59 protein-coding genes (2 of these 59 cut by a window edge) are annotated in these 57,092 nt (G+C 44.8%); 34 read left to right on the plus strand and 25 right to left on the minus strand.

The genetic code is table 11. The features are described 5' to 3' along the window. The 13 genes from bamA to VTH8203_RS20675 all read left to right on the plus strand — a co-directional run. Positions 1-2,313: the 3' portion of an outer membrane protein assembly factor BamA gene (gene bamA, locus VTH8203_RS20615; protein ID WP_096995338.1), read on the plus strand. The gene continues 126 nt to the left of window position 1, outside the view; the window shows 2,313 of its 2,439 coding nt (coding positions 127-2,439); its start codon lies beyond the left edge, outside the window; the stop codon is at positions 2,311-2,313. Positions 2,314-2,363: 50 nt separating this feature from the next. Next, the gene (locus VTH8203_RS20620; protein ID WP_096995339.1) at positions 2,364-2,873 is read left to right on the plus strand and encodes an OmpH family outer membrane protein; all 510 of its coding nucleotides are present in this window, start codon (positions 2,364-2,366) and stop codon (positions 2,871-2,873) included. Between the two features lie 20 nt (positions 2,874-2,893). After that, positions 2,894-3,925, plus strand: a complete 1,032-nt coding sequence (lpxD, locus tag VTH8203_RS20625; RefSeq protein WP_096995340.1) for a UDP-3-O-(3-hydroxymyristoyl)glucosamine N-acyltransferase — start codon at positions 2,894-2,896, stop codon at positions 3,923-3,925. A gap of 116 nt (positions 3,926-4,041) precedes the next feature. Continuing rightward, positions 4,042-4,536: a 3-hydroxyacyl-ACP dehydratase FabZ gene (gene fabZ, locus VTH8203_RS20630; protein WP_370739265.1), complete on the plus strand. Its 495-nt coding sequence runs from the start codon at positions 4,042-4,044 to the stop codon at positions 4,534-4,536. 1 nt (position 4,537) lies between these two features. Continuing rightward, positions 4,538-5,326: an acyl-ACP--UDP-N-acetylglucosamine O-acyltransferase gene (gene lpxA, locus VTH8203_RS20635; protein ID WP_096995342.1), complete on the plus strand. Its 789-nt coding sequence runs from the start codon at positions 4,538-4,540 to the stop codon at positions 5,324-5,326. Between the two features lie 97 nt (positions 5,327-5,423). Then, positions 5,424-6,566 (plus strand): lipid-A-disaccharide synthase, encoded by a 1,143-nt coding sequence (gene lpxB, locus VTH8203_RS20640; protein ID WP_096995343.1) that lies wholly within the window; start codon positions 5,424-5,426, stop codon positions 6,564-6,566. After that, entirely contained in the window at positions 6,563-7,189 is a 627-nt protein-coding gene (gene rnhB, locus VTH8203_RS20645; protein WP_096995344.1) for a ribonuclease HII, read from the plus strand. The genes lpxB and rnhB overlap by 4 nt, the downstream gene beginning before the upstream one ends. An 88-nt stretch (positions 7,190-7,277) precedes the next feature. Next, positions 7,278-10,757 (plus strand): DNA polymerase III subunit alpha, encoded by a 3,480-nt coding sequence (gene dnaE, locus VTH8203_RS20650; protein WP_096995345.1) that lies wholly within the window; start codon positions 7,278-7,280, stop codon positions 10,755-10,757. A gap of 49 nt (positions 10,758-10,806) precedes the next feature. Then, positions 10,807-11,766 carry an acetyl-CoA carboxylase carboxyl transferase subunit alpha gene (gene accA / locus VTH8203_RS20655; RefSeq protein WP_096995346.1) on the plus strand — a complete coding sequence of 320 codons (960 nt, stop codon included), beginning with the start codon at positions 10,807-10,809 and terminating at the stop codon, positions 11,764-11,766. A 69-nt stretch (positions 11,767-11,835) separates the two neighbouring features. Continuing rightward, a complete protein-coding gene (tilS, locus tag VTH8203_RS20660; RefSeq protein WP_096995347.1) occupies positions 11,836-13,149 on the plus strand; it encodes a tRNA lysidine(34) synthetase TilS in 1,314 nt (437 codons plus the stop codon). A 112-nt stretch (positions 13,150-13,261) separates the two neighbouring features. Next, positions 13,262-13,573, plus strand: a complete 312-nt coding sequence (locus VTH8203_RS20665) for a c-type cytochrome (protein ID WP_096995348.1) — start codon at positions 13,262-13,264, stop codon at positions 13,571-13,573. A 118-nt stretch (positions 13,574-13,691) separates the two neighbouring features. Continuing rightward, complete coding sequence (glnB, locus tag VTH8203_RS20670) at positions 13,692-14,030, plus strand: nitrogen regulatory protein P-II (RefSeq protein ID WP_031495634.1); 339 nt, start codon at positions 13,692-13,694, stop codon at positions 14,028-14,030. Positions 14,031-14,096: 66 nt separating this feature from the next. Then, entirely contained in the window at positions 14,097-14,957 is an 861-nt protein-coding gene (locus tag VTH8203_RS20675) for an endonuclease/exonuclease/phosphatase family protein (protein WP_096995349.1), read from the plus strand. A 52-nt stretch (positions 14,958-15,009) separates the two neighbouring features. Here the strand turns inward: VTH8203_RS20675 and VTH8203_RS20680 are convergent, their stop codons facing one another. Then, complete coding sequence (locus VTH8203_RS20680; RefSeq protein ID WP_096995350.1) at positions 15,010-16,569, minus strand: LysM peptidoglycan-binding domain-containing protein; 1,560 nt, start codon at positions 16,567-16,569, stop codon at positions 15,010-15,012. Positions 16,570-16,645: 76 nt separating this feature from the next. Next, complete coding sequence (gloB, locus tag VTH8203_RS20685; RefSeq protein ID WP_096995351.1) at positions 16,646-17,404, minus strand: hydroxyacylglutathione hydrolase; 759 nt, start codon at positions 17,402-17,404, stop codon at positions 16,646-16,648. 38 nt (positions 17,405-17,442) lie between these two features. Between gloB and VTH8203_RS20690 the strand changes: the two genes are divergently transcribed. After that, entirely contained in the window at positions 17,443-18,183 is a 741-nt protein-coding gene (locus VTH8203_RS20690) for a class I SAM-dependent methyltransferase (protein ID WP_096995352.1), read from the plus strand. A 12-nt stretch (positions 18,184-18,195) separates the two neighbouring features. Here the strand turns inward: VTH8203_RS20690 and rnhA are convergent, their stop codons facing one another. After that, complete coding sequence (gene rnhA, locus VTH8203_RS20695; RefSeq protein ID WP_096995353.1) at positions 18,196-18,660, minus strand: ribonuclease HI; 465 nt, start codon at positions 18,658-18,660, stop codon at positions 18,196-18,198. 57 nt (positions 18,661-18,717) lie between these two features. Between rnhA and dnaQ the strand changes: the two genes are divergently transcribed. Further along, on the plus strand, positions 18,718-19,464 hold the full coding sequence (gene dnaQ, locus VTH8203_RS20700; protein ID WP_096995354.1) for a DNA polymerase III subunit epsilon: 747 nt from the start codon (positions 18,718-18,720) through the stop codon (positions 19,462-19,464). Between the two features lie 9 nt (positions 19,465-19,473). Then, positions 19,474-20,718 carry a TIGR03503 family protein gene (locus VTH8203_RS20705; RefSeq protein WP_096995355.1) on the plus strand — a complete coding sequence of 415 codons (1,245 nt, stop codon included), beginning with the start codon at positions 19,474-19,476 and terminating at the stop codon, positions 20,716-20,718. 63 nt (positions 20,719-20,781) lie between these two features. Here VTH8203_RS20705 and fadE read toward each other — a convergent pair whose 3' ends face one another. Next, positions 20,782-23,226: an acyl-CoA dehydrogenase FadE gene (gene fadE, locus VTH8203_RS20710; RefSeq protein ID WP_096995356.1), complete on the minus strand. Its 2,445-nt coding sequence runs from the start codon at positions 23,224-23,226 to the stop codon at positions 20,782-20,784. Between the two features lie 316 nt (positions 23,227-23,542). Between fadE and lpcA the strand changes: the two genes are divergently transcribed. After that, a complete protein-coding gene (lpcA, locus tag VTH8203_RS20715) occupies positions 23,543-24,118 on the plus strand; it encodes a D-sedoheptulose 7-phosphate isomerase (protein WP_031495242.1) in 576 nt (191 codons plus the stop codon). Positions 24,119-24,168: 50 nt separating this feature from the next. Beyond that, entirely contained in the window at positions 24,169-25,011 is an 843-nt protein-coding gene (locus VTH8203_RS20720; RefSeq protein ID WP_096995357.1) for a class II glutamine amidotransferase, read from the plus strand. A gap of 84 nt (positions 25,012-25,095) precedes the next feature. Here the strand turns inward: VTH8203_RS20720 and purN are convergent, their stop codons facing one another. Both purN and purM read right to left on the minus strand, forming a co-directional pair. Next, a complete protein-coding gene (purN, locus tag VTH8203_RS20725; protein ID WP_096995358.1) occupies positions 25,096-25,734 on the minus strand; it encodes a phosphoribosylglycinamide formyltransferase in 639 nt (212 codons plus the stop codon). A 4-nt stretch (positions 25,735-25,738) separates the two neighbouring features. Next, positions 25,739-26,779 carry a phosphoribosylformylglycinamidine cyclo-ligase gene (gene purM, locus VTH8203_RS20730; protein WP_096995359.1) on the minus strand — a complete coding sequence of 347 codons (1,041 nt, stop codon included), beginning with the start codon at positions 26,777-26,779 and terminating at the stop codon, positions 25,739-25,741. Between the two features lie 246 nt (positions 26,780-27,025). Between purM and upp the strand changes: the two genes are divergently transcribed. Then, positions 27,026-27,652, plus strand: coding sequence for a uracil phosphoribosyltransferase (gene upp / locus VTH8203_RS20735; protein WP_096995360.1), 627 nt, complete (start codon positions 27,026-27,028; stop codon positions 27,650-27,652). A gap of 66 nt (positions 27,653-27,718) precedes the next feature. Here upp and VTH8203_RS20740 read toward each other — a convergent pair whose 3' ends face one another. Further along, positions 27,719-28,960 (minus strand): uracil-xanthine permease family protein, encoded by a 1,242-nt coding sequence (locus VTH8203_RS20740; RefSeq protein ID WP_096995361.1) that lies wholly within the window; start codon positions 28,958-28,960, stop codon positions 27,719-27,721. Positions 28,961-29,235: 275 nt separating this feature from the next. Here VTH8203_RS20740 and VTH8203_RS20745 point away from each other — a divergent pair, with 275 nt between their 5' ends. Continuing rightward, positions 29,236-30,453 (plus strand): DUF2066 domain-containing protein, encoded by a 1,218-nt coding sequence (locus VTH8203_RS20745; protein ID WP_158296210.1) that lies wholly within the window; start codon positions 29,236-29,238, stop codon positions 30,451-30,453. Positions 30,454-30,528: 75 nt separating this feature from the next. Here the strand turns inward: VTH8203_RS20745 and VTH8203_RS20750 are convergent, their stop codons facing one another. From VTH8203_RS20750 to bepA, 4 genes are read right to left on the minus strand one after another with little or no spacing between them, the layout of a single operon-like run. Next, positions 30,529-30,951 (minus strand): DUF2069 domain-containing protein, encoded by a 423-nt coding sequence (locus VTH8203_RS20750; protein ID WP_096995363.1) that lies wholly within the window; start codon positions 30,949-30,951, stop codon positions 30,529-30,531. Positions 30,952-30,958: 7 nt separating this feature from the next. Beyond that, entirely contained in the window at positions 30,959-31,528 is a 570-nt protein-coding gene (gene wrbA / locus VTH8203_RS20755) for an NAD(P)H:quinone oxidoreductase (RefSeq protein ID WP_096995364.1), read from the minus strand. Further along, entirely contained in the window at positions 31,528-31,878 is a 351-nt protein-coding gene (gene arsC, locus VTH8203_RS20760) for an arsenate reductase (glutaredoxin) (protein WP_096995365.1), read from the minus strand. The genes wrbA and arsC overlap by 1 nt, the downstream gene beginning before the upstream one ends. Positions 31,879-31,898: 20 nt before the next feature. Continuing rightward, complete coding sequence (gene bepA / locus VTH8203_RS20765; RefSeq protein ID WP_096995366.1) at positions 31,899-33,350, minus strand: beta-barrel assembly-enhancing protease; 1,452 nt, start codon at positions 33,348-33,350, stop codon at positions 31,899-31,901. Positions 33,351-33,641: 291 nt separating this feature from the next. Here bepA and VTH8203_RS20770 point away from each other — a divergent pair, with 291 nt between their 5' ends. Next, positions 33,642-33,869 (plus strand): sulfurtransferase TusA family protein, encoded by a 228-nt coding sequence (locus VTH8203_RS20770; RefSeq protein WP_096995367.1) that lies wholly within the window; start codon positions 33,642-33,644, stop codon positions 33,867-33,869. A gap of 3 nt (positions 33,870-33,872) precedes the next feature. Next, a complete protein-coding gene (locus tag VTH8203_RS20775; protein WP_096995368.1) occupies positions 33,873-34,943 on the plus strand; it encodes an AI-2E family transporter in 1,071 nt (356 codons plus the stop codon). Positions 34,944-35,030: 87 nt separating this feature from the next. On the opposite strand, the gene bcp is transcribed toward VTH8203_RS20775, so the two are convergent. Together bcp and VTH8203_RS20785 are read right to left on the minus strand one after the other, a co-directional pair. Next, positions 35,031-35,501, minus strand: a complete 471-nt coding sequence (bcp, locus tag VTH8203_RS20780; RefSeq protein WP_096995369.1) for a thioredoxin-dependent thiol peroxidase — start codon at positions 35,499-35,501, stop codon at positions 35,031-35,033. Positions 35,502-35,535: 34 nt separating this feature from the next. After that, complete coding sequence (locus tag VTH8203_RS20785; RefSeq protein WP_096995370.1) at positions 35,536-36,078, minus strand: glycine cleavage system transcriptional repressor; 543 nt, start codon at positions 36,076-36,078, stop codon at positions 35,536-35,538. Between the two features lie 285 nt (positions 36,079-36,363). Between VTH8203_RS20785 and dapA the strand changes: the two genes are divergently transcribed. Together dapA and bamC are read left to right on the plus strand one after the other, a co-directional pair. Next, positions 36,364-37,242, plus strand: coding sequence for a 4-hydroxy-tetrahydrodipicolinate synthase (gene dapA, locus VTH8203_RS20790; protein WP_096995371.1), 879 nt, complete (start codon positions 36,364-36,366; stop codon positions 37,240-37,242). A 50-nt stretch (positions 37,243-37,292) separates the two neighbouring features. After that, positions 37,293-38,312: an outer membrane protein assembly factor BamC gene (bamC, locus tag VTH8203_RS20795; protein ID WP_096995372.1), complete on the plus strand. Its 1,020-nt coding sequence runs from the start codon at positions 37,293-37,295 to the stop codon at positions 38,310-38,312. A 15-nt stretch (positions 38,313-38,327) separates the two neighbouring features. On the opposite strand, the gene VTH8203_RS20800 is transcribed toward bamC, so the two are convergent. Genes VTH8203_RS20800 through VTH8203_RS20815 form a run of 4 tightly spaced genes read right to left on the minus strand, consistent with a single transcriptional unit; the run spans position 38,328 to position 40,741 of the window. Continuing rightward, complete coding sequence (locus VTH8203_RS20800) at positions 38,328-38,534, minus strand: DUF2897 family protein (protein ID WP_096995373.1); 207 nt, start codon at positions 38,532-38,534, stop codon at positions 38,328-38,330. A 9-nt stretch (positions 38,535-38,543) separates the two neighbouring features. After that, positions 38,544-39,218 (minus strand): M15 family metallopeptidase, encoded by a 675-nt coding sequence (locus tag VTH8203_RS20805; protein ID WP_096995374.1) that lies wholly within the window; start codon positions 39,216-39,218, stop codon positions 38,544-38,546. A gap of 2 nt (positions 39,219-39,220) precedes the next feature. Then, entirely contained in the window at positions 39,221-40,357 is a 1,137-nt protein-coding gene (dapE, locus tag VTH8203_RS20810; RefSeq protein WP_096995375.1) for a succinyl-diaminopimelate desuccinylase, read from the minus strand. A 33-nt stretch (positions 40,358-40,390) separates the two neighbouring features. Further along, the gene (locus tag VTH8203_RS20815; RefSeq protein ID WP_096995376.1) at positions 40,391-40,741 is read right to left on the minus strand and encodes an ArsC family reductase; all 351 of its coding nucleotides are present in this window, start codon (positions 40,739-40,741) and stop codon (positions 40,391-40,393) included. 293 nt (positions 40,742-41,034) lie between these two features. Between VTH8203_RS20815 and VTH8203_RS20820 the strand changes: the two genes are divergently transcribed. After that, a complete protein-coding gene (locus VTH8203_RS20820) occupies positions 41,035-41,316 on the plus strand; it encodes a winged helix-turn-helix domain-containing protein (protein ID WP_006071066.1) in 282 nt (93 codons plus the stop codon). A gap of 83 nt (positions 41,317-41,399) precedes the next feature. Here the strand turns inward: VTH8203_RS20820 and VTH8203_RS20825 are convergent, their stop codons facing one another. Together VTH8203_RS20825 and VTH8203_RS20830 are read right to left on the minus strand one after the other, a co-directional pair. After that, positions 41,400-41,750: a DUF4156 domain-containing protein gene (locus VTH8203_RS20825; RefSeq protein ID WP_096995377.1), complete on the minus strand. Its 351-nt coding sequence runs from the start codon at positions 41,748-41,750 to the stop codon at positions 41,400-41,402. Next, the gene (locus VTH8203_RS20830; RefSeq protein ID WP_096995378.1) at positions 41,734-42,078 is read right to left on the minus strand and encodes a DUF2956 family protein; all 345 of its coding nucleotides are present in this window, start codon (positions 42,076-42,078) and stop codon (positions 41,734-41,736) included. Before VTH8203_RS20830 ends, VTH8203_RS20825 begins: the two co-directional genes overlap by 17 nt. Positions 42,079-42,190: 112 nt before the next feature. On the opposite strand from VTH8203_RS20830, the gene VTH8203_RS20835 reads away from it, so the two are divergent. From VTH8203_RS20835 to VTH8203_RS20850, 4 genes are all read left to right on the plus strand, one after another. After that, on the plus strand, positions 42,191-42,685 hold the full coding sequence (locus tag VTH8203_RS20835; protein WP_096995379.1) for a DUF2919 domain-containing protein: 495 nt from the start codon (positions 42,191-42,193) through the stop codon (positions 42,683-42,685). A gap of 36 nt (positions 42,686-42,721) precedes the next feature. Next, a complete protein-coding gene (locus VTH8203_RS20840) occupies positions 42,722-43,627 on the plus strand; it encodes a Dyp-type peroxidase (RefSeq protein ID WP_096995380.1) in 906 nt (301 codons plus the stop codon). Positions 43,628-43,741: 114 nt separating this feature from the next. Next, entirely contained in the window at positions 43,742-44,878 is a 1,137-nt protein-coding gene (locus VTH8203_RS20845; protein WP_096995381.1) for a flagellin, read from the plus strand. A gap of 224 nt (positions 44,879-45,102) precedes the next feature. Further along, the gene (locus VTH8203_RS20850) at positions 45,103-46,254 is read left to right on the plus strand and encodes a flagellin (protein WP_096995382.1); all 1,152 of its coding nucleotides are present in this window, start codon (positions 45,103-45,105) and stop codon (positions 46,252-46,254) included. A gap of 109 nt (positions 46,255-46,363) precedes the next feature. Here VTH8203_RS20850 and VTH8203_RS20855 read toward each other — a convergent pair whose 3' ends face one another. After that, positions 46,364-46,882 carry a regulatory protein ToxS gene (locus tag VTH8203_RS20855; RefSeq protein ID WP_096995383.1) on the minus strand — a complete coding sequence of 173 codons (519 nt, stop codon included), beginning with the start codon at positions 46,880-46,882 and terminating at the stop codon, positions 46,364-46,366. A gap of 11 nt (positions 46,883-46,893) precedes the next feature. Beyond that, a complete protein-coding gene (locus VTH8203_RS20860; protein ID WP_096995384.1) occupies positions 46,894-47,724 on the minus strand; it encodes a winged helix-turn-helix domain-containing protein in 831 nt (276 codons plus the stop codon). 261 nt (positions 47,725-47,985) lie between these two features. Between VTH8203_RS20860 and htpG the strand changes: the two genes are divergently transcribed. The 3 genes from htpG (at position 47,986) to hemH (ending at position 51,932) form a co-directional block, all read left to right on the plus strand. Then, on the plus strand, positions 47,986-49,890 hold the full coding sequence (gene htpG, locus VTH8203_RS20865; protein WP_096995385.1) for a molecular chaperone HtpG: 1,905 nt from the start codon (positions 47,986-47,988) through the stop codon (positions 49,888-49,890). A gap of 319 nt (positions 49,891-50,209) precedes the next feature. Further along, positions 50,210-50,854 carry an adenylate kinase gene (gene adk, locus VTH8203_RS20870; RefSeq protein WP_096995386.1) on the plus strand — a complete coding sequence of 215 codons (645 nt, stop codon included), beginning with the start codon at positions 50,210-50,212 and terminating at the stop codon, positions 50,852-50,854. 118 nt (positions 50,855-50,972) lie between these two features. Further along, positions 50,973-51,932 carry a ferrochelatase gene (gene hemH, locus VTH8203_RS20875; protein ID WP_096995387.1) on the plus strand — a complete coding sequence of 320 codons (960 nt, stop codon included), beginning with the start codon at positions 50,973-50,975 and terminating at the stop codon, positions 51,930-51,932. Between the two features lie 73 nt (positions 51,933-52,005). Here the strand turns inward: hemH and VTH8203_RS20880 are convergent, their stop codons facing one another. After that, positions 52,006-53,391, minus strand: coding sequence for a peptide MFS transporter (locus VTH8203_RS20880; protein ID WP_096995388.1), 1,386 nt, complete (start codon positions 53,389-53,391; stop codon positions 52,006-52,008). A 305-nt stretch (positions 53,392-53,696) separates the two neighbouring features. Here VTH8203_RS20880 and rfaH point away from each other — a divergent pair, with 305 nt between their 5' ends. Continuing rightward, the gene (rfaH, locus tag VTH8203_RS20885; protein ID WP_096995389.1) at positions 53,697-54,191 is read left to right on the plus strand and encodes a transcription/translation regulatory transformer protein RfaH; all 495 of its coding nucleotides are present in this window, start codon (positions 53,697-53,699) and stop codon (positions 54,189-54,191) included. 61 nt (positions 54,192-54,252) lie between these two features. On the opposite strand, the gene dapD is transcribed toward rfaH, so the two are convergent. The 3 genes from dapD to VTH8203_RS20900 all read right to left on the minus strand — a co-directional run bounded on the left by dapD (position 54,253) and on the right by VTH8203_RS20900 (position 56,864). Next, on the minus strand, positions 54,253-55,284 hold the full coding sequence (dapD, locus tag VTH8203_RS20890) for a 2,3,4,5-tetrahydropyridine-2,6-dicarboxylate N-succinyltransferase (protein WP_096995390.1): 1,032 nt from the start codon (positions 55,282-55,284) through the stop codon (positions 54,253-54,255). Between the two features lie 264 nt (positions 55,285-55,548). Then, positions 55,549-55,842 (minus strand): YebG family protein, encoded by a 294-nt coding sequence (locus VTH8203_RS20895; protein WP_096995391.1) that lies wholly within the window; start codon positions 55,840-55,842, stop codon positions 55,549-55,551. Between the two features lie 128 nt (positions 55,843-55,970). Further along, the gene (locus VTH8203_RS20900) at positions 55,971-56,864 is read right to left on the minus strand and encodes a LysR family transcriptional regulator (protein WP_096995392.1); all 894 of its coding nucleotides are present in this window, start codon (positions 56,862-56,864) and stop codon (positions 55,971-55,973) included. A 109-nt stretch (positions 56,865-56,973) separates the two neighbouring features. Between VTH8203_RS20900 and VTH8203_RS20905 the strand changes: the two genes are divergently transcribed. Further along, positions 56,974-57,092, plus strand: the start of a protein-coding gene (locus VTH8203_RS20905; protein WP_244181280.1) for a TDT family transporter. It continues 835 nt past the right edge of the window; 119 of the gene's 954 nt are visible here — the first part of the coding sequence; it begins with the start codon at positions 56,974-56,976; its stop codon lies off the right edge, out of view.

Below are 57,092 nucleotides of genomic sequence, written 5' to 3' on the forward strand. Positions count from 1 at the left end.
CTTTTGAAAATGCCTGTACGTATTGGTGACTCGGTTGACAGTAAAGATATCTCAGAGATCATTAACGCCCTCTATCAATCGGGTAACTTTGAAGATATTAAGGTTCTTCGAGATAAAGATGCACTGGTGATACGTGTTAAAGAACGTCCAACCATTGCTAGCATCTCTTTCTCTGGTAACAGTGCAATCAAGGAAGAGCAACTACAGCAAAATCTTGATGCATCAGGAATTGTTGTTGGTGAAGCGTTAGATCGTACGACGTTGAGCAACATCGAAAAGGGCCTAGAAGACTTCTACTACAGTGTTGGTAAGTATAATGCGAAGGTGCAAGCGGTTGTGACTCCGTTACCTCGTAATCGTGCTGACTTGAAGTTTGTGTTTTCTGAGGGTGTCTCTGCCAAGATCAAACAGATCAATTTCATTGGTAACAAGGTCTTTACCGATCAAGAACTTTTATCGCGCTTTAATCTTAATGTAGATGTGGCGTGGTGGAACTTTCTTGCTGACGATAAATATCAAAAACAAGTGCTTGCAGGTGATATTGAAGCACTTAAATCCTTCTATCTTGATCGTGGTTACTTAAAATTTAAAGTCGATACGACGCAGGTGTCGATTTCTCCTGATAAGAAAGGCGTATACATCACTTTAGGTATTGATGAAGGCGAACCTTATCAAGTAAAAGACGTTAAGTTCCGTGGTCAATTGATCGGCAAAGAGGCTGAATTTGAGAGTATGGTGCCATTTAAAGATGGTGACACATACAACGGATCCAGCGTTACTGCGCTGGAAGAGAATATCAAACGTGTCCTTGGTGAAGCAGGTTATGCTTATCCTCAAGTACGTACTATTCCAGAATTTGACGACGAGAATAACCAAGTTTCTTTGGTGATCAATGTCGAGGCTGGCAACCGTATCTACGTGCGTGATATTCGATTTACCGGCAACAACTCGACAAAAGATGAAGTTCTCCGCCGTGAAATGCGCCAGATGGAATCAAGCTGGCTAAACTCCAAGTCCATTGAAACGGGTAAAAACCGCTTAAACCGATTAGGTTTTTTTGAAACGGTTGATGTTCAAACGGTACGTGTACCAGGAACGGACGATCAAGTTGATTTGGTCTATGACGTAAAAGAGGCAAACTCAGGCAGCATCAACTTTGGTGTTGGTTATGGTACCGAATCGGGTATCAGTTTCCAAGTTGGCCTTCAGCAAGACAACTTTGCCGGATCGGGTGATCGAGTCGGTATTAGTGCAATGACCAACAAGTACCAGAAAAATATTACCTTGGATTATCGCGACCCATACTGGAACTTAGATGGTGTGAGTTTGGGTGGACAGGTATTCTATAACGAGTTTGAAGCATCTAAAGCCGGTATTATTGACTATACCGACCAAAGTTATGGTGGAACGCTGACTTGGGGTTTCCCTGTTGATGAACTGAACTATCTTGAGTTTGGTGGTGGTTACACACACAGTCGACTTGGTAACATCAAAGAATACGTTCAGATCGAGAAGTTTTTGCAGGCTCAAGAGAAGAACCTTGATGCCGAAGGGAACTTGATTACTGACGATTTCCATCTGACCGCGTCATGGACACGCAACAATCTAAACCGTGGACGTTTCCCAACAGCAGGTAACCATCAAAAACTCTATGGTAAAGTGACCGTTCCTGGATCGGATGTTCAATACTTCAAGGCGCAATATGACGTCAGACAGTATTTTCCGATTACCGATAGTCACAGTTTTACGTTAATGTTAAAAGGGCGCTTGGGTTACGGTAATGGTTATGGTCAAACCAACGGTAATGATAACTTACTGCCGTTCTATGAAAACTTCTACGTAGGTGGTTTCTCGACGTTACGTGGTTTCCGTCAAAACTCAGTTGGTCCTAAAGCCGTTTACAACGATCCAAATGGTGGTGGCTGTGGTAGCGTAGGTGGTAATAACCCATGTTATTCGGCGACAGAACAGTCTGTTGGTGGTAACGCCGTTGCTTTGGCAAGTGTCGAATTGATCGTACCTACGCCATTTGCTTCGGATGAATTCCGTAACCAAATTCGTACTAGCGTGTTCTTCGATGCAGCAAGCTTGTGGGACACGGAGTTTACGTATATTTCACCAGACCCTAACATGCCTGGACAACAGTATTATTACGATTACTCGGATCCGTCGAATTACCGAGCGTCGGTAGGTGTGGCAGTACAGTGGATGTCCCCGATGGGGCCTCTCGTATTCTCACTCGCAACGCCAGTTAAGAAATTTGAAGGCGATAAAACAGAAGCCTTTACCTTCACAATTGGTAATACTTTCTAACTATATATTTTGTAACGAAAATAGTTTCTATACGAACAGAGGAATCGACCTTGAAAAAATTAATGAAAGCGGCTGGACTTGGCCTAGTTATCCTTACGTCTTCACTGTTTGCAAACGCAGCTGAAGCGGCTCAGAAAATTGGCTATGTGAATACGCTTCAAGTTTTCCAAGCACTTCCACAGCGTGAAGCAACGCTGCAAAAATTACAGAAAGAGTTCAAAGACAAAGCGGCCGAACTGCAAGCTATTCAAGCAGATGCTGCTAAGAAAATGGAAAAACTTCAACGCGATGGCGAGCTACTAGGCAAAGATGAAATCGAGAAGCTACGTATCGAAATTGGTCAGCTAGACAGTAAGTACAAGATCAAAGGCCAAGCACTAGAGAAAGAAAGCCAAAGTCGTGAAGCAGAAGAAAAACAAAAACTGTTCAAGACAATTCAAGAAGCTGTTGAAAAAGTAGCGAAGAAAGAAGGCTACGACATGATCATCGATATTCAAGCGGTGGGTTATGCAAAAGAAGAGTTCAATATCTCTAAACAAGTTATCGACTCCCTAAAATAAAGTATTGCAGTAGGATAGACATGACAGCATTGACGTTAGCGCAATTAGCCGAGATCACTGGTGGTGAAATCCATGGTGATGAGACGACGCTAATCAGCGCGGTAGCACCTATGAATAGCGCGAGTGACGGACAGATTACCTTCCTCACTAATGCGAAATACGCGAAGCATCTTGGTGAATGTAAAGCATCGGCCATCATGGTGAAAACCAGTGAGTTAGCGCATTGTAAAACCAATGCGCTCGTGGTGGCGGATCCTTATGTTGCCTACGCTAAGGTTGCTCAAGCATTAGACACAACGCCTTCTCCAGCGTCGACAGGAATCGCGCCTAGCGCGGTTGTGTCGTCAGACGCTAAATTGGGTCAGAATGTGTCCATTGGTGCCAATGCTGTTATTGAATCCGGCGCAGAGCTTGGCGACAACGTCGTCGTTGGTGCTGGCTGCTTTATCGGTCAAGGCGCTGAGTTAGGTCGCAATACTAAGCTTTGGGCGAATGTATCGATTTATCATGGTGTGATCCTAGGTGATGATTGTTTAGTGCAATCAAGTACCGTAATCGGTTCTGATGGTTTTGGTTATGCCAATGAAAAAGGCGAATGGATCAAAATTCCTCAAGTTGGAACCGTTCGAATCGGTAATCGTGTAGAAATTGGTGCTTGTACCACTATTGATCGCGGTGCTCTAGACGATACCATTATTGAAGATAATGTAATTATCGATAACCAAATGCAAATTGCCCATAACGTGCACATCGGATATGGCACAGCGATGGCCGGTGGTACTATTGTCGCTGGAAGTACCAAAATCGGTAAATACTGCCAAATCGGTGGTGCAAGTGTGCTTAATGGGCATATTGAAATCGCTGACGGTGTTATTGTTACTGGTATGGGAATGGTTATGCGTAGCTTACCTGAGAAAGGTATCTATTCATCGGGCATTCCGCTTCAAACCAACAAAGAGTGGCGTAAAACCGCAACTCGGGTTCATCGCATCGACGAGATGAATAAGCGCCTCAAGGCGGTTGAAAAACTGCTCGAGCAAACAGAAGACTAGTTTCTGTGGCTTAACAACGAAGGCTCGCTTAAGGCGAGTCTTTTTATGTGTGCCAGATAACGTGCGGTCGAGCATTGGCTCCCTCACGCTGACACTGAGTGGCATTTGGGTATATAATGCCTCTAGTTATACAAAGAATTGATAATAGGATTTTTACTTTGAGTACTGATACAAAAACAATGACAATCACTGAGATCCAGGAACTGCTCCCTCATCGCTATCCGTTTCTGTTGATCGATCGCGTTACCGATTATCAAGAAGAAAAGTATCTAACCGCTATTAAAAACGTGTCTGTAAATGAACCACAATTTACCGGACATTTCCCACAACTACCTGTTTTTCCGGGCGTGTTGATTTTAGAAGCGATGGCTCAAGCAACAGGCCTACTGGCATTTAAATCGTTCGGTGCCCCTAAAGGGAATGAGCTGTATTACTTTGCTAGCGTTGATAAAGCCAAGTTCCGTAAGCCAGTGGTTCCTGGCGACCAAATGATTATCGAAGTAGAGTTTATCAAGGAACGTCGTGGCATTGCTGCCTTCAACGGTGTCGCAAAAGTTGATGGTGAGATTGTTTGTTCTGCTGAGCTAAAGTGTGCTCGTCGAGAGTTTTAATATGATTCATGAAACCGCTAAGATTCACCCTAGTGCTGTTATTGAAGGTAACGTTACTATCGGTGCTAATACAACAGTAGGTCCTTTTACCTATATCTCGGGTGACATCACAATTGGTGACAACAACGAGATCATGTCGCATGTTGTTATTAAAGGACATACGACAATAGGTAACGACAACCGAGTATTCCCACAGGCTATCATTGGTGAAGAAAACCAAGATAAAAAATACGGTGGTGAGGATACGCGAGTTGTGGTGGGTGACCGAAACGTCATCCGCGAAAGTGTGCAAATTCATCGCGGAACGGTTCAAGACAAGACCCAGACCGTTGTTGGCAACGATAATCTTCTCTGCGTTAATGCTCATATCGCCCATGATGTGATTGTAGGCAATCATACTCATATTGGTAACAATGCAATTTTGGGTGGTCACGTGACGGTTGGCGATTACGCTGGAGTAATGGCATTGTCAGCGATACATCCATTCTGTACGGTTGGTGCTTACGCATATGTTGGTGGTTGTTCGGCTGTGGTACAAGATGTCCCTCCTTACGTTCTAGCACAAGGTAACCACGCCACTCCGTTTGGTCTTAACTTAGTTGGTCTTAAACGTAACGGTTTCGAAAAGGCTGAATTGCGTGCTCTACAAAAAGCATACAAAGAGATTTATCGTTCAGGTAAGACTCTGGCTGAAGTGAAGCCGGTGCTTGCAGAAATGGCGCAAGAGTGGACTTCAGTACAACGCTTAGTGGATATTTTGGAAAACACTGAGCGTGGCATTATCCGCTAACGTAGGCTTTGTTAGTACAAGAAAGATCGCTAATTAGTTAGCGGTCTTTTTCTGTTTTATGGTATTCGAGAAATTTGGGCGAAAATAAGGACTGGTAATGGAACGACCATTGCGAATTGGTATCGTTGCTGGCGAACTCTCTGGAGACACTCTGGGTGAGGGCTTCATCAAAGCAATAAAACAACAATATCCAGATGCTGAGTTTGTTGGTATCAGTGGCCCTAAGATGATTGCTCAAGGCTGCGATTCTCTGTTTGATATGGAAGAGCTGGCGGTGATGGGGCTGGTGGAAGTTCTAGGACGCTTGAGACGCTTATTGCATGTCAAAGCTGAGCTGGTGACCTACTTTACGGAAAACCCAGTCGACGTATTTGTCGGCATTGATGCGCCTGATTTTAATTTGCGTCTCGAACTAGACCTTAAAAAAGCAGGAACCAAAACGGTTCATTATGTGAGTCCCTCTGTCTGGGCTTGGAGACAAAAACGAATCCATAAAATTGCAGAGGCGACGGACCTTGTACTGGCTTTCTTACCATTTGAAAAAGCTTTCTATGACAAGTTCCAAGTTCCTTGCGAGTTTGTTGGTCATACCTTAGCGGATACTATCCCTCTTGAATCCGATGCGAAGCACGCGCGCGAACTATTAGGATTAGCGGCGGATAAAAAATGGCTGGCAGTATTACCTGGTAGTCGTAGCAATGAGCTAAAGATGTTGTCACAACCGTTTATTGAGGCTTGCGTGAAATTGCATCAAGACGACCCAGACCTTGGATTTGTCGTGGCTGCAGTCAACGAAAAACGCAAGCAGCAGTTCATTGAAGCGTGGCAGAGTATCGCACCTCAGCTAGATTTTCATATTGTCCTAGATACCGCCCGCAATGTTATCACTGCGGCTGATGCCGTGTTACTGGCCTCTGGTACGGTCGCTCTAGAGTGCATGCTACTAAAAAGACCCATGGTCGTTGGTTATAAAATGAATGCGATAACGGCATTTCTAGCGAAGTGGTTGGTAAAAACCAAATACGTCTCCTTACCGAATATTCTCGCTGATGATGAGATAGTAAAAGAATTCCTGTTGGAAGCTTGTACGCCAGAAAACTTGTACAATGAGCTGACAACGCTTCTTAGTAGCGACCAGAGTGCAGTGATTGCCAAGTTCACAGAAATGCATCACTGGATTCGCAAAGACGCCGATAAACAAGCGGCAAATGCGGTGTTAAATCTAATTGGAAAGTTATGACAACTAAGAACAAAAATGCTGAGCTACCCCCCTTCGATTATCCGCAGGGCTACTCATTCGTTGCTGGTGTTGATGAGGTAGGCAGAGGGCCTTTAGTGGGTGATGTCGTCACTGCCGCGGTTATTTTGGATCCAAACAAGCCGATTGAAGGGTTGAATGATTCAAAGAAACTGTCTGAGAAAAAGCGGCTGGCACTGTATCCGGAGATCAAGGAAAAAGCACTAGCTTGGGCTGTCGGGCGTTGCTCACCAGCAGAAATCGATGAGTTGAACATCCTACAAGCGACGATGGTAGCAATGCAGCGAGCCGTCTCAGGGCTGCAAGTGCAACCTGATATGGTGCTTATTGACGGCAACCGAACACCAAAGTTACCTATGAATGCTCAAGCGGTTGTTAAGGGTGATTTACGCGTTGCAGAAATTAGTGCGGCATCAATTATCGCAAAAGTTGTTCGTGACCAAGAAATGGAAGAGCTTGACCAACAACATCCGCAATTTGGTTTTGCAAAGCACAAAGGTTATCCAACCAAAGCGCACTTTGAAGCTATTGAGCAACATGGTGTCATTGCGGAGCACCGTAAAAGTTTTAAACCAGTCAAACGCGCATTAGGTATTGAAGACTAATTCGCGTTACCTGTTTCAAAGGTCGTAGTATTACGACTCGTTACAATATGATTCGCCAAATAATCGTCGTGGCAATTTAGGATTTATTATGTCAGACCCCAAGTTTATACACCTTCGAGTTCACAGTGACTTCTCCATGGTCGATGGTCTATCGAAGGTGCCAGCACTAGTAAAAAAAGTGGCAGAAATGGGTATGCCAGCAATGGCACTGACCGATTTCACCAACCTTTGTGGGTTAGTGAAATTTTATGGTAATGCACACGCTGAAGGAGTTAAGCCACTGATTGGTTCTGATTTTTCCCTTCAGTCTGACGAATTTGGCAGTGAGTTAACACGTATTACGGTATTGGCTGCAGATAGTACGGGTTATAACAATCTTACGTTGCTGATCTCAAAAGCTTACCTTAGAGGCCACATTCAGCATCAGCCAGTCATAGACAAAGCTTGGTTAGCAGAGTTATCCGAAGGCCTGATTGTACTGTCTGGAGCCAAAGAAGGAGAGGTCGGTAAAGCGCTTCTAAAAGGTAATGTTACTCTAGCTAAGCAGTGTGCCCAGTTCTATCAAACGCATTTTCCAAACCGCTACTATTTAGAGTTGATCCGCACGGGGCGTGCAGACGAAGAAAGCTACTTACACCTTGCTGTCGAGTTAGCAGAAGAACTTGATCTGCCAGTTGTCGCGACTAACGAGGTCGTGTTCGTCGATAAAGAGCTCTTTGATGCGCATGAAATTCGCGTTGCGATTCATGATGGCTACACGCTGGATGATCCCAAACGTCCTAAAAACTACAGTGCTCAGCAGTACCTTCGTAGTGAAGAAGAGATGTGTGAGCTATTTGCGGATATCCCAGAAGCACTGCAGAACTCTGTAGAAATTGCTAAGCGTTGTAATGTGACGGTTCGTCTTGGTGAATATTTCTTACCTGCGTTTCCTACTGAAGGTATGAAAGAGACAGATTTCTTGGTAATGAAATCAAGAGAAGGTCTTGAAGAGCGCTTGGAGTTTTTGTTCCCGGATGAAGCGGTGCGATCAGAACGTCGCCCAGAATATGACGACCGATTGCAGGTTGAACTTGATGTGATCAACCAAATGGGCTTTCCCGGCTACTTCTTGATCGTTATGGAATTTATCCAGTGGTCAAAAGACAATGAGATTCCCGTAGGACCCGGGCGAGGTTCGGGTGCGGGTTCGTTGGTGGCTTATGCGCTTAAAATCACCGACCTTGATCCATTGGAATACGACCTGCTTTTCGAACGATTCTTGAACCCAGAACGTGTCTCCATGCCCGATTTCGATGTCGATTTCTGTATGGATAAACGTGATCAAGTTATTGACCACGTCGCAGAGATGTATGGACGGGATGCCGTATCGCAGATCATTACTTTTGGTACTATGGCGGCAAAGGCGGTAATTCGAGATGTAGGTCGCGTATTAGGTCACCCGTTTGGTTTCGTCGATCGCATATCAAAACTGATTCCTGCCGACCCAGGAATGACATTAGAGAAAGCGTTTAAAGCCGAGCCCGCTCTGCCTCAACTTTATGATGGCGATGAAGAAGTTCGTGATCTTATTGATATGTGTCGCATACTGGAAGGTTGTACGCGAAATGCGGGTAAGCACGCTGGTGGGGTTGTAATTTCACCGACTACGATTACTGATTTCGCGCCGATTTATGCCGATTCTGAAGGGTACTTCCCAGTTACTCAATTTGATAAGAATGACGTTGAGACCGCTGGCTTGGTTAAGTTCGACTTCTTAGGGCTGAGAACACTAACCATCATCGACTGGGCACTAGGACTGATTAACCCTCGACTCGAAAAAGAGGGCAAAGATCCGGTACGAATTGAATCGATACCATTGGATGATGCGGCATCATTCCAACTGCTGCAAAACTCAGAAACCACGGCGGTATTCCAGTTGGAATCTCGTGGCATGAAAGAACTCATCAAGCGTCTTCAGCCAGACTGTTTTGAAGATATCATCGCATTGGTGGCGCTGTTCCGTCCAGGGCCATTGCAGTCGGGCATGGTAGATAACTTTATCGACCGTAAACATGGGCGAGAGGCGGTTTCTTATCCTGACGAAACTTGGCAACATGAGTCTCTAAAAGAAACACTAGAGCCGACTTACGGCATTATCTTGTACCAAGAACAAGTAATGCAAATTGCACAGATCTTAGCGGGTTACACGCTAGGTGGTGCAGATATGTTGCGCCGTGCAATGGGTAAGAAAAAGCCGGAAGAAATGGCGAAGCAGCGTGCTGTTTTTGAAGAAGGCGCGATAAACAACGGTGTTGATGGCGAACTGGCCATGAAGATCTTCGACTTAGTAGAAAAGTTCGCAGGTTATGGCTTTAATAAATCGCACTCAGCGGCCTACGCTCTGGTCTCTTATCAAACACTTTGGCTGAAAACGCACTATCCGGCTGAATTTATGGCAGCGGTAATGACGGCTGATATGGACAATACCGAGAAAGTTGTCGGTCTGGTTGATGAATGCTTCCGTATGAAGCTCAAAGTATTACCACCGGATATTAATGCTGGCCTTTTCCGTTTCAATGTGAACGAAGAAGGGGCGATCGTTTATGGTATTGGCGCAATTAAAGGTGTTGGTGAAGGCCCTATTGATGTCATTATCGAAGCGCGTAATAAAGGTGGGCATTTCCGAGATTTGTTCGACTTCTGTGCTCGCATCGACATTAAGAAAGTGAACAAGCGCGTGATTGAAAAGCTCATTATGTCAGGAGCGCTTGACCGACTTGGTCCGCATCGTGCCGCGATGATGGCATCACTGAACGATGCGGTGAAAGCGGCGAGCCAACACCATCAGGCCGAAGCCTTTGGTCAGGCAGACATGTTTGGTGTGCTGACTGATGCTCCAGAGGATGTGGAACACAAATATACTCAAGTACCACCTTGGCCGGAAAAAGTGTGGTTAGAAGGTGAGCGAGAAACTTTGGGGCTTTATTTGACGGGGCACCCAATAAACGCCTATCTTAAGGAACTTACCAAATACACCAGTTGTCGACTAAAAGATGCGACCCCAACAAGGCGCGATCAATCTTTGACAGTGGCAGGTTTGGTGATTGCTGCTCGAGTGATGACAACTAAGCGCGGAACACGTATCGGACTGATGACTTTGGATGACCGCAGCGGTCGTATGGAAGTGATGTTGTTCTCAGATGCGTTAGATAAATATGCTGAATTGTTAGAAAAAGATAAAATAGTGGTTGTTTCTGGACAGGTCAGCTTTGATGACTTCAATGGTGGCCTTAAAATGTCAGGCCGCGAAGTTTTAGATTTAGGTAGCGCTCGTGAAAAATTTACGCGGGGCGTATCCATTTCGTTGCTAGAGCAACAAATAGATGAGCGCTTTTACCAGCGCTTCACAGAAATATTAACCCCCCACAAAGCTGGGACGGTACCTGTTAATATTTACTATCAGCGTGCCGATGCACGCGCAAAACTTACGCTAGGAACAGAATGGCGTGTAACGCCCAATGATGCGTTACTAGAAGAATTACAGCAGTTACTTGGTAAAGACCAGGTTGAACTCGAATTTAACTAATTGAGTCCCAGAGCAAAAGATTTGGGGCTGAATCGAAAAGGATTCACAGATGAGCTTGAACTTTCTTGAATTTGAAAAGCCAATTGCCGAACTAGAAGCAAAGATTGAAGCATTGCGTGACGTTTCTCGTCATGGTGGTGATAGTGCAATTGACTTAGATAAAGAAATTGAACAACTAGAGAAAAAGAGCTTAGAGCTTAAGAAAAAAATCTTTAGTGACCTGGGTGCGTGGCAAGTGGCACAACTTGCACGTCATCCACAGCGTCCATACACGTTAGATTATGTAGAACATGTATTTACCGAGTTTGATGAACTGGCTGGCGATCGCGCGTTTGCAGACGATAAAGCGATTGTCGGCGGTATGGCTCGTCTAGATGGCCGTCCGGTTATGATCATTGGTCATCAAAAAGGTCGCGAAACTAAAGAGAAAGTGAAACGTAACTTTGGTATGCCGAAGCCTGAGGGTTATCGCAAAGCACTACGCCTGATGAGAATGGCAGAACGTTTTAACATGCCAATCATTACATTTATCGATACGGCGGGTGCTTATCCAGGTGTTGGTGCGGAAGAGCGCGGTCAATCAGAAGCGATAGCCATGAACCTAAAAGTCATGGCTGGCCTAAAAGTACCAGTCATCTGTAATGTTGTCGGTGAAGGCGGCTCTGGTGGTGCTCTAGCGATTGGTGTGGGTGATTACGTAAACATGTTGCAATATTCAACCTATTCGGTGATCTCTCCGGAAGGTTGTGCATCGATTTTATGGCGTGATTCCGATAAAGCTCCACAAGCTGCGGAAGCGATGGGGCTGGTTGCTCCTCGTCTAAAAGAGCTTGAGTTAATTGATGAAATCATCGAGGAGCCACTGGGTGGTGCACATCGTGATCGTGCGCAAATGGCTGCCAACATGAAAGCAACACTATTACGCCAACTGCAAGAGCTGGACCAGCTTGAGAATGAAGACTTGCTTGAACGTCGTTATCAACGTTTGATGAGTTATGGCTACTGCTAAGTAGAAACTCTTTATATAATAAGGCGAGCGAGAAGCTCGCCTTTTTTTGATCTAACCTAGGAAAAAACCATGACTCTGTATCAACAATTTTCTCAAGTGCTTGATGAGCAACAAGTGATGCACGGCAAGCTCATTGTTGGATTTAGTGGAGGGATGGATTCACGAGTTCTACTACGATTAGCAGCCCGCTATTGCAAACAACACTCAATCGCCTGTTTAGCAGTACATGTACATCATGGGCTGAGTGCCAATGCCGATGAGTGGCAAATTCATTGTGAGCGCTGGGCGAAAGAGGAAGCTGTTGAGTTTGTGTGTGAACGCGTGATACTGGCGAAAGACTCGGGTGACAGCCTTGAGCAGTTAGCGCGTCAAGCTCGATATCAAGCATTGTGTCAACATATTGAGAACGGCGATCTACTGCTCACCGGTCAACACCTTGATGATCAAGCAGAGACGATGCTTTTGGCCTTAAAGCGTGGTAGTGGGCCCAAGGGGCTCTCTTCAATGGCCTCTTCAATGGCCTTTAGTTTAGGGACGTTAGTTCGTCCTCTTTTGAATGCTACGCGACGAGATATCGAGCGCTACGCTCAGCAGCAGCAATTGCAGTGGGTAGAGGACGAAAGTAATACAGACACTCGATTTGATCGTAATTTTCTACGCCAAAACGTGTTACCCGTTCTTAGCCAGCGGTGGCCTAGCTTTGCTCACGCGGCAAGTCGAAGCGCGAGGTTATGTGCAAAGCAAGAGCAGCTACTTAAAGAGCTATTGTTGCCAGAGCTTGAGGCTAGTCTGACGGAGTTTCAAGGGTTGAATATCACTACGATGTTATTGCACTCTGATTTAAAAAGGGAGCAACTGCTTAGATTGTGGTTAGACATCAATACCTCGTTGATGCCAACAGAAGTGCAACTGGGTAAAATCTGGCAGGAAGTCGCCTTGGCCCGGGCAGATGCTAACCCAGCTCTAAGCTTGGCTGGTGGTTCAATTAGACGGAGTAACGGTGAGTTACACTGGGTGGCGACTTGCGCTGATGTCAGCAGTTGGAAGCAAGAATGGCTAGGTAAGACGTCTTTAGAACTGCCAGATAATTTGGGGACGTTAACGCTTGTCGATTTGACCAACGGAGAGAAAATGACACTGGAACGTCAAACACTTACCGGGGAATTGCATGTGAGTTTTAACCCCGAAGGATTGAGCGCTCATCCTTATGGTAGAGCAGGTTCCCGTAAGCTAAAAAAGCTATTTCAAGAACACAATGTACCGAGTTGGCAGAGGCGTCGAATGCCTATTTTAATGTTAGATAACAAGGTCGTTGCTGTTGCTAACCTATTTGTAGATAAAGCATTTTATGGTTCAGATTGTGAACTGGTGTGGGACAAGTGACCACATTTTGTGTAAGAATCGTATACAATTATAACGCGCCAGAAATGGCACAGCGATATTAATAACATATGCTGTTATCTGGCTTATATGGAAATACACAGAAGGTAAAGCAATGAAAAATATGGTAATTAGTGCAGTACTAGCCGCTGGGCTTATGAGCGGTTCGGCATTGGCTGCTGACATTGAAGCTGGTAAAGCGAAAGCTGCGATTTGTGCAGCTTGTCATGGTGCTGATGGCATCGCAGTAATTCCAGGCTACCCAAATCTTAAGGGACAGAACGAACAGTATTTAGTGACATCCATTAAAGCCTACAAGAATAAAGAACGCTCAGGTGGTTTGGCTGCGGTCATGCAAGCCCAAGCCTCGATGCTAAGTGATGAAGATATTGCGAATGTGGCCGCGTACTACGCGAATATGAAGTAATAAAACTATTAATAGTTAACCGAGAACCCGAAGTTTGACTTCGGGTTTTTTGTTTTCGTTGATTGTTGGCTCAGCCTGCCAGATAATGGAGTCAATCAATGAGGTTTAAGGGAAGAACATGAAAAAGATTGAAGCGATTATCAAACCATTCAAACTTGACGACGTCCGTGAAGCGCTAGCAGAAGTGGGCATTACAGGTATGACCGTCTCTGAAGTGAAAGGTTTTGGTCGCCAGAAAGGTCATACAGAGCTTTACCGCGGAGCAGAATACATGGTCGACTTTTTACCAAAAGTAAAATTGGAAATTGTCGTATCAAGTGACGTGGCTGATCAATGTGTGGAGACCATCATTGAAACCGCCCAAACGGGTAAAATCGGTGACGGTAAAATTTTCATTACTGATATTGAACGTGTAGTACGTATTCGTACTGGCGAAGAAGATGAAGACGCTATCTAAGTCGAATCTCAAAGAATCATAAAGGAGTAGGTAATTGCTCCTTTTTCATTTTAGAGAAGAGGTATTATGAAACTAAAGTGGATGCTATTCGCAGGTGTTGCTATCGCGGGAATGACGATTGGCGGTTTTCAAGCGGTATTTACCGTAGGAGAGACACCAGAAATTACCAGTATTAAGGATAGCCAAATTGACACAGAGCTTAAATGCTACCGAAATGACCATCCACTTGCTTTAGATGAATCAGGACAATTGAACGTTTTAGTTTGGAATGTCTACAAGCAAAATCGTCATAACCTCTTACCAGAGCTTACTCGTCTTTCTCAAGACCGTCAGTTGGTATTACTCCAAGAAGCAAGCCTTGATGATACCTTTTTAGATTGGTTGCAACGTTCAGATTGGGGCAGTAATCAGGTGAGTGCCTTCAAGGCGTTCGATGTTTCATCGGGAGTCTTAAATTTAAGTCGTACTATGCCCTCTATCGCTTGTGCTAACCTCCAAACGGAACCTTGGTTGCGATTACCAAAATCAGGGTTGTATGCGGAATACGCGCTGAGTAACGGACAGACTTTAATTAGTGTTAATTTGCATTCGGTGAACTTTACGATTGGGACCGACGAGTACAAGCAGCAATTAGAGTCTTTCAAACAAGTGCTGGTAAATCATCAAGGGCCATTATTAATAGCCGGTGATTTTAATAGTTGGAATGAGTCGCGGATGTCGGCGTTAAAGCAAGCGCTGAACAAATATCATATTAAAGAAGTGGTATTCCAACGTGATAATCGTAAACGTTTTATTACTGGATTACCTTTGGATCATATCTTCTATCGAGGCATGGAACTTCAAGGACAACGCGTTCCTGAATCTGATGCTTCGGATCATAATCCCCTACTTGCTGAGTTTATCATTCCCCCTCAATCGTCAAATTGATCGGGAATCATGCAAACAAAAAGCGGCGGATTCGCCGCTTTTCTTATTAATGTTAAGCACTGGTTTTCGTGACATCAACGTAAAGTTTCAGTTTTTGACCTGGCTTAAGATACTTCTGTTTCTGAAGGTCGTTCCAGATAACAACGTCATTGGTACGCACTTTGAATTTCTGTGCAATACCGCTGATGGTATCGCCACTTCTGACAGAATAGAACACGGTACGTATAATCGCTCCATCACTCGCATTTTTCCAGATTACGAGTTCCTGCCCAACTCTTAGTGTGTCACGAGGCCCCATACCGTTCCATTTTGCCAACGATTGATGAGAGACTTTGTTTGCTCTCGCAATGGACCACAAACTGTCACCGCTGGCAACTTTGTGAGTGACTTTATAGTTACCACGAGACGTCGATTGTGTTTTTGCTAAGCGGTTGGCAGCAGTCAACGAATAAGTCGATTCATCTTTGGTTGAAGTAGGAACTAGTAGGTACTGGCCAGCACGAATATTGTTGCCTTTTAAGCCATTCGCATTGCGAATCACTTGCGTCGTTGTTTGGTGGTTTCGAGCAATCACACTTAATGAATCACCTGACTTCACCTTATAACGCACAAGGCGCATCCCTTTACCGCGATTCTGTTCTAATTCGAAGCGGAACTTATCTAAGCTCTCAATTGGTAACAGCAGCGTTTGAGGACCATCAGGTGCTGTTGCCCACTGGTTGTAAGCAGGGTTATAACTCTGCAGCTCCTTAATTGAAATGCCGGCATATTTAGCGGCAATGGCAAGGTCGAGCTGTTCATTAGGGTCGACTAATTCCAACACAGGCTTATTGGCAATAGGTGGAATATCGACCCCGTACTTTTCTTTGTTAGCCAGTACATCAGCAAGCGCTAGTAGCTTTGGCACATAGCTGCTGGTTTCTTTGGGCAAGTCGAGAGAGAAAAAGTCAGTAGGCTTACCTAAGTTACGATTTTTTCGAATCGCACTGTTTACTCGACCACCGCCACTGTTATAGGCCGCGATAGCGTGATTCCAGTTCCCATCGAAGCGCTTGTTCAATTGTGTTAGGTAATCCAAAGCAGCTTGAGTTGACGCGGTCACGTCACGACGGCCGTCATACCAGTAGGTTTGGTCTAGACCGAACGCTTTTCCTGTCGCTGGGACAAATTGCCATAATCCAGCAGCGCTACCGTGTGAATAGGCAAACGCATCAAAGGAGCTCTCTACGATTGGCAGTAACGCAAGCTCTAATGGGAGGTTACGGGCTTCTATTTCTTCAGTAATCAGATACAGGAAAGGTTGAGCACGTTGAGATACAGTTCTTAAGTGGCTAGGGTGCTTGATATACCACTCACGGTAATAGTCCACTTTAGTATTGTCCGGAATCTCCATTTTAAGTTGCATAGCAATACGCTGCCACACATCGTCTTGCTCTTGTGGTGTCAAGGCTTTTGCCGGGGCTGGAGTGTCAACGGAAACGGGCTTTGTTGTAGTGGTTGCTGTTTCTGCAGGAGAGTTAGTGGGCTCTGTTGTGGTGTTGCTTGAATCTGGCTGTGTCATCTGACAACCGGCCAGCAACAGGGCTAAGGCCCAACTGTATTTCTTATGCATTTGATTTGCTACAACCTCTAATTTGAACGGTTGTGCATAATACTAATACGAATTGGGCCAAACAAGCAGCAAAACGTTAAAATTCGTTTTTCCACTCACGTAATGCTGTAAAAGTTGATAAGGGATCATGATTGACCGTGCGGTTTGCGACCGACTTCACAACTTCTGGCTGAGTAGTTCGCAAAAATGGATTGATCCGTTTTTCTAAACAAATTGTGGTTGGTATTGTAGGGAAACCCTTAGCGCGCTTTTGATTAGCACCGTCTCGGTATTCATGGAGGAACTCGTTATGAGGTTCGACTGCCATGGCAAATGCGAGGTTGCTAAGCGTATACTCGTGAGCACAGTACACCTCCGTCTCCTCCGGCAAAACGGTGAGCTTTTGTAATGAATGATACATTTGCTCTGGCGTGCCTTCAAAAATGCGACCACAGCCCGCGGAAAACAGGACATCGCCACAAAACAGCTTTTCGTCGCCAACATAGCCAATATGGTCGAGTGTGTGACCTGGCAAATTGAGAACCAAAAACTCCTCATTGAACAGGTTAATCCTATGACCTTCACTGACATGGTGAGTTAGGTGTTTTATATTGGAATTTTCGGGGCCAAGAACCGTAATCGTCGGGTATTTTGCTACTAGCTTTTCGATACCACCAGTATGGTCCCAATGGTGATGAGTAATCAAAATGGTCACTAACTCTAACTGGTTGGCTTCTAGATATGCGATCACCGGTTCTGCATCACCTGGATCGACAACGGCACACAAGTTCTGGTTATTTTGAATCAGCCAGATGTAATTATCGTTAAATGCAGGTATGCTTTTGATATGTAACATTGTTGTTTCTCCAGTTCGGTATGGGAGAGAGCGCGTAAATGAAGCCAGCACGCAGCAAGAAAAAAGTTGATCATCCCCATTCTTGGGAAGAGCTTGCCAACGGTCAATGGGTCTCAGAGTCTATTCAAACTAGGCTAGATGAATGGTGTCCCAAGCTTTTTGGCTATCATATGCTAAAACTCGGTGGGCTGAGCTGTGAGCTCACGAGCTGTAATTGCAACATTCAGCACCAAGTGAACCTCGACTCTAAAAACCCACTACACAATGTTATCGCTGACCGCTATGAATTACCATTCTTAGAGAAGAGTTTTGACGCCGTCGTGTTGTCACACCAACTTGAATATGCCGAGGATCCTCATCGACTATTACGCGAAGTAGATAGAGTGATGATCGATGATGGCTATCTTATTATTACGGGCTTTAACCCTATGAGCTTCACTGGTCTTGCGAGTTTAATGCCCTGGAGGAAGAATAATTTTCCTTGGAGTGGACGCATGTTTACTCCGAATCGCATAAAAGACTGGTTAGGGGTGCTCAATTATCAAGTCGTGTATGCGGATACTTATGCTCTGTTCCCGATGAAACGATATCGAACGATGTGGACGTGGTTAGAAAGCAGTATTGGTGACTGGGCGTCACCCATGGGTAGCTTGTACTTTATCGTGGCGAGAAAGCGCACCTATCCGCTAAAACCGATCAAGCCACATTGGCGTCTAAAGAAAAAGCTAACACCGGCCAGTGTTAGCTATCGTACTGCAGATAAAAAGCAGAGCTCGTAATCAACAGCAAGGTTAGTTCGGCTGGTAGCCCGTGTCTTCGTCGGTCGGGTTTTCCGCCGCCGTTCTTGCTAGTTCATCGCACATTTCATTTTCTCGATGTCCTGCATGGCCTTTAACCCAGCGCCAGTCGATGTCATGACGTACCGTTTCTGCATCAAGCGCTTTCCAAAGATCCGCGTTTTTAACGGGCTTTTTGTCTGCAGTTTTCCAACCACGTTTTTTCCAGTTATGTATCCACTGCGTAATCCCTTGTCGAACATACTGACTATCTGTGGTTAAGATAACATTGCACGGCTCTTTTAGGGTTTGCAGTGCTACAATAGTCGCCATCATTTCCATGCGATTGTTTGTTGTCAGCGTATAGCCTTTGGCTAACGTCTTTTCGTTCTGTTTGTATCTAAGGACGATCCCATAGCCTCCGGGACCTGGGTTGCCTAAACAAGAACCATCTGTGAAAATTTCAACCTGCTTCGTCATGATTTGATACTATATAGCCCAGTAAGTTTATCTACATAGTCTGACATACAAAACATCATGAATACCAGTCTCAATTCAGAACAACGCAGAATCGTGGTGCTCGATACCGAAACCACAGGTATGAACCGCGAAGGTGGCCCACATTATATGGGGCACCGAATCATTGAAATCGGTGCGGTAGAAATTATCAACCGTAAGCTGACTGGTCGCCATTTTCACGTTTATTTAAAGCCCGATCGCGAAATCCAACCAGACGCTATCGAAGTTCATGGTATCACCGACGAGTTTCTATTAGATAAGCCGCTCTACCATCAAGTTCATGAAGAGTTTCTTGATTTCATCAAAGGCGCAGAGCTTGTTGCCCATAACGCACCCTTCGATGTGGGCTTTATGGACTACGAGTTTGAGAAGTTAGACGCCTCGATTGGTAATACTGAGCAGTACTGTAAGGTTACCGATACGCTTGCGATGGCAAAACGCATGGCAAACATGCCAGCAAGAAAGAACCTCGACTCACTGGCAAAACACTACACAATAGATACGTCCGCTCGTATTCTCCACGGCGCTTTGCTCGATGCGGAGATATTGGCAGAAGTGTATTTGGCAATGACGGGTGGTCAAACGTCAATGCAATTTAATGCTGGACAGTCGGATGGGGATGAAAGTGGTGGTGAAACTATTAAGAGACTCACAACTGGAAGAAAATCGCTAAAGATCTTGCATGCTTCTGCCGATGAAATAGAAGCGCACAATTCGCGCTTAGATATTGTTGAAAAAGGTGGCCGTTGTCTCTGGCGCCTGTAGGAGAGAAGCATGCAGAGGATTATTTTTGCGATAGCGCTATGGTTATCGCTAACAGTTGGTGCGTTTGCGACTGAGTCCTCTATGTCATTTCTTGATAACCGGTTTCGAGTCGACCAAACGGTAGAAAGAATCACGTTTTTGGTTTATCGACAAGATAACTCAAAGCCGGTTACCTTGGTTCGCCCTGATGGTAAAAAATATTACGCTTGGCGTCATCCTGAGAATGTTCGCTGGATTGAAGAGCCCAGCGTCGATATCATTTCAGTCGAAAAACCAATGCCAGGTCCTTGGCAAGCTATTGGTAAAGTGACTCCTAAAAACAACATTCAAATCATCTCTCAGTTATCTTTAAAAGCTGAAACCTTGCCACAACGTATTTATCAGGGTGAGAAGTTGAAGTTTACCGCTCGACTTATGACTGATGATCAGCCGTTAATCGTTGACAATATTCTGGATCGGGTGAACCTCAAAGTCGTAATGACGCGCTATCTTGAATCTCAAGAACAATCCGACAGTCACATACGTCCAGTTCCCATTGTCATTGGTGAATTTTACGACAATGGAGAAGGGCTTGATGAGCGAGCGGGAGATGGTATTTTTACGGTAGAGTTGCCAATTGAACTTGAGCCGGGTAAGTATAATGTCCGAATCACAACTGGGAATGGGGTGTTTTTACGAACATTAGAGCAAGAAGTACTGATCTATCCGACACCTTTTTCAAGCAAATTTATCCAAGGTGATGATAAAGCGCCGCATCAAATCATAATTCAAGGTGAAGCTGCGACTATCGAGTCAGGTAGTTTAGCCACTTCAATCGAATTACAGTCTCCAGATGCATCAGAGCAGGTTGTGCAACACCAAGCGCAGGCGGGTAAAAATGAGGTAACGTCTTATTTTAACGACTTAAATCAAATGGGTACCTATCATTGGACTGGCCACGTTTACGCGAACGAAGCATCAACAGGACGTGCACTAGTCTTTGATCTGCCAACACGTACGTTTAGTGTTGTTGGTGCTTTGGATCTAGCAAAAGCAGAGCAAATGCAAGCGGCGGCTCGAGAAGCGAAGAAGAAAGCGGAACAAGAAGCTCAGATTCTTGCGCACAGAGAGCAAGTGAGAACACGAGCTATAGTAGCGATTGTGCTTGGTAATCTGGTACTTATTGTTGTTGGTGGGCTTATCTGGTGGTTGGTCCAACGTAAGCGGGCCATTAGAGCATCGTTACCAGAAATGCAGCTAAATATGCCACGGTAGACCGAGCAAAAAGATCAACAAGGGTCAGCAATTGCTGACCCTTGTTTATTGAGTTATCGACGTTTATGCAACTTCTTCCATCGTCGGGTAGACAGGTTTTGCTGCAAGTTCCTCTGGTGCGAAGTCATCGACGTTTATGGTATACAGGCGATGTGCTTCTGCAGTAATAAGCAATGATGCCTCCTCTTGAGTAATGATCTTGTTTTCCAGTCCTAATGCCGCAACCTTATCAAGTTGTGTAAATGGGCGGCGCTGTTCAAGCGCTTTACATACCTTAGTAAACACAGGCTCGGCACGTAAAACGACCTCTAGAGCTTGCTCAATACGACCAGCAGCGTTGTGCTCAGTTGGTTCTAGATATTGACCACGACCCAAGCGGCTTCGAGCGCCACAAGGTGTTTGCAAGATGCGAGCAACTTGACTATCGAGTTTGTCTGACGGTGCTTTACGAACGGTGCCCAGTGGCAAGACGATAAAGCGCATCAAACGACCAATCGCTTTATTGGGGAAGTTAGCCAAGAAATCGTCCAACGCTTTTTCAGTTTGCATTAGGCTATCTTGTAGACCCCAATGAAGAAGCGGTAAATCTTCGCTGTTACGGCCTTCCACGTCATAACGTTTCAATGCAGCACTGCTTAGATACAACTGACTCAAAATATCACCAAGGCGCGCCGACAAGCGCTCTTTGCGTTTTAGTGAACCACCAAGAACCGCCATAGAGACATCGGATAGCAGGGCGAGATTCGCACTGTAGCGGTTAAGCTGTTGGTAATAACGTTTGGTAGCATCTTTTTGTGGAGTTGATGAGCCGCGACCGTCAGTTAGACCGAGCCAGAAACTGCGGACTAGGTTACTAATGGTAAAGGAAACGTGCCCAGCAAGTGCTTTGTCGAATTTGTCGACAGCATCATTATCATTCGAGTGAGCGGCTTCCATTTCTGTTAATACATATGGGTGACAACGAATCGCACCTTGACCAAAGATGATCATCGAACGCGTGAGAATATTGGCACCTTCTACCGTTACTGCAATAGGTGAGCCTTGATAACCACGAGCTAGGAAGTTGGATGGGCCAAGGCAAATGCCTTTACCGCCAACAATGTCCATCGCATCGATAATGCTTTGCTGACCACGGTGAGTACAATGGTATTTGACGATGGCAGAAATAACGGATGGTTTCTCGCCCAAATCAATACCGGTAACCGTTAGGTGGCTAGCAGCATCCATCACATAAGCGTTACCACCGATACGCGCTAGTGGCTCTTCGATACCTTCCATATGGCCGATGGGTTGTTTGAACTGGCGACGGATACGGGCATAAGCCCCTGTTGCCAACGCTGCCGTTTTGATGCCACCTGTTGAATTTGACGGCAGAGTGATGCCGCGCCCCACAGACAAGCACTCCACCAACATACGCCAGCCTTGCCCTGCCATTTTCTGACCACCAATAATAAAATCAAGTGGCACGAACAACTCGTTCGCTTTTGTCGGGCCATTTTGGAATGGGACATTTAGCGGGAAATGACGATTACCAATTTCCACCCCTTTTAAGTGTGTTGGGATGAGTGCGCACGTGATGCCTAGGTCTTGTTTATCACCTAGAAGGCCATCAGGGTCGCGAAGTTTAAACGCAAGACCAAGCACGGTTGCGACTGGAGCGAGCGTAATGTAGCGCTTGTTCCACGTCAGTTTCATACCTAAGACTTCTTTACCTTCCCAATGACCTTTACATACCACACCAAAGTCCGGGATAGAGCCTGCGTCAGAGCCGGCTTCTGGGCTTGTTAACGCAAAGCACGGAATCTCTTTACCGACTGCTAGGCGAGGTAAGTAGTAGTCTTTTTGGTCTTCTGTACCATAGTGTTGAAGAAGCTCACCAGGGCCCAATGAGTTAGGGACACCAACCGTCGATGACAGGACACCAGAGACACCGGTTAATTTTTGCAGTACCAAGGATTGCGCATAAGCTGAGAACTCAAGTCCACCGTATTTCTTCTTAATGATCATGGCAAAGAATTTGTGATCTTTAAGGTATTGCCAGACTTCTGGTGGGAGATCGGCAAGCTCGTGCGTGACTTGGTAGTCACTTACCATGGCGCAAACCTCATTGACTGGACCATCTAAGAAAGCTTGCTCTTCGTCGCTCAGTTTTGGTTGGCTGATGTTTTGTAGTTTCTGCCAGTTTGGTTTGCCTTTAAACAGCTCAGCTTCCCACCAAACGGTACCCGCATCGAGTGCTTCTTTTTCTGTCTGAGACATGGCAGGAAGCACTTTCCTGAAGAGTTTAAGTGCTTTAGCAGAAATCAATGATTGTCTAATCGAAGGCACACATAATATGGCGACCGTAGCAATATATAACGCCCATACGATGGTGCCAAATACACCGAGCAGTGAACCTAAGACCATTGCAGCGGTCACGAGTAATAAAGATTTTGCCAGCGACGCTCGTTGGTAGAAACTAAATCCAACTGTGCCGAGCAAGGCGACGATTGAGAGCAAGATGTCCATGATTGTTCCTTTATCTGGGTACTTATCGTTGTTGTAGTGGTTGACTGTTTTAGCTATAGAAAAGGTAAGAGGTCGTACCAGTTTTAATTGTAACTCAATTATTGCGCAAATGTAAATTTTCAAAAGTAATTACTCTAATACGATCCAAAAATGAGAGCTTTGTATAGTTTCCAGTCAGTTTCTTAGGTTAAGTCATGAAAAAGTAGTTGGGGGGAAGCGAGATAAGGTTATGCCTATCGACAGAATTGGGGATTTATAGTTACACTCAGATAATCGTAACGACGCGTTGATGTCGGAAAATAAAGAGAATAAACCTATGTACCAAGATCTAATTAGAAATGAGCTTACTGAAGCTGCAGACGTACTAAATAAGTTCCTGAGCGACGATCACAACATTGCACAGATTGAAGCTGCGGCGAAGATGATTGCAGATTCATTTAAACAAGATGGTAAGGTGCTATCTTGTGGTAATGGCGGTTCGCATTGTGATGCGATGCACTTTGCTGAAGAACTAACAGGTCGTTATCGTGAAAACCGTCCGGGTTACGCAGGTATCGCGATTTCAGATCCAAGCCATCTTTCTTGTGTCAGTAATGACTTTGGCTACGACTATGTGTTCTCACGTTACGTTGAAGCGGTAGGCCGTTCTGGTGACGTGTTGTTTGGTCTTTCTACATCAGGTAACTCTGGCAACATTTTAAAGGCGATTGAAGCTGCCAAAGCTAAGGGTATGAAAACTATTGCTCTAACAGGCAAAGATGGCGGCCAAATGGCGGGTGTCGCTGATATTGAGATCCGTGTACCGCACTTCGGTTACGCAGATCGAATTCAAGAAGTACATATCAAGATCATTCATATTGTGATTCAATTGATCGAAAAAGAGATGGAATAATCTCAGCTTATTAGTGACGTTATTGTGTAAGAAAAAGAGTAGGGAACTCAATGTGTGAATTGCTTGGCATGAGTGCAAATGTGCCTACAGATATCTGTTTTAGCTTTACCGGTTTGATTCAACGTGGTGGTAACACTGGCCCCCACAAAGATGGCTGGGGGATTACCTTTTATGAAGGCAAAGGTTTTCGAACCTTTAAAGACCCTCAGCCTAGTTGTGATTCAAAAATTGCAGAATTGGTTCAAAATTATCCGATAAAGAGTCGTGCGGTCGTCAGTCATATACGACAGGCGAATCGTGGTCAGGTAAATCTTGAAAATACGCACCCTTTTACGCGTGAGTTGTGGGGGCGTTATTGGACTTTTGCTCATAATGGTCAGCTCAGTGATTACCAAGGGTTGCACACCGGCCATTTTCGTCCAGTGGGCGAAACCGACAGTGAATTATCGTTCTGTTGGTTGTTGAGAAAGCTGGATGAGCGTTTTCCTGAACCGCCGCAAGATCTAATGGCCATGTTTGCTTATGTCGCTGAGTGTTGTGATGAATTACGTGAGTATGGTGTCTACAACATGTTGCTAAGTGATGGCGAGTTTGTGATGACCTATTGCACTAACCATCTGTACTGGATCACGCGTAAAGCCCCATTTGGTAAAGCCACCTTACTCGATGAAGATGTCACTATTAACTTCCACGAAGAGACAACACCTAACGATGTGGTGACATTGGTAGCAACCCAACCGCTGACTAGCAATGAAAGTTGGCATCGAATGAAGCCGGGTGAATTTAACCTGTTTCATTTTGGGGAGTTAGTCGCTAGCAATGTTAATGAGTTAAAAGACGTGGAGTTTGCGGAGGCAAAGCCTGCAAGCCAAGCGCCTACTGAGCCGTTATAAGCCCACATCAAGCTGGAATATAAGAAAAAAGCGAGTGATGACATCACTCGCTTTTTTGATATTTACTCGTTGTGATTGAGAGGGTTATTTGTCCGCATAGCCTTGAGGGCCAAGCTCTAAACCATCTAGCATCGCTTTACTACCATCCATCGACAAACGGCCTTCAACGAACCATTTTACAACTAATGGGTAGATCTTATGTTCCTGACTTTGAACACGCTGTTCTAAAGTTTCAATCGTATCGTTATCGAACACTGGCACTTTTGCTTGCAAGATAATTGGACCGCCGTCTAGCTTCTCAGTAACAAAATGGATACTGGTGCCATGGTGTTCATCACAATTATCAATTGCACGTTGATGCGTGTGCAAACCTGGGTATTTTGGTAACAGCGATGGGTGAATGTTGATCATTCGTCCCATGTAATGGCGTACAAAATCACCACTCAGGATACGCATGTAGCCAGCTAGAACCAATAAATCGGGCTTGTGCACGTCAATACGACGCATCAGTTCAGCGTCAAACGCTTCACGTGTTTCACTTAATTTAGGATCGAGGAACTCTGCCTCTGCTCCTGCTTTTCGTGCACGCTCTAAGGCAAAAGCAGACTCTTTATTTGAAAAGACCGCTCGTACCTTGGCGTTTTCGATGGTGGACTCACAGGCGTCGATAATCGCCTGTAAGTTGGTACCATTACCTGAAACTAAAACAACAATATTCTTCATGAAACTAATTGATCTCTACTTGCTCTTCACCAGCCTGTGCAGTCGCGATCTCACCAATTACCCATGCATTTTCACCTTCAGCTTTTAGTAGCTCAACCGCGGCGGCCGCTTGCTCTTGAGGCAACGCAACAATTAGGCCTACACCACAGTTGAAAGTACGGTACATTTCAAATGTCTCGACATTACCTTTCTGTTGTAGCCAGTTGAAAATTGCTGGCCATTCCCAGCTATTACCATCGATTACCGCTTTGGTTCCTTCAGGAAGTACGCGAGGGATATTTTCCCAGAAGCCACCGCCTGTGATGTGCGAGATTGCATGGATATCGTGTTCAGCGATCATTTTCAGAGCTGATTTAATATAAATTTTCGTTGGTTCTAGTAGGTGTTCACCAATTGTGCGTTCACCAAGCATTTCGTTCTTGTCGGCGCCAGATACTTCTAAAATCTTGCGTACAAGAGAGTAACCATTTGAGTGTGGACCACTTGAACCAACCGCGATGAGTGCGTCACCGGCAGCCACTTTCGTGCCATCGATAACTTCAGATTTTTCAACGACGCCAACACAGAAACCTGCAACGTCGTAGTCTTCTCCGTCATACATGCCAGGCATTTCTGCTGTTTCGCCACCAATAAGCGAACAACCTGCTTGGATGCAACCCTCGGCAATACCAGATACCACGTCAGCCGCCGTGTCGACGTCTAGCTTGCCAGTTGCGTAATAGTCGAGGAAGAACAGTGGCTCTGCACCTTGAACAATTAAGTCGTTCACACACATGGCTACCAGATCAATACCGATAGTGTCGTGTTTGTTCATATCCAAAGCTAGGCGCAGTTTGGTACCGACACCATCCGTTCCAGATACAAGTACAGGCTCTTTGTATTTAGTTGGCAGCTCACATAAAGCACCAAATCCACCGATGCCTCCCATAACTTCAGGGCGACGAGTGCGCTTAACCGCGCCTTTAATACGGTCAACTAATGCGTTACCAGCATCAATATCTACACCAGCGTCTTTATAGCTTAGGGAAGTGTTGTTTCCGCTCACGGGACAGTCCTCGATAAATAAATGGATGTGAAAAGCGGGCGCTATTCTAACAGGGGTTTAAACAAAAAGGAAAACGTTTGCGTAAGAAAATGCAAACTATTTTTGAGCGAGGGTAATCTATTGATATCGTCAGGTTTTAGCGGGTAAACGTGCGGAAAAAACATCATTAACCGATAATCTTGACTGAAATAGCGAAAGAAACCATGTATAATTTGCAGGTTTTGTTAAAAATTGCCGGAGTAGGACATGAAAGTTGTTGAAGTTAAACACCCTCTTGTGAAGCACAAACTGGGTTTGATGCGTGAAGGGGACATCAGCACAAAACGTTTCCGTGAGCTAGCTACAGAAGTAGGTAGCCTATTGACGTACGAAGCGACAGCAGACTTTGAGACTGAGAAAGTAACTATTGAAGGTTGGAATGGTCCGGTTGCAGTGGACCAAATCAAGGGTAAGAAAGTGACCGTTGTGCCAATTCTTCGTGCTGGTCTAGGTATGATGGACGGCGTGCTTGAGCACATGCCAAGTGCACGTATCAGTGTTGTAGGTATCTACCGTGATGAAGAAACGCTAGAACCTGTACCTTACTTCAACAAGCTAGCATCAAACATCGATGAGCGTATTGCATTGGTTGTTGACCCAATGCTAGCAACGGGTGGTTCTATGATTGCCACCATCGATTTGCTGAAAGAGAAAGGCTGTAAGGCGATTAAAGTATTGGTACTTGTTGCTGCTCCAGAAGGTATTGAAGCATTAGAAAAAGCACACCCAGATGTTGAGCTGTACACAGCTGCAATTGATGAGTGCCTGAACGATAAAGGTTACATTGTTCCAGGACTTGGTGATGCCGGTGACAAGATCTTCGGTACTCAGTAATTAAGAGTTCGACGACCTCACATCAAAAAGGCTGACGATTGTCAGCCTTTTTTACGTTTGGAGAGATTAATCTTCCATTTGAGCGTTATCGACGACTTTATTCTCACCTAAATCATGAGGAAGAATTTGGTTGAGGATAATGGCAACAATACCGCACAAGCTGACGCCTTGAAGACTAAATTCACCAATACCAAAAGCCATACCACCAATACCAAAGACCAATGTGATCGCGACAATGACTAGGTTACGAGATTTATGTAGGTCAACATGATTTTTAATTAGAGTATTCAAGCCAACTGTTGCGATTGAACCAAACAACAAAATCATGATACCACCCATCACAGGGACAGGAATGGTTTGTAAGACTGCACCAAGCTTACCTACCAAGGCTAAAACGATAGCGGTGATGGCAGCCCAAGTCATGATCACTGGGTTAAAGGCTTTCGTTAGCATAACAGCACCAGTCACTTCACTATACGTCGTGTTTGGCGGCGCACCTACCATAGACGCTGCAATGGTCGCGACGCCGTCACCTGCGATAGTGCGGTGAAGACCGGGTTTCTTCAAATAATCTTTACCCGTCACGTTAGAAATTGCCAACATATCGCCAACGTGTTCAACAGCAGGAGCAATGGCAACTGGTAGCATAAATAGAATGGCATTGATATTGAATTCTGGGGCAGTGAAGTTTGGCATCGATAACCAAGATGCTTGAACAACAGGCGTGAAGTCCACGACACCGAATACTAAGCTCGTGATATAACCTGCGACGATACCACTAACAATAGGTAGAAGCTTTAAGAAGCCCTTAGCAAAAACACTCACCCCGATGGTTACGAGTAATGAAACTGAAGAGATCCAAAGTGCCGCTTCACCATTGATGAGTTGAGCAGAGCCATCACTTGTTTTACCTAAAGCCATGTTGACTGCAACTGGAGCCAGTCCAAGACCAATAACCATGATCACAGGGCCGACGACGACAGGAGGCAATAGTTTATGGATGATTTCTACCCCTTTTGCTTTGATAACTGCACCTAGGATGATGTAAACAACACCGGCCGCCATCAAACCGCCCATGGTAGCGCCAACGCCCCAGGTTTGAACGCCAAACATAATCGGAGCGATAAAAGCAAAAGAAGACGCTAGAAAAATAGGAACGCTACGACGAGTGATTAATTGGAATAATAATGTACCGACACCGGCTCCGAAAAGCGCAACGTTAGGATCCAATCCGGTTAGTAATGGAACAAGAACTAAGGAACCAAACGCTACAAATAGCATTTGAGAACCTTGTAAGATAGTTTTCATAGTTTGATATCCAAGCAAATAAAAATGTTCACCCAAGGGCTTTGGGCAAATTGGCCGGATAATATCACTTTGTAATCGATTACTTAATGATCTTGGTAAAAAATCTCGATTTTTTGTTAGTAAATTCTCAATAGAAAGCTGGATATTGTGTTCTTTAAGCTTGCCGCATAGACGTGTAAGCAAAAAATATTAACCAAACCTTGAAGCACTCGGCTTGCTCCCGAAGACATACTTGCTTATCATTTCGACTTATATCTTTGTAATTTAGGATGCTTATGCGTTATTTAGCTTGGTTGTTGGCGACAGTTTTTGTTATGCCAGCTTATGCATTGACCAAGGTTGATATTTATTCGACCGAAGTGGTGGTGAATTCTGAAGAGCCGAATGCTGACGAAGTCGCTCGCCAGCAAGGCATGCTGGAGGTATTGATCAAAGCCAGTGGTGACTCAAACGCAGCAGCAAATCCGGTAGTAAAAAAAGCGCTTGGCAATAACTCCCAGTTCATTACGCAGCTAGGTTACACGCAGCTAAACGGTGAACAGGCGTTGAGAATGACCTTTAATAGTGAGCAAATCAATACACTATTGAAGCAGGCTGATTTATCATCATGGCCGATTGAAAGAGCCAACGTTATGGTGTGGTTAGTTGAGGATGATGGTCGTGACCGAGCTATTACTTGGGAACATACCAATTCCGAAGCAGCAGATCAGCTAAGAAAAGAAGCCAAGCGACGTGGTCTGCCAGTCACCTTTCCGGTTGGTGACTTTGATGACATGACTGGGATTCAGCCAACCGATTTATGGGGAGGCTTCGTAGGGCCGATCTCCCAAGCGACTCAGCGTTATCCTGTCGATGCGGTGATGGTCGTAAGAGCTGAGGGCAATAACTTACGTTGGACCTTGTATGACCAAGCGCCAGATACGTTAGGTCGTAATCAGCTAGAGCCTATCACTGGTTCGGCGTCGGGCAGTGCAGCCATGGCGACGCTGATCGACCAAGTTAGCGACTATTATGCTGCTAAAAATGCAACGGTTGTGAGTGGCGAGAGTGCTGGAACCATCACGGTCTCCTTCACTGGGATAAAAAACGCTGATTCGTTTTTCACTCTGGAGCGTGCCTTAGGCCGATTAGCTTCTACCGCGAAAGTGGAAGTCGCTGAAGTAAAAGGCGACGATGTGATTATCAGAGCGTATTTATTAGGTTCGATAGAGTCGTTTGAACAAGAAGTGCTAAAACTGGGGTTAGTTAAAAAGGTAGACGTGCAGCCGGAAGACGTCATTGTTGAGTCAACGGAGAGTCCGCAGACTTTGCCTGTGGAGGACACTTCCAACGTAAAGCCGGACCCCAATAGCCAGACTCAAGCCACTGTCACTGACGCCACGGTGGTGACTTCTGTGGATGAAACAAGCATCGCTAAGGATTTTGAAGAGGCAGCGGGAGCTACCAATGGTTTGATTGCCAAGCCACAACTCACGTTTGAGTGGCTGTATTAGAACCGGTTGAGGTGACATAAAAGGAGGCTTCGCCTCCTTTTTTATTGGGCTTTATGTTGAGGTGATCTCAGAGGGCTATTTTTCGAAGCGCTGCTTTTCTTTTTTTTCGACAGAAGAAAGTCGCGGCAGTTTTAAACCCAGCTCTTTACCTTTTAGCCGTGCATAAAGGATGTTTCCAGCAAAAGCTAAGCCGGTGAGTAGAAGCTCTACTGATGCCAACCACCGCTCACCTTCATCGGCATAAAGTAGTGTTAAAGCATGGAGAAAGTAAAGCATCAAGACAAAGTTGGCCCAAGCATGAGTGTAAGGTTTTCCTGCAATAATCCCTGGCAAAGGCAATAGCAGTGGAATCATCCAAGCAATGGTCATCGCTGTCGGGTTAATATGTGGGTGGGGGGACAAAAAGCCGTGCCAAACAGCAACCCAAGCCAGTAGAGCGAGGTTGGCTACCAATGCAAAGATGCGCATTGTTTTGGTTTTAAAAGGTATTGCTAACATGATTCCATTACTTCATTTTTTTGGCGGTTTGCGCCAAGCGTTTTCCTAACGCAAAAGCGAGTTCAGACTCTTCGCTGCTAAGTTGGGTACTTGAGTCGGCTACATGTGAAGCTCCATAAGGAGTGCCGCCAGTGGTGGTGGTATGTAACATTGGTTCACTGTAGGGAATGCCTAAGATCATCATGCCATGGTGCAATAAAGGAAGTAGCATGCTCATCGCTGTACTTTCTTGACCGCCATGTAATGAGGATGATGAAGTGAACACGCAAGCAGGCTTATCGATTAGGTCACCTGATATCCACAAGCTGGTGGTTTGATCCCAAAAGTGTTTTAGAGGCGCAGCCATATTGCCAAACCAGACCGGGCTCCCCATAGCTAAACCATCACATTGCTTTAGCTCGTTGAGGGACACAATTGGGTCGCCACTGTGTAAGTCTGAATCTTCTGTTAATTTGTCCACTGTACGCAGAATAGCTTGGCATTGCTCGACTGACTCAACGCCTCGTGATATGGCACGAGCGAGTTGCTTGGTGCTTCCATGTCGACTGTAGTAAAGCACCAGAATATGATATGCCATTACAGTATGTCTAACACTTGCTCTGGCGGACGGCCATGCTTTGCTTTGCCGTTGCTGACGACAATTGGACGCTCGATAAGCTTGGGATGATCACTCATTGCTTGGAACAACTGTTCATCGGTCAGTGCTGGATCGGCTAACTGAAGCTCTTTGTAAATATCTTCTTTAGTACGCATCATGGCACGAACACTTTCTAATTCTAGCTGACCAAAAATCTCTTTCAGTTTCTCTACCGTAGGCGGAGTGTTGAGATAGTTAACTACTTCTGGCTGAATGCCTTTTTCTTCAAGCAAAGCAAGGGTTTGTCGGCTTTTAGAGCAGCGTGGATTATGAAATATGGTGACTGACATACGGCTATTCCTTATTGGTTTTATTGTAGTGCTATGAAGCGATCGCGTTGCGCCAATAATTGGTCGATGCGAGCGTCATAGCGAGCCTGTTTTAGGCTTCCTAATTTGGCTAATTGACTGGCTTGAGAGTAAAGCTGAATAGATTTATCCCACTGAGCGTTTAGTGCCAATATTTCAGCGCGGGCAGCGAGATCTTCAGCACTATTGCCGAGCTTAATATTGGCTTTAGATAGCAAGTGCCAACCGTTGGTATCATTAGGGTGTTCATGAGTGTAACGTTGTAATACTTGAATGGCATCTTGGTATTTTTCGCTTTTCAGCAGCGCGTTCGCATAATTGATCGTAATAACCGGATTATTAGGCTTAACGGTTAATACTTCCTTCATCAATTTGACGGCTTTTTCAGGTTGCTTTTGAGCAATATAAAGATCGGACGCGGCATCTAAGTAGAAGTTGTTGTTTGGATCTTTCTTTAACAGTTTATCGAGAATAGCTTCAGCTTCATCTAACTTGTTGGTATCAAGATAAACCAAGGCTTTCCCGTATTCGAATGAATCCTGAATTTTCGGGGAAGCTTTGCGTGCTGTACGTTGGAACCAGTCCATCGCAGAAGTGGATTTTATCCCTGCATAACGCGCAACGACTCTAGCGCGCGCCAAATGATAGTTAATAGATGGTTGCACGCGTAGTGGCGGATAGTGCTGCGCTCGCTCACGAGTGTCCGTAATACGATCTTCTGGTAATGGGTGAGTGAGCAACATCGGTGGCGGTTTACTCGCATAACGATACTCATCGGCAAGACGGCCAAAGAATCGTGGCATATCGTTGACGTCAAATTTGGCTCGAGCCAAAGTAGCAATACCAAAGCGATCGGCTTCTTTTTCGTTACTGCGAGTGTAGTTTATCGATGCTTGCATCGATCCTGCGGTCGTTGCAGTCAGTGCCGCGATACCCGCTTGGGGAGCCGCGATTGCCAACAGTAGCGAACCAACAAGTGCAGCAACGGTCGCCGGAGAACGGCGAGCTTCGTCTTCCATGCGGCGCGCTAAGTGGCGCTGAGTGACGTGAGCAATTTCGTGTGCCATGACTGAGGCAAGTTCACTCTCCGTATGGGCATGCAAAAAAAGACCTGTATGCAGTGCGACATAACCACCAAAGAACGCGAATGCGTTGATATTACGATCGCGGATCATAAAGAAGGTAAAAGGCGTCTTTACATCGTTAGCACTAGAGACTAATCGATGGCCGATAGAGTCAACGTACTCGTTGAGTACGGGATCATTCACAATCGGAGAGCTAGCGCGAATCATCCGCATGTACGCATCGCCATAAATGAGCTCCTGGTCTATGGTCAACGTGGCACCAGCTGCCGTTCCGATATCGGGTAAATCGATTTCGGCATAGGCAACTTGGGGGACGCTAATTGCGGCAGCGACGCATAGGCAAATCAATGAACGGGCGCGTTTCAACATACGACTGAGGTAACTCCTTAAAATGTGGTAGTTTTGACCATGAAATCCTGACTTGGTTTCCTACCTTATCCTCTTGTTTCTCATTTTTGCATACGGAACTTGGATAGGAAAGGTTTTCTCATTTATATACCATTCCTTTGGTTTGTTAGCTCGACTTGGTTTGAATATCTATTATTCACAGTTTCTGTAACACTTACAGGTTGGGTATGTTACTAAAAGTCTTTACAATGGAAGACTTTGAGAGATTCGAAACACTCATGCTTGGTTTCACGCTGTTCAAATGGAAATTGAATGATTGATATACATCTAGACTTAGTTGCAGAGCGCTGCCCGATGTCATTGCTGTTAGTCAAGCGTGCATTTAAACAGATTGAAGCAGGGCAATTATTGTCGGTAAGGTTAGTCGACAAGCATTCAGTCTCGGACGTCCTTCAATACTTATCTATCCAGAATGCCAAGATACATCATAGGGTTGAAGATGAAGTGAGCGTTATCAATATTCGTAAACAGGATGATTAATTGATGCTAGATATGGTCCGTCGTTGGTACAAGCGACGCTTTTCCGACCCAGATGCAGTGAGTTTGGTAGTAATTCTGCTCTTTGGATTTATTACTATTTACTTCTTCGGTAATTTGATTGCTCCGTTATTAGTGGCGATTGTGTTGGCTTACTTGTTAGAGTGGCCTGTCAGCAAACTGTGCGCACTTGGCATGCCAAGAACCCTGTCGGTTGTGATGGTTATCCTGCTTTTCATTAGCTTAATGTTGTTAGCCATTTTTGGCTTGGTGCCAACAATTTGGAATCAAGTTGGCAACTTGTTGAATGACATTCCAAATATGTACAACGGTCTGCAGCAGTTTGTCGCAACGATACCAGAACGGTACCCTGATTTGGCTGAGATTCATTTAGTCGAAACCATTATGAGTAATGTGAAAGATAAAGTTTTAGTGTTAGGTGAAAACGTTGTGAAAGGCTCGCTAGCATCGCTTGTCAGTCTAGCAGCTCTAGCCGTGTATTTGATATTAGTGCCATTACTGGTGTTCTTCTTACTCAAAGACAAAGAAGAGATGGTTCAGATGGCGAGTGGGGTGCTACCTCGTAACCGTCGCCTTGCGAACAAAGTGTGGGTTGAGATGAATCAGCAAATCTCCAACTACATTCGCGGCAAGGTACTCGAGATCTTGATTGTTGGTTCTGTAAGCTATATTACGTTCGCTATCCTAGACCTTCGTTATTCCGTGTTGTTAGCAGTATTGGTCGGTTTCTCTGTACTTATCCCTTACATCGGTGCTGCGGCAGTCACTGTGCCAGTTGCAATGGTAGGTTTATTCCAGTGGGGTCTGGCACCACAGTTTTATTGGCTACTGGTTGCTTACGGTATTATCCAAGCATTGGATGGTAACGTTCTGGTACCCGTACTCTTTTCTGAAGCGGTAAACTTACATCCAGTGGCGATAATTGTTGCAGTACTGGTGTTTGGTGGCTTATGGGGGTTCTGGGGGGTATTCTTCGCCATCCCATTGGCAACGTTAGTGAAAGCGGTATGGAATGCACTACCAAATCACGATGATGGCACTCAACACGCCACTTAGCGATTTTAAGGGTCTCGTCCTAAAATAAAAAAGCCACCTTACGGTGACTTTTTTAATGGGCTGTTTGGCTTTCAATAAGTCGTGTTACTACGCCTTCTCATTTAAATGGTCAAGCACCACTTCATGATGGGTTTTGGTCTTAAACTTATTGAATACGTGTTCAATCACTCCGTCTTCATTGATCAGGAAACTGATGCGGTGCAAGCCGTCATAGACTTTACCCATAAATTTCTTTTCACCCCAGACACCGAACTGGTCTGCAACCGAATGGTCTTCATCGGAAAGAAGCGTAAAGTTAAGCTCATCGCGCTCAATAAATTTCCCGAGGCGTTTTACTGGGTCAATACTCACCCCGAGGACGACGACATTATGATCGTCAAGCTCTGTTTTTACGTCGCGAAGACCTTGAGCCTGAACGGTGCAGCCAGGCGTCATGGCTTTCGGGTAAAAATAGAACAGGACTTTCTTGCCTTTAAAGTCTTGCAGTGTAACGGTGTTGCCGTCTTGGTCGAGCAAAGAAAAGTTTGGGGCTGGCATGCCCGCAGTCAACGTATTCATTGAAATTCCTTTGAAGCTAGATGATGTTATTATTTTACTTACTACCGCTGATAAAGTTCAGCGAGCCTTTTACTGATAAGCGATGACACAAAGAGTCAAACTCTTCTTGCAATTGCATCAGATTACAATTTTCTTCTACATTGGCCGTGAGTGCGATCTGGAATTGATCGACCTCTGTCCCAGCGCGCTCTTTGACGATGGTTTGTGCGCTTAACGAAGCAAGACCAATCTGCTTGTCGGCGAAAAACTGTGTAAATTGTTCAGTAAGTCCAAGACGGTCTTCCGATTCGATAAACACTTCAACGGTATATTGATTCGGTAGAGCGTCGTGTTTGGAGGTACGTTTCATCATAGTAATGAGATCATGCTCTTGGCCTAAAAGTGGCAAGGTGGTCTCGACTCTTGTGATGTAACTTGGGGTGCCGGAAATCAGCATGATGAGAGTAAATTCGTTGCCGAACATAGCAATACGGCTATCGATGATGTTACAACCAGCCTGTGCGACCAGATGTACTACTTCATTACAAATCCCTGGGCGGTCAGTACCAACGGCGGTAATCACTAAATACTGAGTCATGGTGTCACTCTAAAATCCCTATTTGATGATATGGTAGCACAGCTAGTAATAAAGCTCTTGTGATAGATGTAACCGAATACCGACAAATTTAACGGAATAAGTTTATCAGCGAGAAAATTGACCTGTAGATGACACCTCAAAATAGTAATGGCGCACTTTATACGTGCCTCATATCTGAAATCTGATAATTATTCATTCACTTCTTGCGGGGATTGTTCTTAATCTCTTGTGTTTATCAATAGCATTACAGTACCATGCAAGTAGTATCAATTTAGGGAGATCACCATGTTTTCAGGAAGTATTGTTGCCTTATTAACCCCATTCACTCCAGACGGCGAAGTGGACTTCGTTAGCTTACGAAAGCTAGTTGAGTATCATATTGAAGCTGGTACAGACGGCATTGTGGCTGTTGGTACAACAGGTGAGTCTGCAACATTAACTGTCGAAGAACATGTCAAGGTCGTCGCCAAGACGGTTGAGTTTGCAGAAGGTCGTTTGCCAATTATTGCCGGTACAGGCGCGAACGCAACTCACGAAGCTATTACGTTTAGTCGCTTATTTAATAACGTCGGTATTGCTGGCTGTTTGAGTGTAACGCCATACTACAACAAGCCAACACAAGAAGGCATGTACCAACACTACAAGGCTATCTCTGAAGAGACTGACATTCCACAAATTCTGTACAACGTACCAGGCCGTACTGGGGTTGATCTGCAACCAGAGACGGTGGCACGCTTATCGGAAATTCCAAACATCGTTGCACTTAAAGATGCGACCGGTGATTTATCACGAGTGCAAATTCATCGTGAACTTTGTGGCAAAGATTTTATCTTACTAAGTGGTGACGATTCGACAGGACTTGATTTCATCAAGCAAGGCGGTACTGGTGTGATTTCCGTAACGAACAACATCGCTGCCGCAGATATGGCGACTATGATGAAATTAGCGTTAGAGGGTAAATTTGAAGAAGCTGAAATCATTAACCAGCGTCTCATGCCTTTACATAAAAATCTGTTCGTAGAATCGAGTCCAATTCCAGTGAAATGGGCCGCGCACAAAATGGGTTTGATTGACAACGGTGACTTACGTTTGCCTCTTGTTGAACTGTCTGAAAAAGCAAAACCTATTGTTGCTCAAGCTTTAACAGAAGCTTGTATTTACTAATAGAACATTAAAAGGAGCGAGTCATCGCTCCTTTTATTAAGGGAGTATCAATGAAATTTTCTCGTCAGCTAGCAGTATCGTCGTTAGCTGTTATGGTTTTGGCTGCTTGTTCGAGTGACCCTAAAACTCGTCGCGAAGCAAAAGATGACTTTAACTACCTTGATGCGCCACCGTTGAAAAGTTGGACGCTACCGGAAGATGCCACGCCTCAATTCTATCCAAACTACGACATCCCCAAAGGGGATTACTCTGGTGGTATTGGGCGTGAGGTTGACATTCGTCCACCGCAACAAGTTTTGGAGCTTATCCCAGGTGCTCGAGTAGAACGACAAGGCTCTGACGTAACCCTGTGGCTGCTGCAAAAAGATGAGATGGACAAAGTATGGTCTACTGTTAAAACCATGCTTGCGGAAATCAATGTTAAAGCGCTGAAAGAAAGCGATGACTTCATAGAAACTAATTGGGTATCTTGGGTTTCTGAAGATGAAGATGTTGAGATTGGTAGCCGTTACGATATTAGCCGTTTTGAAGCAAACAACCGTTATGGTTTCAAAATGAAGTTGATTGATTGGCGCGAAGGCGGCGAAGGAAAGCCGGTTACTCGTGTTAATGAAGAGCGTTACAATACGCTGATGACGAACCTTGTAACGGCTCGCTACGATCGAGATCTTCGAGAAGAAGCGGCACGTCGAGCTCAAGAATTGGTCAAGTCTATCCCGATTAGCATGGGAACGGACAGAAGCGGTCTGCCGGTTATCATCGCTCGTACGTCGTATGATGTCATGTGGCAGGAGATTCCAGAGTTGTTGCCTAAGACGGGTTTCACCATTGAAGAACGCAACCAGTCTCAAGGTACTGTAAAAGCAAAATATGCTGCACCTGACGATGATTTCTGGAATGAAGTGGGCTTGAAGCCAATCGACCTAGAGCCAGGGGAGTATACATTCCTATTCGGCGACTTGGGTAACCGTACGTCGATTAACGTCACTGATAAAGATGGTAAACCCGTTGCGGAGAGCTTGCTTCGTTCACTAGAGCCTCTGATATCGACAGTGATTAAAAAAGACTAAAATGAAAAAGGACCATTAAGGTCCTTTTTTTATATCTTTACCATCGCCGTGTTTTTGTTTATCCAATTCATTGAGGCGGTCCAGTTCGTGTTTTCGAGACCGTAGATTCTCCTCTTGGTTGAACTTCATGTTGGCGGTGTGTTTCAATGCGGCAATGTTGCCAATAACAACGGCCACAACAACAATAATGATAACCCAAGGGTTAAAGAGCCACTCAATCATACTTTACTCTCAACGTTGTATATTTGTTATGTATTTATTGTAGATGTAATCAAGCTGAGAGAGTATGGCGCGTTGTCCCAAAATCTCTGATTGCTGCAAAGTTTCTTCAAGTAAGTCCATAGTCAGTTGTTGCAAGCATTGTTCTGACGCAGCTTGATGAGTGATGTGCCAAGGTTCAAATGCGATGCCGCCAAGGTCTTGTTGATACGGAAAGCCAAACCCATATTGACTCGCATTCTGTTTCAGCCATTGATAAAAAGGCAGTTGATGCCCTTGTGTATACTCCCACGGTTCTAACAATAGATTGGTTTCTGATGGCAACAAATTTCCAGCGTACACGTCAAAATCCGTTCCCCAATGATGACGGCTTGCTCCAGGCAGGGCGCTCCAGCGTAAAATAGCCTGAACTTTGTCTTCATCCGTGAATAACCTGGTATCAATTGGCTGACTCTCATCATCCAAAATGGGCGTTGAACCGGACATTTTGTTGTTCCAAATGGTGAGTTGTCGTTCGAAACTGCGAAAACCACTGGCGATGTAAAGCTGAAACCCAGAGGACGAAGCAGCCTGAATCAGTGAAGTTAGAGCTTGTGTTACTTTCTGATTAACAAGAAAAGTTTTATTTCCTACTTGAAGTGGTACGAGCTCCACCTCACTTTGACCAACAAGCTGCTTTTTATTCATAGTTATCTACCTAAAAGGTTAACCAGCGTTTTCTCGTACATATCCGTCAGTTTTTCTAGATCTGCGATATTGACGCACTCGTTGACTTTGTGAATGGTTGCATTGACAGGACCAAGTTCGACCACTTGAGCCCCCATGCGTGCGATAAATCGACCATCAGATGTGCCACCTGTGGTGAGAAGTTCTGGTTTAGTATGGTTGACGGCTTCTACGGCATCGACTACTGCGTCCAATAAGTTGCCTTGATCGGTTAAAAATGGATGGCCACTTAAGGTCCATTTTAAATCGTAATCTAAGCCATGAGAGTCCAGTGTTGAGTGGACACGTTGCTTGATGTCCTCGTCAGTCAATTCGGTACTGAACCGAAAGTTAAACTGCACATCAAACTCACCCGGGATGACGTTGCTAGCTCCGGTACCAGAATGCAAGTTGGGGATTTGAAAACTGGTTGGCGGGAAGTAATCATTGCCTTCATCCCATTGTGTCGCAGCAAGTTCAGCCAATGCTGGCAGAGCTTGGTGGACAGGGTTGTTTGCTAGATGTGGGTAAGCAACGTGACCTTGAATCCCTTTTACTTTTAAGTCACCAGTGATAGAGCCGCGACGACCGTTTTTTACCACATCACCGACCGCATTCGTGCTTGAAGGCTCACCCACAATGCACATATCGATAAGCTCATTTCTTTCCATTAAAGTATCAACCACTCGGGTTGTACCGTTAATGAAGGGGCCTTCTTCATCGGAAGTGATCAGAAAACCAATGGAACCCGAATGGTTTGGATTTTGTGCAATGAATCGCTCAACCGCGACGACCATACAAGCGAGTGAACCCTTCATATCAGCGGCACCGCGTCCGTGAAGGTAACCATCGATGATGGTGGGTTCAAAAGGCGCCGTATGCCATTGTTCTCTTGGGCCAGCAGGGACAACGTCAGTGTGACCTGCAAATGCGAATAGCGGCGCTTCGGTGCCTTTTCTTGCCCAAAAATTCGTCGTGTCTTCAAACACCATGACCTCAATATTAAAGCCAAGCTTTTTGAGGCGTTCAATCATGACCTTCTGGCAATCGGCATCTTCCGGTGTTACAGATTCACGACTGATTAAATCTTTTGCCAGTGCCAATACGGGGCTGTCTGTCATCCTTGATGATCCTTATAATTATTTTGCTTGTGTTTATGAATTGAAAATCTGCTGGTATTGGTCGGCTTTGAAACCAATATGTTTGCTACCATCGATATCGATGATAGGGCGCTTAATCATGGCTGGATGCTCTACCAGAAGGGAGACAACAGAGTCTGCATTTAGCATGTCTTTTTGTTGTTGTGAGAGCTGACGATAGGTCGTACCACGTTTGTTGAGAACCTGTTCCCAGCCCAAAGCATCACAAAACTCGCGAACCATCTGCTCAGAAATACCATTTTTACGATATTCGTGAAAAGTGTACTCAACGTTGTTAGCTTCAAGCCATTTCTTGGCTTTCTTAATCGTATCGCAGTTAGGGATCCCAAACATGGTGATCGACATAGTGACTTCCTTTCTATAATTGGCTTGCCAGGTCGGCAATGTTGTTTTTAAGCATCCTATCAAGAACTTTGGGCATAAACAAAAACTTGTTCTCGATCACGTCTACTCGGATTGAATGTCAATGGACAATTAGCGCAAAAAGAACAAGAAAACGGTCTAAATTAATCGATATTGATGAAAAGTTACAAAACCTGAATTTTCGAAATTACGCGGATTATCGAGAAATTGATCAAGCGCAACACCCTATTGTTGAAATCCAATATATTGGAAATGCACATAAATAGGAGGTGTCAATGGAACTGAGTCCTGTTTTTGCACGTCGTCTCTATCTCGCATTACTCGTTGAGAGCATCGAGAGACCAAATGTGCCAAAACTTATCGAAAAAACGGGGTGGCCTCGCCGAACAATTCAAGATGTGATCAAGGCGCTACCTGGTATCGGCATTGAGCTCATGTTTGTTCAAGATGGGCGTAGACACAATGATGGTTATTACCAGTTATCAGACTGGGGACCATTCGACAGCCAATGGGTAATTGAACGCCAGAATGACATAGAGTCGACGCTTGGCGTTTGAACAACTCATCGTTGTTGAATGTGAATTAAGAATCAGCCGTGTGCGTATGGATGAGAAATAAAGCCGGAGTGAAAACTCTGGCTTTATTTTTTGCACTGATATGCACTGCCGATTAATGTGACTGAGGTTTGAAAGTCGAGTGGAGAGAGCAGTAAAACCGTATCTGCTTCCAATTGGTTTGTCTGATTTTTGATGTCATTCAAGGCGCCGCGCGCAAGCGCATCATTACCGTAAAAAATCGAGCTGTACCAGCGTCCTTCTGAACCGGTGACTTCACCTTTCCAAATGCAAGAAGATACGTCCATTGTGGCGTCAAGTCTCACCTCTATGCGCTCGGCTTGCGTTGAAAGAAGTTGGTTAGTGGGAGTAGAGCAACCTTGTAGGATAACAAGTATTGCCACCACGCCTAATCGGGATTTATTTAAGGACAACATAAGCGATAAAACCTATCCAACTTAGTATAAGTAGCAGCCAAGGTAACCGGGCTGGCTCTGAGTGTTGAGTTTTCATGTCAAGCGTGTGCTCTTGCGAGTCGTTGTTCTCACGCTGTTGCTGCTTATCTTTCTTCTGTTTTTTTTGAGCCTTATCAGCCTGACGTTTTTTGTCTTTTTGCTGCTTTTTATATTGGGCGATGCCTTTTTCAATACCTTGGGCGATTAGCTTGGTTTGTTCTTTGGTTTGTCCCGGTTTTTGGGTTGATTTGGCGATACGCATCGCTTCTTGTTGAGTTTCTAGCGAAGGGGTCGCTTTATTAGTTTTCATAATGATCCTAACTCAGAGTTTGGCACATTTTATCATAACCATAAGTATGAGCTTGAATCATTGTGCCAATAACACCATATAGTTTGATATTAGTTTGAATTTGAGACGTATTATGCGGTATGGCATAGAGCAATATGATCACCATGGTATTTTAAAAACACCGATTTGGCTGTGGCTAGGGTGGGCGTTTTTAACGCGAGCTTGGGTCGTATTTATTGTCGCTGGGGCAAGTCGTCAAGAAGGAAGTCAAATCCTAGAGTATGTTTATCCAAACCACACCATGCTCTACTTTGGGTTGATCATGGGGTTACCGATTGTTGTTGGAATGTGGCTTGTGGGGTTAAGGAAAGCGGATTCTGACAGAGTGAATCGCTGCGTTGGCTATCTAAGATGGATCTCTATCTTGGTGGTCGCACTTCAACTGGCACACACCGTCTACTTAGTGAATCTGCAGCATTGGCAGTTTACGTGGACCAATGCCGTGACTTTGGTGTTGTTATGTTGGTTCGCTATTTATTTGGTGAACAGTCGCCACGTAATAGATTCCTTAAAAACGCCTAAAAAAATCAAGACAGTTACTGATCAAGGTCATACTACGAATAACTAGTTAAAAATACACTGTGCAAAAACAGAGGAAAGATCAATGTCATTACCACAAAGTGCTATTACGCCAGAGGCTGAACCGTTTGCGATTTACTTGCAGTTAAAAGTAAATCAAAACTCTCAGCAAGTGCTAAGTGCTCTGCAAGCGTTACCACAGTTAATCGAAGAGTTGAATCAATCTCAACCAGGTGCAGCGTTGACTTCGTCAGTGGCATTTTCACACTCATTTTGGGCTCAGTTTGAACGCGCGATGCCGCCAGAACTCAAAGCGTTTCCTGAACTGGGTGAGGGCGACATTTACGCTCCTTCGACAGAAGTGGACATTCTGGTGCACTGCCATTCGAACCGTCACGACTTACACTTTTATGTGATTCGCAAGTTAATGGGGCAGATCGCCGATGATGTAACCGTTGTCGACGAAACCTATGGTTACCGTTTTATGGATGCTCGTGATATGACGGACTTCATTGATGGCACAGAAAACCCAAAAGGTGAGCAGCGTGCTGAAGTAGCGTTGGTGGCTGACGGTGAATATGCAGCAGGTAGTTATGTTATGGTGCAGCGCTTTGAGCACAACCTACCAGCATGGAACCGTTTAAATGTTGCAGCACAAGAAAAAGTCATCGGTCGCACTAAGCCAGACTCTATTGAGCTTGATGACGTACCAGCCGCATCTCACGTTGGCCGTGTCGATATCAAAGAAGAAGGCAAGGGGCTGAAAATTGTGCGTCACAGTTTGCCATATGGCACAGTAAGTGGCGCTCATGGTCTTCTATTCATCGCATATTGCCATACTGTACACAATTTTGATGCGATGTTAGAAAGCATGTATGGTGCAACGGATGGTAAGACTGACCAGTTGTTACGTTTTACCAAAGCGGCGACTGGCGCTTACTTCTTTGCTCCATCGCAACAGATGTTTGCGGCGCTGAAAATTGCCGCGTAATCGGCGTTTCTGTTCCTAGGGCGGTTGTCCTAGGAACTTGCCCTCTCAATTTTACCCTTCAGTTTTAACTCCCCTTGTCGATAACAAAGTAATCCATTCGTTTTCGGAATTTGTATGTCGATTACCGTGAATACCAATATCAGTGCAATGACGGCGCAAAGCCAGCTCAATAAAGCCTCTCAAGCACTGAATCAGTCGTTAGAGCGCCTGTCATCTGGTTATCGTATTAACAGTGCGAAGGATGATGCTGCGGGACTGCAAATTTCCAATCGACTAGAGGCTCAAATAAGCGGGTTGGATGTCGCTCAAAGAAATGCAAATGACGGTATTTCTATTATGCAAACAGCGGAAGGTGCCATGAATGAAACTACGGCTATCTTACAACGTATGCGAGACCTTTCGCTTCAGTCCGCTAATGGGTCAAACTCGGTTCAAGATAGGAAAGCACTGCAAGAGGAGTTTTCTGCTCTCAATGACGAGCTAAATCGAATTGCTGAAACGACCGCATTTGGTGATAAAAGGTTACTAAACGGTAGTTTTGGTACGGCAACGTTTCAGATAGGTGCACAGGCTGGCGAGGCGATTCAAGTTGAGCTAAAAAACATGCGTTCAGATCAGTTGGAGATGGGGGGCGTCGCTTATCGTGCCAAAAATAGCCCACCTGAATCGTGGCGAGTGGACACAGGCTCTCGCGATCTGAGCTTTAGTTATCAAGATGCACAAGGTAACACTCAAACAGAGAGCATAGAACTAAAAGTGGGTGATGACATCGAGCAGGTCGCGACCTACATCAACGGTAAAACCGGTACGATTTCAGCGTCGGTAAATACTCAAGGGCAATTGCAGTTGTTTGCCGACTCGCAGCAAGCCACAAGTAGTGTAACTTTTTCTGGGAGCTTTGCTCAAACATTGGATATTGCGGCACAAGGTATAGTAACAGTGGATGATCTATCCATTGACGTTGTGGGCGGTGCGCAAATGTCAGTGTCGGTACTCGATCAAGCGTTGAAATACGTAGACCGCCATCGAGCTGAGCTTGGTGCTTATCAAAATCGCTTGGGTCATACCATTAATAACTTGGCAAACATGGCAGAAAATTTGTCGTCCTCTAAAAGCCGAATAAAAGACGCTGACTACGCCAAAGAAACGACTAAAATGCTGAAACAGCAAATTTTGCAGCAGGTCAGTACGACAATTCTCGCTCAGGCGAAGCAAACAACAAATCTTGCACTGACTTTACTACAAAGCTAAAGCCACGACGGTTTTATAAATAACTTTAGTTTTTTTCTTCCAAACTTCACTTTTTATGTTTCCTATCACAATTTGGGTTCAACACTGTAAAAAAGTAATTTTCCATAAATAAATTTCTCAAGTCTTTCTTTTTGAAGACGATAAAGAAAGTAACTTTGAGAGAACTACTTGGTTTTCCGAGACGTCGGAAACCGCTACATCGGAAAATCAATTGGAGAAACAACATGGCAGTGAATGTAAATACTAACGTATCGGCGATGACCGCTCAGCGTTACCTAAACAGTGCAAGCCAAGCACAAGCAACATCAATGGAGCGTTTGTCTTCAGGTCACAAAATCAACAGCGCTAAAGATGATGCAGCGGGTCTACAAATCTCGAACCGTTTGAACGTTCAAAGTCGTGGTCTTGATGTAGCAGTACGTAACGCGAACGATGGTATTTCTATCGCTCAGACCGCAGAAGGCGCGATGAACGAGACAACCAACATCCTGCAACGTATGCGTGACCTATCTCTACAATCAGCGAATGGCTCTAACTCAAAAGCAGAGCGCGTGGCGATCCAAGAAGAAGTGACGGCACTGAACAACGAGTTAAACCGCATCGCGGAAACGACAGCGTTTGGTGGTAACCGTCTTCTTAATGGCACCTTCGGAACTCAGTCATTCCAAATTGGTTCAAACAATGGTGAAGCAGTAATGCTAAGTCTAAAAGACATGCGTTCTGACAACACTGGCATGGGCGGTTCGGTTTACCAGGCGGCAAGTGCCAAAGACAAAGATTGGTCAGTAGCGGCGAGTTCAACGCTGACAATCGACATGGATGACAGTGCAGGCAACGCCATGACGACACTGACGATTAAGGCGAAAGAAGGCGATGATATCGAGCAGCTTGCGACGTACATCAATGGTCAAACTGACCTAGTCCAAGCGTCGGTAGATGAAGATGGTGCCCTACAAATTTTCGCGAGTAACAACAAAGACATCGACAGTGGTTCATTGACATTTGGCGGTACGCTAGCCGCTTCAGGCGAGTTGGATATGGGCAGCTCGGCAGCGGCAGCAGCGACGGTGAACAACATTGATGTAACGTCAGTGGGCGGCGCACAGGAGTCGGTCGCGATTATTGATTCTGCGATGAAGTATGTGGATAGTCACCGTGCAGAGTTGGGCGCGTTCCAAAACCGCTTTAACCACGCTATCAATAACCTAGATAACATCAACGAGAACGTGAACGCGTCGAAGAGCCGTATCAAAGACACGGACTTCGCCAAAGAGACGACAGCGATCACGAAGAACCAAATTCTATCGCAAGCGTCGAGTTCAATTTTGGCTCAAGCGAAGCAAGCACCAAACGCAGCACTCAGCTTGCTAGGCTGATCACCAACTAAAAACCAGAGCCACGGCTCTGGTTTTTTATGGAACCACACATTTTGACTACAAAAAATAAAGGAGGCGAAGCCTCCTTTATGATGATTTATATCAGTATTTAGTTGGTGAACAAGATGGACGAGCCTTGATTTAAACTCGTGAGTAGCAGAGTCTTTTCGTTCACGATGTCGATACGGCGACTTTGCTGAGCTTCCATTTTTAGAAATTGCTTAACCATCGCCAGTTGCTCATGGGTGAATTCTTCTGATTGAGCGGTTGCTGTGTCTTTGAACTCACGCGGTGAGATAAGCAGATAGTTATCACTAATGGTCCATGTACCTTTTTCGGAAATCTTGATCAGAGTGTGGGACTCTGGATCGTTACCAAACAAGCGCATAGAAGATTCGCGAATATACTCGCCGCCAGGTAAGTACTTAACGTTGGCTGACATTTCTAAACGGCTGAGAGGGCCGATATCCGTATCTGGGTAATCGCGAGCGGCAATAATGCCAACCATGTTGGATTGCCATTCATTGGACGTTAGTACTTGCTCGATTTTTAAGTCACTTCCCCAGTAAAGCCATGCGCTTAGAGCAGTAGATAGAGCAAGTAAAATAGCAGCGTATTTCATTTTCATCAGGACACTCCTTACTTACACACTTTGCTTAAGTCAGACTGCTCAGTAAAAATGCGCATTGTGCTATTTTCTCCCGAGAATTCGACGCTATGGATAAAGTTAAGTGCAATCTGATCGCTCTGATCGCCGGTTACAATCACTTCCAGAGGAAACATGTCATCGGTGTGAGTTTCAATGTACTTAGCCACGCACTGTTCAATCTTTGGTTGCCAACTCGACACATCAGGGTGGTTCTCTGGCGTGACAATTTTAACGCTCTCAACCATACCTAGTTCTTTAAAGCTTGATTGCACAGGGTTCGTTACCATCAGTACGAGAATAGGTAGCAAAATAGCGGCAACAATCATAGCCCAAACTGTTGGTGGTGTTTTCTCTTTAGGTGCTGGTGGAATCGCAGGCTCTGTGTGAGAAATCACTGACGTAGCGCTTGGTTCAGGTAATTCTTTAGCAAGATCGACGACAGGTGCTTCATTGATTGTTTCCGATGAAGCAACAGGAACTGAGCGTTCAACACTAGAAATAAGCTGATAGCCACGTTTCGGCACTGTTTTGACAAATTGCGGTGACTTTGTAGGATCTTTCAGCATCTTACGAAGCGTAGATATCGCTTGAGTCAAGCTAGAGTCATCGACCTCAAAGCCTTGATCTCGCCAAACAAATTCGTGCAGTTCGTTACGAGTGACGACTTCATTCGGTCTTTCAGCAAGTAGAAGTAAAATGCGACTTTCATTACTACCAAGACGGACTACTTCATCGTTATTGGTTTGATCGACTAAAGAGTTGCTATTAGGGTCAAAAATGTACTTTTGACCGAGTATAAACTTAGTGCCTATGTTACTCATTGCATTCTTCTTTTTAGTGCCGCATCGCGACGGATACTGATATTTTGCCCCTGAATAACTGCAGAGCCAATTATAGGATTTTAGGATTTTTTTATAGTCAGGAGCAGTAGGATAATAAAAACAAATCAAAAAAACAGCATTTTTATGTTTTTTGACCTTGAATTTACAATCTTCATCCTCATTTCTTTAGCAGACTAATCATAGCAATACTGAGTTCCAGAAAATGTCGAAACTCGGTACTAAATGTGTAATGGAGATAGCATGAGCACCGCTGAGACTAACAACAAAGAAACCCGTGGCTTTCAGTCAGAGGTAAAACAACTTCTTCACTTAATGATTCACTCTCTGTATTCAAATAAAGAGATTTTTCTAAGAGAGTTAATCTCAAATGCGTCCGACGCGGCGGATAAATTACGTTTTCAAGCACTGTCTAACGCTGACCTTTATCAAGGCGATGCGGAGTTAGGTGTTAAATTATCATTTGATGCCGATAACAACACGCTAACGGTTTCCGATAACGGCATCGGGATGACGCGTGATGATGTTATTGAGCACCTTGGCACTATCGCTAAATCAGGCACCAAAGAGTTCTTTGCTAAATTGTCAGATGAGCAAAGCAAAGATTCTCAGCTCATTGGTCAATTTGGTGTTGGCTTCTACTCAGCGTTCATAGTGGCCGATGCGGTAACAGTACGCACTCGAGCGGCTGGCGTGAATGCAGATCAAGCCGTGCAATGGCACTCGGCAGGTGAAGGCGACTACACCATTGAAGATATCACCAAGGAAACACGTGGCACGGATATCGTTCTTCATATGCGTGAAGAGGGTAAAGAGTTTCTATCTGAATGGCGTCTACGTGATGTGATCAGTAAATACTCGGATCATATCGGTATCCCGGTTTCTATTTGGACTCAAGAGCGCGATGAGGAGGGCAAGGAAACCGGCCAAGGTAAATGGGAACAGATCAACAAAGCACAAGCGCTTTGGACTCGCAGTAAATCCGATATTACCGATGAAGAGTATCAAGAGTTCTATAAGCATGTGTCTCACGATTTTGCTGATCCTCTACTATGGAGTCATAACCGTGTAGAAGGTAAAAATGACTATACCAGTCTGCTTTACATTCCAGCAAAAGCACCATGGGATATGATGAATCGCGATCATAAGAGCGGTCTAAAACTCTATGTGCAACGCGTGTTTATCATGGATGATGCCGAGCAGTTTATGCCATCTTACTTACGTTTTGTTCGTGGCTTGATAGATTCAAATGATCTGCCGCTAAACGTGTCGCGTGAAATCCTTCAAGACAACAAAGTGACTCAGTCGTTACGTGGTGCGTGTACCAAGCGTGTTCTTACTATGCTTGAGCGTATGGCTAAGAACGATGAAGAGAAATACCAGGCATTCTGGAAAGAGTTCGGTCTTGTCATGAAAGAAGGCCCTGCGGAAGACATGGCGAACAAAGAGAAGATTGCTGGCTTGCTTCGTTTTGCGTCGACAGAGGTGGACTCAGCGGAGCAAACCGTCTCTCTTGCGTCTTATGTTGAACGTATGAAAGAAGAGCAAGACAAGATCTATTACCTAACCGCAGATAGCTATGCGGCTGCGAAGAACAGCCCGCACCTTGAGCAATTTAAAGCGAAAGGCATTGAAGTTATTCTGATGTATGACCGCATTGATGAATGGTTAATGAACTACCTCACTGAGTTTGACGGTAAACAGTTCCAATCCATTACGAAGTCGGGCCTCGATTTAAGTAAGTTTGAAGACGAAGCTGAAAAAGAGAAGCAAAAAGAGACTGAGGAAGAGTTCAAATCTGTTGTTGAACGTACTCAAGCTTATCTTGGTGACCGTGTTAAGGAAGTTCGTACCACGTTCAAGCTTGCGACGACACCTGCGGTTGTCGTGACCGATGATTTTGAGATGGGCACACAGATGGCTAAGCTACTTGAAGCAGCGGGTCAGGAAGTACCTGAAGTGAAGTACATCTTTGAAATTAACCCAGAGCATGAGCTGGTTAAACGTATGGCGGATGAAGCGGATGAAGACGCTTTTGGTCGCTGGGTTGAAGTGTTGCTAGGACAAGCCATGCTAGCGGAACGTGGTTCTATGACAGATCCATCTCAGTTCCTAGGTGCAGTGAATAAGCTTTTGTCTAAAGTCTAACAACGATAAATTTGTTTTGTGACTTAAAGCATAAAAATGAGCCCAATAGTCTTGGGCTCATTCATTTTAAAGTGTGGTTTAACAAAGAGTTAGCGAACTTTAGGTGCTTGTTGGCTATTCTTTAGTCGTATTTCGCGCCCGGTAAAAGAATTCTGTGTTAGAATGCGCCGCACGCATAAACATTCAAATCTTTGTAGAACAATGTTTATACAGTCAGAATTCACCTTTATACCGAAACTTATCGTAAAGCAGCCATTAGGGTGAAGCCTTTCGCTGTGAGCTTCGGTATAAAATCTTTTTAAGTATAAGAGGACAAGTCATGCGCATCATTCTTTTAGGTGCTCCAGGTGCTGGTAAAGGCACACAAGCTCAATTCATCATGGAGAAATACGGTATCCCTCAAATCTCTACTGGTGACATGCTACGTGCAGCAATCAAAGCAGGCACTGAGCTTGGTAAGAAAGCCAAAGCGGTTATCGATGCAGGTCAATTAGTATCAGACGATATCATTCTTGGTCTAATCAAAGAGCGCATCGCTCAAGACGATTGTGAGAAAGGTTTCCTACTAGATGGTTTCCCTCGCACTATCCCTCAAGCTGATGGCCTGAAAGAGATGGGTGTAGACGTAGACTACGTGATCGAGTTTGACGTTGCTGATGACGTTATCGTTGAGCGTATGGCGGGTCGTCGTGCTCACCTAGCATCTGGTCGTACATACCATGTGGTTTACAACCCACCTAAAGTGGAAGGCAAAGACGACGTAACTGGTGAAGACCTTGTTGTTCGTGATGACGACAAAGAAGAAACAGTACGTGCTCGCCTAGGTGTTTACCACGATCAAACTGCGCCGTTAATTGCATACTACGGCAGCGAAGCAGAAGCGGGTAACACTAAGTACCTGAAATTTGATGGTACTAAGCAAGTTGCTGACGTAAGTGCAGATATCGAAAAAGCACTGTCTTAATTCGCAATTGTGAATCAATTTAGAAAACGACCTCATGAGGTCGTTTTTTTTGATCCATGGATCGCCATCAAGAGTATATAATTCGTTCAGAAATCAAATAACAACTAAAAGGAAGTCTATGAGCGGTTCACAAAAAACAGGAGTTTTGCTGGTAAACTTAGGAACACCTGATGAACCTACAGCAAAGGGAGTGAAAGCGTTTCTACAAGAATTCTTGCACGATCACCGCGTTGTGGATATGAATCGTTGGCTATGGTGTCCTATTTTACATGGCGTCATCTTGCCTATCCGTTCTCCTAAGGTAGCTAAACTGTATCAATCCGTTTGGATGGAGCAGGGTTCACCTTTGATGGTGTATTCTCGCCAACAAGCCGATAAACTAGCTCAGGCTTTGGACATGCCCGTTGAGCTAGGGATGAGCTATGGTAATCCGTCGCTTAAAGACGGTCTATCAAAATTACTCGACCAAGGCGTGGATAAAGTTGTCGTATTGCCACTTTATCCGCAGTATTCTGGAACGACTACTGCTGCGGCGTTTGATGGTATAGCTAAAGCTTGTAAAGCTATTTCAACACTTCCTAGCCTCTCGCTGGTACGTGATTATCACGACAATGCCCGCTATATAAAAGCCCTCGCTAATTCGGTCCGAGCACATTGGGAGCAGCATGGGCGAGCAGATTATTTACTGTGCTCATACCATGGTATTCCGAAACGCTACGCTGACAATGGTGATGTTTACCCCCAACATTGTGAGGCGACGACTAGGCTTTTAGGTCAGGAATTGGGACTGGATGAATCACAAATCGGAATGAGTTATCAGTCTATTTTTGGTCGTGAAGAGTGGTTACAACCGTACACCGAACAAACATTGAAACAGATGCCGAGCAAAGGTATTAAGTCGCTTGATATCATTACTCCAGCTTTCTCGGTGGATTGTTTGGAAACGTTAGAGGAAATTGCGGTTGAAGCGAAGGAGACATTCCTCGAAGCCGGTGGAGAAAGTTATCGCTACATTCGCTGCTTGAACGATTCGCAGGAGCATATTGAGATGATGGTTGAGTTGGTTCAGTCAGCTTAACGTTTGAAGATTCAAAAAAAGGGTCAGACATTGCGATGTCTGACCCTTTATCATTCTTAGCTTAGTCTGTCCATTAAGCGACCTGGCTTTGTTGTTCTTCGATTTGTTGAGCAGTACTAATGCCATTAGACTCAGCACCGTGCATCCACTTAACTAGTGTATTTGAGAAGACTAGTAAAATAACGCCACAGATAACCGCTGTTGCAGCAATACCGCCAAAGATCGCCATTGCGCCTAGCTCGCCAACATGTGAGCCGATCATGCCAGCAACATAGTTTGCAATTGCATTGAAACCGAACCATGCACCCATCATTAGTGATGCAAGGCGAAGTGGTGCTAATTTCGTTACCAGTGATAGCCCGATTGGAGACAAGCAAAGCTCACCTAATGTGTGGAAGAAGAACGCGCCGACTAACCAAAGCATTGATGTTTTAACTGCAGTGTCCCCACCTTGCTCCATGACAGCACCAACCATACAAAGGAAGCCAAGTGCTAAGAAGAACAGTGCTAGAGCGAATTTAACCGGAGAATTAGGCTCACGCTTACCAAGTTTCACCCAGACCGCTGCAAGAACAGGCGCTAGAGTAATAATGAAGAATGGGTTTAGTGACTGGAACCAAGCTGCTGGTACTTCAAAGTCGCCAATCATACGGTCGGTATATTGCTGTGTGTAGATGTTCATTAGGCCACCGGCTTGCTCAAAACCAGCCCAGAAAACGATAACAAACAGACCCATGATAAGAATTACTTTAAGACGGTCGATCTCTTCTTTGGTTAATGGTGCTTTGGTCTTTGAGTTGTTTAGCGCTTTTGCACGAGCTGCTGCTGGTACATTACCGATCTCACCTAACCACGATGGTGCCATAGTTAATTGCATAACTAAGCTCAGTACCATACCGATACCTGCTACCACGAAGCCTGCTGACCAACCAAATGAATCTGTTGCTGAACCCACAACGATACCGGCTAGAAGCGCACCTAAGTTGATACCCATATAGAAGATAGTAAAGGCGCCATCACGACGGTTATCACCTTCTTCATACAAATCGCCAACCATGGTTGATATGTTTGGCTTAAACATACCGTTGCCAGCGATCAGTAGTGCAAGACCTGCATAGAATAGATGTGCGTTAGGTTCACCAGTTGCCGCTGCTGCTAGTGTAAATTGGCCTGCCGCCATTAACACACCACCGATGATGATGGATTTGCGTTGACCTAAGTAGTTATCTGCGATGTAACCACCAATAAGTGGAGTTATGTAAACAAGTCCAGTATAGATACCATATAGGTCTAGAGCATCTTTAGTGGACCAGCCCATACCGCCATCCATTGTGGCGTCAGTTAAGAACAAAACCAAGATGGCACGCATCGCGTAATATGAAAAGCGTTCCCATAATTCGGTTCCGAACAATAGGAACAAACCACGTGGGTGACCTAAGATGTTGTGCTGTGCTGTCATAACTTTTACTAATTTTAGTCATCAAAGAATATAATGTGCCCACTTGTATACATGACCAAATTTATAACTGCAATAGTGTTGATTCATAGATGTTGTGAATAAAATGTTTAAGGCTATGACTTTTAGGGTGTTTTTTGTTTTTTAGTACATAAAAAATGTGCTGCAAACTAACATTTCATTTTTTACTTATGGGCTATTTTTAGGAATATTCCTCACTACTATCTAAATCATTTATTGAACGGTAGAGAAAGCACACACATTTAGTGATACGATGTAGTCTCATTAGAAAACATTGTGCCGTGAAAATGAAACGTTGGTATTTGCTTTATTGTAAGCGTGGTGAACAGACTCGTGCCAAGATGCACTTAGAAAATCAAGGCTTAGCGTGCTATTACCCTGAAATATCAGTGGAAAAAATAGTACGTGGCAAACGACAGAGTGTTAAAGAACCGCTGTTTCCGTCTTATGTCTTCGTCAAATTCGATTATGAACAGGGACCATCTTTTACCACCGTTCGCTCAACACGCGGTGTCGTGGACTTTATTCGGTTTGGTTCGCACCCAAAAGAAGTCAATGGCGACCTTATTTTCGATCTGCAATCCATAGAACAGTGTCAAGATGTTGCTGACTGTGCTGAGCTCCCTGATAAAGGTGAGAGTGTCAGAGTAACAGGAGGCCAGTTTGCCGGTATTGAAGCTATTTTTCATGAAGCAGACGGTGAAGCGCGTTCTATTATGCTAGTCAATTTGATTAACAAGCAAATTCCAGTGAGCATTGATAATAAAGATTTGGATATATAGAAAAGAGCCTCAGTTCACAATGGACTGAGGCTCTTTTTGTATTTATCGATAAATCTGAAACTTAGTTATTGCTGTGCAGCTCACTGTTTAGTTCAACAGCTGTCTTATTGGTTAGACATTCGATTTGACCTGTCACTGAGTTGCGACGGAACAACAGATCTGGTTTACCAGCGAGGTCACGTGCTTTTACAATTTCTACTTCTTGGCCAGAGGCATCAAGCATACGTACTTTAGAGCCAGCAGTCACGTACAGGCCCGATTCAACCGTACAGCGATCGCCAAGCGGGAAGCCTAGTCCAGCATTTGCACCTAGCAGTGAGTTTTCACCAATAGAAACGACAACTGTACCGCCACCTGACAGCGTACCCATGATTGATGCACCGCCACCGATATCTGAACCGTTACCAACGACAACACCTGCAGAAATTCGGCCTTCAACCATGCTAACGCCTGTCGTACCGGCATTGAAGTTAATGAAACCTTCGTGCATCACTGTGGTACCTTCACCAACGTGTGCACCAAGGCGTACACGGGAGGTATCTGCGATACGTACGCCAGTAGGTACTACGTAATCCACCATTTTCGGGAACTTATCAACGCAGTCTACCGTCAGCGTTTCTCCGGCTAAGCGAGCTTCGATTTGGCGATCAGCCAGCTCTGGAAGGTCGATAGCGCCTTGGTTAGTCCAAGCAATGTTGTGAAGCAGACCAAAGATACCATCTAGCACAGTACCGTGTGGCTGAACTAAGCGGTTAGAGATCAGTTGCAGTTTCAGGAAGCCTTCGGCCACAGATTGAGGCTTCTCATCAGTAGCAAGAATAACCACGACTAATGGTTGAGAAGAGTTTGCTGCTTTTTCAGCAAATGTGGCGTTTTGCGCATCGTTGTTTGCCGCGAATGCGGTTGCTAATGCAGCGCTTTGTTCAGCGGTCACTTCAATAGCTTGGTTGCCTTCTGTGTAACCTGATACGTCAGCAATGGCGGCGACCAATGCGTCACTTGGATTTAGACGTGGGTGTGGAAAAAACGCTTCGATAATTTTACCGTCGCGGTTTTTAGTTGCGCTGCCGAAAGCAATTGAAAATGCTGCCATGACTCTCGTTCTCCATGTTTATAATTGTCCAAAAGTCGCGCCAATCTGCAGCGACTTGGTGTAATTTGTTGGCAATCATCTTATAGAGTGACAGAGAGTGATGAAAGGGTAAAAGGGGCAAAAGTCTGTAAAACGATACCCTTTGTCTTTTTAGCGATAGTTTTTTCTAATGAGAAATTAGGCGCGAGAGATAAAAAAACCAGCAATAGCGAGAAACGATTGCTGGTTCATGGTTGAAAAGTGGAAGCGGTCTGGGCTAATAAACTAGGCCGCTTCGCTGTCGTCCGCTTCTACAGGTTCAACCGCTTTTGGTTTCTTTGGTGTTGGTTTACGCTTGGCACCTAGAGCATAAAGTACTTCTTCTTTACGTTGAGCAAGGAATAGCGATAACTCTTCCTGTTTTGCTTCATCTTCAATCAGTTCACTTTCGGCTAGCAGTGAAAATAGTTCATCTGCCATGTCCAACATTTTGTCATAAGCGTCAGCTTCAGCCTTAGAGGTAAAAGTCATCTTTTCTTCTCCGTTGCGTTCCACCACGTACTTGACGATTACAGCCATGGTTAATCCTCTAATATGTTAATTTTGAAACGTGTAATACTGGCTTTTTATACAGATGCAAGATCCGCTTGTCCAGTCGACTGGTCAAAAGTGAGAACTGATTGCTTATTTCCTATTCATGACCAGAGTCACCTTTTATTCCATGCCTGACAAAAATCAATAAAGTTCTTCAGTAGTGGACTTTGATATTTCTCTTTATGGACTAAAACCCAAAATCGACGTTTCATATCCAGTGCGACAGGAAGTTCTGTGATGCGACCATCATTGATCGCGGTTTGTGCGGCAAGTTTAGATAAACAAGCAAAACCGAGTCCAGCAGAGACACAGTTAATAATGGCTTCGGTTGTATTTAATTCAAAGGCTTCGTGCCAAACCTCGATTCTTGGTGCAACGGTTCTTAAGAAGAACTCACGCGTTCCGGAGCCTGGCTCTCTTAATATCCAATCACTATTTTCAAACTGAGATAAATCGATAAGATTGCCAGCGGCGAGAGGATGATTAACCGCAGAGACAATACACATTTCATCTTCACTAAATTGAGTGCTATTCAGTTCCGGGTGCAAGGTTTTACCTTCGACTAGGCCGATGTCTAACTCATAGTCGATGAGCTTTTGGCAGATTAAGGCGGTATTTGAGATGAATAGCTGTTGCGCTTTATGTTGATGTTGCTGACGAAAATCGCTCAGCAAAAATGGAGCTAACTGATTACCAACGGTATCACTGGCACCAATACGCAGTTGCCCACGATAACTTTGTTCATCGCTAAATAGAGACTCAATATCGCGGCTTCGACTAAGCAACTCATCGGCGAGAGGGAGTAACTTTTGACCCTCTTGATTGATCGCTAGGCGGTTATTAACCCTATCAAATAGAGCATGACCGATTTGCTTTTCTAATTCACTTAACGACATACTCACCGCCGCTTTTGATAGAAACAGCGTTTCCGATGCAGAGGTAAGGGTGTGGTGCTGCGTGACAGCAACAAAAACCTTTAATTGTTTGAGCGATATATGTGGTTTCATGTTTAGTTTTTCTAAACGGTAGTTGATTTTTAATAGATATACCTAAACATAAAGCAGAGTTAATATAAGCGCAACACATTAATAGAGGCAGTTAACAATGATTGCGACCATGAAAAAAGCACACGACAGAATAAAAGGCGCTCCAACTCCTATGGCAGGATTAGCGCTAGGTATCGCAAGTCTTGGCTGGTGCTGGGAAAACGCGTTGCCGTTGCATCATGGCGCACA

The organism is Vibrio thalassae, from assembly GCF_900089835.1.
Classification (GTDB): Bacteria; Pseudomonadota; Gammaproteobacteria; order Enterobacterales; family Vibrionaceae; genus Vibrio; species Vibrio thalassae.

Coding starts and splice junctions, on each gene's coding strand:
- VTH8203_RS20815 (WP_096995376.1), bottom strand. CDS start 40,741: ATGTCGATCACCATGTTTGGGATCCCTAACTGCGATACGATTAAGAAA.
- fadE (WP_096995356.1), bottom strand. CDS start 23,226: ATGGACATCTTGCTCTCAATCGTCGCCTTGCTCGGCACAGTTGGATTT.
- VTH8203_RS20775 (WP_096995368.1), top strand. CDS start 33,873: ATGCTAGATATGGTCCGTCGTTGGTACAAGCGACGCTTTTCCGACCCA.
- VTH8203_RS20705 (WP_096995355.1), top strand. CDS start 19,474: ATGCAGAGGATTATTTTTGCGATAGCGCTATGGTTATCGCTAACAGTT.
- VTH8203_RS20840 (WP_096995380.1), top strand. CDS start 42,722: ATGTCATTACCACAAAGTGCTATTACGCCAGAGGCTGAACCGTTTGCG.
- VTH8203_RS20805 (WP_096995374.1), bottom strand. CDS start 39,218: ATGAATAAAAAGCAGCTTGTTGGTCAAAGTGAGGTGGAGCTCGTACCA.
- gloB (WP_096995351.1), bottom strand. CDS start 17,404: ATGTTACATATCAAAAGCATACCTGCATTTAACGATAATTACATCTGG.
- lpcA (WP_031495242.1), top strand. CDS start 23,543: ATGTACCAAGATCTAATTAGAAATGAGCTTACTGAAGCTGCAGACGTA.
- VTH8203_RS20785 (WP_096995370.1), bottom strand. CDS start 36,078: ATGACTCAGTATTTAGTGATTACCGCCGTTGGTACTGACCGCCCAGGG.
- upp (WP_096995360.1), top strand. CDS start 27,026: ATGAAAGTTGTTGAAGTTAAACACCCTCTTGTGAAGCACAAACTGGGT.
- dapE (WP_096995375.1), bottom strand. CDS start 40,357: ATGACAGACAGCCCCGTATTGGCACTGGCAAAAGATTTAATCAGTCGT.
- VTH8203_RS20675 (WP_096995349.1), top strand. CDS start 14,097: ATGAAACTAAAGTGGATGCTATTCGCAGGTGTTGCTATCGCGGGAATG.
- VTH8203_RS20855 (WP_096995383.1), bottom strand. CDS start 46,882: ATGAAAATGAAATACGCTGCTATTTTACTTGCTCTATCTACTGCTCTA.
- wrbA (WP_096995364.1), bottom strand. CDS start 31,528: ATGGCATATCATATTCTGGTGCTTTACTACAGTCGACATGGAAGCACC.
- VTH8203_RS20800 (WP_096995373.1), bottom strand. CDS start 38,534: ATGATTGAGTGGCTCTTTAACCCTTGGGTTATCATTATTGTTGTTGTG.
- VTH8203_RS20720 (WP_096995357.1), top strand. CDS start 24,169: ATGTGTGAATTGCTTGGCATGAGTGCAAATGTGCCTACAGATATCTGT.
- bepA (WP_096995366.1), bottom strand. CDS start 33,350: ATGTTGAAACGCGCCCGTTCATTGATTTGCCTATGCGTCGCTGCCGCA.
- lpxA (WP_096995342.1), top strand. CDS start 4,538: ATGATTCATGAAACCGCTAAGATTCACCCTAGTGCTGTTATTGAAGGT.
- VTH8203_RS20770 (WP_096995367.1), top strand. CDS start 33,642: ATGATTGATATACATCTAGACTTAGTTGCAGAGCGCTGCCCGATGTCA.
- VTH8203_RS20880 (WP_096995388.1), bottom strand. CDS start 53,391: ATGACAGCACAGCACAACATCTTAGGTCACCCACGTGGTTTGTTCCTA.
- purN (WP_096995358.1), bottom strand. CDS start 25,734: ATGAAGAATATTGTTGTTTTAGTTTCAGGTAATGGTACCAACTTACAG.
- dnaE (WP_096995345.1), top strand. CDS start 7,278: ATGTCAGACCCCAAGTTTATACACCTTCGAGTTCACAGTGACTTCTCC.
- VTH8203_RS20740 (WP_096995361.1), bottom strand. CDS start 28,960: ATGAAAACTATCTTACAAGGTTCTCAAATGCTATTTGTAGCGTTTGGT.
- bcp (WP_096995369.1), bottom strand. CDS start 35,501: ATGAATACGTTGACTGCGGGCATGCCAGCCCCAAACTTTTCTTTGCTC.
- VTH8203_RS20835 (WP_096995379.1), top strand. CDS start 42,191: ATGCGGTATGGCATAGAGCAATATGATCACCATGGTATTTTAAAAACA.
- adk (WP_096995386.1), top strand. CDS start 50,210: ATGCGCATCATTCTTTTAGGTGCTCCAGGTGCTGGTAAAGGCACACAA.
- VTH8203_RS20860 (WP_096995384.1), bottom strand. CDS start 47,724: ATGAGTAACATAGGCACTAAGTTTATACTCGGTCAAAAGTACATTTTT.
- htpG (WP_096995385.1), top strand. CDS start 47,986: ATGAGCACCGCTGAGACTAACAACAAAGAAACCCGTGGCTTTCAGTCA.
- VTH8203_RS20850 (WP_096995382.1), top strand. CDS start 45,103: ATGGCAGTGAATGTAAATACTAACGTATCGGCGATGACCGCTCAGCGT.
- VTH8203_RS20895 (WP_096995391.1), bottom strand. CDS start 55,842: ATGGCTGTAATCGTCAAGTACGTGGTGGAACGCAACGGAGAAGAAAAG.
- VTH8203_RS20680 (WP_096995350.1), bottom strand. CDS start 16,569: ATGCATAAGAAATACAGTTGGGCCTTAGCCCTGTTGCTGGCCGGTTGT.
- tilS (WP_096995347.1), top strand. CDS start 11,836: ATGACTCTGTATCAACAATTTTCTCAAGTGCTTGATGAGCAACAAGTG.
- VTH8203_RS20825 (WP_096995377.1), bottom strand. CDS start 41,750: ATGTTGTCCTTAAATAAATCCCGATTAGGCGTGGTGGCAATACTTGTT.
- rnhA (WP_096995353.1), bottom strand. CDS start 18,660: ATGACGAAGCAGGTTGAAATTTTCACAGATGGTTCTTGTTTAGGCAAC.
- dapD (WP_096995390.1), bottom strand. CDS start 55,284: ATGGCAGCATTTTCAATTGCTTTCGGCAGCGCAACTAAAAACCGCGAC.
- accA (WP_096995346.1), top strand. CDS start 10,807: ATGAGCTTGAACTTTCTTGAATTTGAAAAGCCAATTGCCGAACTAGAA.
- VTH8203_RS20820 (WP_006071066.1), top strand. CDS start 41,035: ATGGAACTGAGTCCTGTTTTTGCACGTCGTCTCTATCTCGCATTACTC.
- bamC (WP_096995372.1), top strand. CDS start 37,293: ATGAAATTTTCTCGTCAGCTAGCAGTATCGTCGTTAGCTGTTATGGTT.
- dnaQ (WP_096995354.1), top strand. CDS start 18,718: ATGAATACCAGTCTCAATTCAGAACAACGCAGAATCGTGGTGCTCGAT.
- VTH8203_RS20845 (WP_096995381.1), top strand. CDS start 43,742: ATGTCGATTACCGTGAATACCAATATCAGTGCAATGACGGCGCAAAGC.
- dapA (WP_096995371.1), top strand. CDS start 36,364: ATGTTTTCAGGAAGTATTGTTGCCTTATTAACCCCATTCACTCCAGAC.
- lpxB (WP_096995343.1), top strand. CDS start 5,424: ATGGAACGACCATTGCGAATTGGTATCGTTGCTGGCGAACTCTCTGGA.
- hemH (WP_096995387.1), top strand. CDS start 50,973: ATGAGCGGTTCACAAAAAACAGGAGTTTTGCTGGTAAACTTAGGAACA.
- rnhB (WP_096995344.1), top strand. CDS start 6,563: ATGACAACTAAGAACAAAAATGCTGAGCTACCCCCCTTCGATTATCCG.
- arsC (WP_096995365.1), bottom strand. CDS start 31,878: ATGTCAGTCACCATATTTCATAATCCACGCTGCTCTAAAAGCCGACAA.
- lpxD (WP_096995340.1), top strand. CDS start 2,894: ATGACAGCATTGACGTTAGCGCAATTAGCCGAGATCACTGGTGGTGAA.
- fabZ (WP_370739265.1), top strand. CDS start 4,042: ATGCCTCTAGTTATACAAAGAATTGATAATAGGATTTTTACTTTGAGT.
- rfaH (WP_096995389.1), top strand. CDS start 53,697: ATGAAACGTTGGTATTTGCTTTATTGTAAGCGTGGTGAACAGACTCGT.
- VTH8203_RS20900 (WP_096995392.1), bottom strand. CDS start 56,864: ATGAAACCACATATATCGCTCAAACAATTAAAGGTTTTTGTTGCTGTC.
- VTH8203_RS20745 (WP_158296210.1), top strand. CDS start 29,236: ATGCGTTATTTAGCTTGGTTGTTGGCGACAGTTTTTGTTATGCCAGCT.
- VTH8203_RS20690 (WP_096995352.1), top strand. CDS start 17,443: ATGAAGCCAGCACGCAGCAAGAAAAAAGTTGATCATCCCCATTCTTGG.
- VTH8203_RS20750 (WP_096995363.1), bottom strand. CDS start 30,951: ATGTTAGCAATACCTTTTAAAACCAAAACAATGCGCATCTTTGCATTG.
- VTH8203_RS20830 (WP_096995378.1), bottom strand. CDS start 42,078: ATGAAAACTAATAAAGCGACCCCTTCGCTAGAAACTCAACAAGAAGCG.
- VTH8203_RS20665 (WP_096995348.1), top strand. CDS start 13,262: ATGAAAAATATGGTAATTAGTGCAGTACTAGCCGCTGGGCTTATGAGC.
- glnB (WP_031495634.1), top strand. CDS start 13,692: ATGAAAAAGATTGAAGCGATTATCAAACCATTCAAACTTGACGACGTC.